Below are 57,671 nucleotides of genomic sequence, written 5' to 3' on the forward strand. Positions count from 1 at the left end.
ACAAAGCGGCAGCTCCGCCGGACGGGTGGCCAGTCCTCACCCCGGGGTCGGCAACCCCCGCTCCGGGGTGAGCGGTCCCACCGATGGCCGACGGCCTCGGCGGAGCACGCAGTCCACTCCGGAGGGTCAGCGAGGTGTCCAGGTGAAGTCGTACGCCGAAGCGGCCGGCGGGGTGCAGGTCGCCGACACCGCGGTGGTACGCGGCCCCAACTCGGTGGTCGTACGGCTCTCCGTCAACGGCACGCTCCGGAACCTGCTGATCGAACCCCGGGTCAGCCTGCTGGACGCCCTACGGGACCGACTCGACCTCACCGGCGCCAAGAAGGGCTGCAACCAGGGCGCCTGCGGCGCGTGCACGGTCTGGGTGGACAAGCGGCGGGTGCTCGCCTGCCTGACGCTGGCTATCACCTGCGAGACCCGCGAGGTGACCACGATCGAGGGGCTCTCCGACGGGCTCGCCCTGCATCCGATGCAGCAGGCGTTCCTGACCCAGGACGCCTTCCAGTGCGGCTACTGCACCCCCGGCCAGATCATGTCGGCGGTCGCCTTCCTGGCCGAGGGTCACGCCGCCGACGACGCGCAGATCCGGGAGTGGATGAGCGGCAACATCTGCCGGTGCGCGGCGTACCCCAACATCCGGGCCGCGATCCGGCAGGTCCGCGACGACGCCGCGACGGAGGACTCCGATGCGGCCCCTTAGCTACTCGCGGGTGGCGGACGTCGCGACCGCGATCGGCACGGTCGCCGCCGACCCCGGCAGCGCCTTCCTGGCCGGCGGCACCACCGAGGTCGACCTGCAACGCATCCACGTCGCCCGGTCCCGGCGACTGGTCGACATCAACGACCTGCCGCTGCGGCAGATCGAGGAACTGCCCGGCGGCGGCGTACGGATCGGGGCGCTGGCCCGGATGAGCGACGTCGCCCAGGCCCTGCCGATCCGGCGCCGGTTCCCGATGATCTCGCAGGCACTGCTCCTCGGCGCGTCCCCACAACTGCGCAACATGGCGTCGATCGGCGGCAACCTGATGCAGCGGGTCCGCTGCGGCTACTTCCGGGACGTGGTGGCGCCGTGCAACAAGCGCGAACCGGGCACCGGGTGCAGTGCCCTGCACGGCGTCAACCGCGGCCACGCCGTGCTCGGGACCAGCGAGCACTGCATCGCCACCCATCCCTCCGACGTCGGGGTCGCGTTCATGGCGCTCGACGCCGTGGTGCTGACCCAGGGACCGGGTGGCCACCGCCAGATCGCCATCGACGACTTCTACCTCGTCCCCGGCGACCGGCCCGACCGGGAGCACCCGCTCGCGCACGGCGAGCTGGTGGTGGCCATCGAGGTGCCGCCCACCCCGATGGCGAGTACCTCGCTGTACCTGAAGGTCCGGGACCGGGAGTCGTACGAGTTCGCGCTCGCCTCGGCCGCGGTCGCCATGTCGCTCGACGACGGGCGGATCGGCGACGTACGGCTCGCCCTGGGCGGGGTCGCGACCAAACCGTGGCGGGCCCGCCGGGCCGAGTCCGTGCTGACCGGCGCCCCCGCGACCGTGGAGACCTTCACGTCGGCCGCCGAGGCGGAGCTCGCCGACGCGGTCGGGTACGGCATGAACGACTTCAAGATCGAGCTGGCCCGGCGCACCGTCGTCCGGGCCCTCCGGATGGTCACCGGCGATCCGCAGATCCACGACGGCAAGGCGGAAGGGATGCTCAGCGGGGACGGAGGCGGATCATGAGCCCGGCGATCGGTGCGGCCCTGGACCGGGTGGACGGGCGGGCCAAGGTGACCGGGGCGGCCCGGTACTCCGCCGAGATCAACCTGCCGAACCTGAGCCATGCCGTACTGCACGGTGCCCGGATACCCAGCGGTCGGATCATCGGAATCGACTGTCGCGAGGCGATGGTGGCGGACGGGGTGCTCGCCGTACTCACCCATCTCGACCTGGACCGGATCGCGGCGCAACCGAAGCTCTTCCCGTCACTGGCCGGGCTGACCGCGCACGGGCAGAGCTTCTTCCCGATGCAGGACGACGTGGTGCACTACGCCGGCCAGCCGGTGGCGATCGTCGTCGCCGACACCCTGGAACGCGCCGAGCACGCGGCCACCCTGGTCCAGGTCACCTACGCCGAGACGCCGTCGCAGACCCTGCTGGACGCCGGACGGGACCGGGCGTACGAGCCGGAGCGGATCTTCGGCGGGCTGGTTCCCGGCCGGAACCCGACCCGGGGCGACCCGGAGGCGGGACTCCGGGACGCCGAGACGGACCTCGACCTGACGTACCGGTTCGCGGTCAACCACCAGAACCCGCTGGAGCCGTCGACGACCACTGCGGTCTGGGACGACACGGACCGGCTCACCGTCTACGACTCGACCCAGGGGCCGACCGCGACCCAGCTCAGCGTCGCCGAACTGCTCGGCCTGCCGCCGATCAACGTCCGGGTGGTCAGCCACTACGTCGGCGGCAGCTTCGGCGCCAAGGCGCTGATCTGGCCGCACGTCACGCTGGCCGCGCTCGCCGCCCGGCGGGTCGGCCGACCGGTACGGCTGGCGCTCAGCCGCGACCAGATGTTCCACTCCTGCGGACACCGGGAGGAGCAGGAACAGCGGATCCGGATCGGTGCCAGCCGGGACGGGCGGCTGACCGCACTCACCCACGACAAGATCTCGCTGACCTCGCACTTCGACGACTGGGCCGAGACCTCCCTGGAGTCGGCCGCGATCGCGTACGCCAGCCCGAACTACGCCGGCGGCTACCGGCTGGTCCGGGGCAACATCATCAGCCCGACCTTCACCCGGGGTCCGGGCGAGGCGACCGGGATGTTCGCCCTGGAGTCCGCGATGGACGAACTGGCGTACGCCACCGGGGTCGACCCGCTCGAACTGCGGCTGCGCAACCACGCCGACAACGACCCGGAATCCGGCAAGCCGTGGTCCAGCAAGGGGCTGAAGGAGTGTTACCAGCGCGGCGCCGAACTCTTCGGCTGGTCCGACCGCGATCCGCAGCCCGGCATGCGGCGCGACGGGCAGTGGCTGATCGGCACCGGGATGGCCACGGCCGCGTACCCGGTCGCCGCCCCGATCAGCCCGCAACGGGCCCGGGCCCGGATGTACGGCGACGGCAGCGCGGTCGTCGAGGCCGGCATATCCGAGTTCGGCACCGGGGCACTGACCGCGATGACCCAGGTCGCCGCGGACGGCCTCGGCCTGCCCGTCCACCGGGTACGGTTCGTCGGCGGCACCACCGACCTGCCGAACATCGCCGCCGCGGTCGGTTCCGCCGGCGCCGGGGCGACCAGTTCCGCCGTACACCTGTCCTGCACACAGCTCCGCGACCAGCTGATCCGGCACGCCGTGGCCGACCAGGGCTCGCCGCTGCACGGTGCCGACCCGGACACCGTCGTGGTACGGGACGGCCGGATGTGTCGGCGGGACTCCCCCGAGGTCGGCGAGACGTACCACGAGTTGCTCGACCGGAACCACATGCCGGACGTCGAGGCGCTCGGCACCTGGATGCCGGTCCTGCCGATGGGCAGCGACCACGCCATGCACACCTTCGGGGCGCAGTTCGCCGAGGTCGCGGTCGACGCCGACCTGGGCCGGATCCAGGTACGCCGGTTGGTCGGGGTCTTCGCGCCGGGCCGGGTGCTGAACCGGAAGACCGCGCACAGCCAACTGATGGGCGGGATGCTCTGGGGGCTGGGTCAGGCGCTGCTGGAGGCAACCCGGATGGACCCGCACACCGGCCGGTACGCCAACGAGAACCTCGCCGACTACCTGGTCCCGGTCAACGCCGACGCCCCCGAGGTCACCATCGAGACGATCGAGGTCCCGGACCAGGTGGTCAACCCGCTCGGAGTCAAGGGAGTCGGCGAGATCGGCATCGTCGGCACCTCCGCCGCGATCGCCAACGCCGTGTACCACGCCACCGGCCGCCGGATCCGCCATCTCCCCATCACCGTCGAAGACCTGCTGTAAGGAAGGGCCCCTTCTTATCGCTTTCCGTTGTAGAAGGGCCCCCCTTTAACACCCTGGCCCCGCAACGTCGCGGCGGCGCGGGCTCAACCTCGGACGAGGTGTACGCGTTCCTGCTCTGACGGTCCCCTCAGACGGGGTAGCCGAGGGTTGCGAAGTTGTCGCACGTCACCCTGTGCTCGGCTTCGTTGATCCAGAACGAGCAGAGCACCATCGTGAACGATGCCCGCTGGCCGACGGCGGTGCCTCGGATCCGCACGGACCACAGGTCTGGGAATCCGGGTTCCCGCTGGGCACCCTCGTACGGATCCTCCATCCGGGTCAGGATCCACTCGGCGACAACGAACCGCAGGTCTGGCGATGGATTGTCGCGGTCAGCCCAGGCTTCGAAGCGGTCTTCGAAGTCCGCCAACTGCCACAATCCGCGCCCGTCAGGCACTCCGCCCCAGTTGCGCCCGCAACTCCGCGACCTGGGCGCGCAACCGCTCCGGGTCGTCAGGTCGCGGGTTAGGGTTGCGCCGCGCTTCCGCGCCCTTGAGGATCGCCCGCACCTCGGCGGCGTCGACCGGTGTCTCATCGTCGTCGTCCAGCGCGCCCGTGGTGGTGAAGTAGTCCCGTAGCCAGTCCAACTCGATCCGGGCTGACTCGCCCGGCATCCGAGCGGTGTTGGCGTACTGCCACGGGGTTTCGGAGTGGGTGAGATGTTCCAGGTCGGTGCCGGTGAGCTTGCCATAGCGGGAGACGACGTAGCCGATGGTGTTGAGTTCGGCTTCACCGAGTTCCTGTAGACCTGGGATGTCACCGCTGCGTTCGGCTCTCCAGAGGGTGCCGACGACCGGCCCCATGTCCCACGCCGAGATCGTCTCACCGAACAGAGGTGTGCCGAATGCGGCCAGATGGTGCCCTTGGCAGTAGTAGAGCAGTTTGTGCAGCTTCTTCGTCGGTAGACCGGGAAGCCGGGCGCGGAGTGCCGCGGCTACGTCGTGGGCTGACACGGTCATTGCGCCAGCCTACTTTCCTGATCTCTGCCGTGGGGGGTGCCACGCGTCGCGGGTCGCTCGCACATGCGTCCGAGAGTGCCAGGTACGTCCGACAAGAGTGGGCGAACGCCTGCGAAATCCGGTGACCCAGTTGTGCTTCTGGAAGGTTGGTGTGACGATTGGTAAACATTCATTACAGTTACTCGGGATATTGCCCCGAAGTTCGTAACTTGCCCACTTCGGTTAAGTCGGATATTGACGCAAGATCCTTTGAGTCATAGCGTGTCATCGATCGTCGCGCCCCGCCCCACACCCCCACCGCGCGGCGACGAGCGAGAGGACGCGCATGATCGGCCGTACCCGCACCAGCCTGCCCCGACGACTGGCCCAGTTCTTCGCGCTGTTCCTGGCGCTGGCCACCGTCTTCGCCCAGCCCGCCTACGGCAACCTCCGGGCCGCCGCCCCGGCCTTCAACGTGATCGCCTTCTACAACGGCACCTGGGACGCGGCCCACATCAGCTTCGTCCGGGAAGCCAACCAGCGGTTCCCGCAGCTCGCCGCGGAGTACAACTTCTCCTACACCGCCACCACCGACTGGAGCCGGCTGAACACCGCCAACCTGGCCCAGTACCAGGTGGTGATGTTCCTGGACGACCTGCCGCCGGTCGCGCAGCGCCCGGCGTTCGAGCAGTACATGCGGGGCGGCGGCGGATGGCTCGGCTTCCACGTCTCCGCGTTCACCACCAACCCGTCCGGCTGGGACTGGTACCACAACCAGTTCCTCGGCACCGGCGCGTTCCAGTCCAACACCTGGGGGCCGACCACCGCCGTGCTGCGGGTCGAGGACCGCACCCACCCGTCCACCGTCCGGCTGCCCGCCACCTTCACCTCGTCGGTTAGCGAGTGGTACAGCTGGAGCCGCGACCTGCGGACCAACCCGAACATCGACATCCTGGCCTCGGTCGACCCCAGCAGCTTCCCGCTCGGCACCGACCCGAACCAGACCTGGCGCAGCGGCTACTACCCGATCATGTGGACGAACACCAACTACAAGATGCTGTACGCGAACTTCGGCCACAACGCGATGGACTACGCCAACAACGTGCCGCTGTCGTCCACCTTCGCCAGCGAGGTGCAGAACCGGTTCCTCGTCGACGGGTTGCTCTGGCTCGGCGGAGGCGGCGGGACCACTCCCCCGCCGACCGGTGATCCGATCTCGCCGACCGCCTGGTACAGCCTGGTCAACCGGGGCAGCGGCAAGTGCGTGGACGCCCGCGCCGCCGGCACCGCCAACGGCACCGCGATCCAGCAGTACGCCTGCAACGCCAGCCTCGCCCAGCAGTACCAGCTCCAGCCCACCAGCGGTGGCCACGTCCGGGTGAACAACCGCGGCAACAGCGCCCAGGTCCTCGACGTGACGAACGTGTCCACCGCCGACAGCGCGCCGATCCAGCTCTGGGCCTACGGCGGCAGCAACAACCAGCAGTGGCAGGCGGTACCGGAGACCGGCGGCTACTACCGGCTGGTCAACCGGCTCAGCGGCAAGTGCCTGGACGTGCCGGGCGGCTCCACCGCCGACAGCGTCCAGTTGGTGCAGTACGCCTGCAACGGCAGCGCCGCCCAGTCCTTCCGGCTGTTACAGCAGTGAGACCCAGCTACGCCCGACCTCGCGGCAGGTCCCGGCGGTAATGCCGGAGGGCGGTATGACTGGTGGTCATATTTATGACTCCCAGTCATACCGCCCTACCGTCATACGTCCGCCCCGGCGGGGTCAGGCGACCACGCTGACCATCCGGCCCGAGACCACGATCACCTTGCGGGGCTCCTTGCCGCCCAGCTGATCGGCGACCGCCGCCAGCGCGGCCTGCCGGACGTCGGACTCGGCCGCGTCCGCCGGTACCTCGACCCGGCCGCGGACCTTGCCGTTGACCTGCACCGGGTACGTCACCGTCTCGGCGACCAGCATCGTCGGGTCGGCCACCGGGAACGGCTCGTACGCCAGCGACTCGGCATGCCCCAGCCGCTGCCACAGCTCCTCGGCCACGTGCGGGGCGAACGGCGACAGCATCAGCAGCAGTGGCTCGGCCACCTCCCGAGGAGTGGCGTCCAGCCGGGTCAGCCCGTTGGTCAGCTCGATCAGTTTGGCGATCGCGGTGTTCATCCGGATGCCGTCCAGGTCGCCCCGGACACCGTCGATGATCCGGTGCAGCAGCCGCCGGGTCTGCTCGTCGGCCGGGGCGTCCGTCACCCGCAGGTCGCCGGTCTGCTCGTCGACGATCGTCCGCCAGACCCGTTGCAGGAACCGGTACGCCCCGACCACCGCACGGGTCTCCCAGGGCCGGGAGACGTCCAGCGGTCCCATCGACATCTCGTAGACCCGGAACGTGTCGGCGCCGTACGCCGCACACATCTCGTCCGGGGTCACGACGTTCCGCAGTGACTTGCCCATCTTGCCGTAGACCCGGTTGACCGGCTCGGTGCCGAAGAAGTAGTCGCCGTCCTGCTCCGTCACCTCGGCCGCCTCGACCCAGCTGCCCCGGGCGTCCTTGAAGGCGTACGCCTGGATCATGCCCTGGTTGTACAGCCGGCGGTACGGCTCGAAGGACGAGACGTGGCCCAGGTCGTACAGCACCTTGTGCCAGAACCGGGCGTACAGCAGGTGCAGTACGGCGTGCTCCTGGCCGCCGACGTACAGGTCGGTGCCGCCGCAGTCGTCGGGGGTCCGGGGCCCCATCCAGTACCGCTCGTTCTCCGGGTCGACGAACCGCTCGGAGTTGGTCGGGTCCAGGTAGCGCAGCTCGTACCAGCAGGAGCCGGCCCACTGCGGCATCACGTTGGTCTCCCGGGTGTACCGCTTAGGCCCGTCGCCCAGGTCCAGTTCGACCTCGACCCAGTCCTTGCGCCGGGACAGTGGGGTCTCCGGGGTCGAGTTGGCGTCCTCCGGGTCGAAGGTGCGCGGCGCGAAGTCGTCCACCTCGGGCAGTTCGACCGGCAGCATCGACTCGGGCAGCGCGATCGGGTTGCCGCCCTCGTCGTAGACGATCGGGAACGGCTCGCCCCAGTAGCGCTGCCGGCTGAACAGCCAGTCCCGCAGCCGGTAGGTGACCGCACCGGAGCCGTGCCCGTTCGCCTCCAGCCACTCGATGATCTTCGCCTTGGCGTCGGCGATGAACAGCCCGTTCAGGTCCGGGCCGTCCGGCGCCGCACTGTTGATCGCCGGCCCTTCCCCGGTGTACGCCTTGCCGTCGAAGTTCTCCGGTGGCTGCACGGTACGCACGATCGGCAGGTCGAAGACCTCGGCGAACTCCCAGTCCCGGTCGTCCTGTCCGGGTACCGCCATGATCGCGCCGGTGCCGTAGCCGGCCAGCACGTAGTCGGCGATGAAGATCGGGATCTGCGTCCCGGTGACCGGGTTGGTGGCGTACGCCCCGATGAAGACGCCCGTCTTCTCCCGGTTCTCCGCCTGTCGCTCGATGTCGGTCTTGGCGCCGGCCGCCTTCCGGTAGGCGTCCACGGCGGCGCGCGGTGACGCCTGCCCGCCGGTCCACGCTTCCTTGGTACCGGCTGGCCAGGAGTCCGTCGCCAGCCTCTCGACCAGCGGATGCTCCGGCGCCAGCACCATGTAGGTGGCCCCGAAGACGGTGTCCGGCCGGGTGGTGAAGACCCGGATCGGCTCGGCGGTGGTCGGGAAGTCGATGTGCGCGCCCGTCGACCGGCCGATCCAGTTCCGCTGTTGCAGCTTGATCGGCTCGGGCCAGTCCAGCGCGTCCAGGTCCGCGATCAGCCGGTCACCGTAGGCGGTGATCCGCATCATCCACTGCTTCAGGTTGCGCTTGAAGACCGGGAAGTTGCCCCGGTCCGACCGGCCGTCCGGCGTGACCTCCTCGTTGGCCAGCACCGTGCCCAGCCCGGGGCACCAGTTGACCGGCGCCTCGGAGACGTACGCCAGCCGGTGGTCGTCGACGATCCGTCGGCGCTCGACCTCGGACAGTTCGGCCCAGGGGCGGCCGTCCGGGGTGCTCCGGGTCCCTGCGGAGAACTCGGCGATCAGGTCGGCGACCGGCCGGGCCTTGGCGGCGGCCTCGTCGTACCAGGAGTTGTAGACCTGTAGGAAGATCCACTGCGTCCAGCGGTAGTACTCGGTGTCGATGGTCGCCACCGAGCGCCGGTCGTCGTGGCCCAGCCCCAGCCGGCGCAGTTGGGAGCGGTAGTACGTGATGTTCGATTCGGTGGTGCCCCGGGGGTGCTTCCCGGTCTGCACCGCGTACTGCTCGGCGGGCAGCCCGAACGCGTCGAAGCCCATCGTGTGCAGCACGTTGCGGCCGGCCATCCGCTGGTAGCGGGCGTAGCAGTCGGTGCCGATGTAGCCCAGGGGGTGACCGACGTGCAGCCCCGCCCCCGACGGGTACGGGAACATGTCCAGCACGTACAGCTTCTCGGCGTTCGCCCGGGGATGATCGGGATCGGCCAGCGGGCCGACCGGGTTGGGTGCCCGGAAGGTGCCACGCTCGGCCCACCGGTCCTGCCAGCGGATCTCGATCTTACCGGCCAGTTCGGCCGTGTACCGGAACGGCGGAATGTCCACCGCCGGCTCGGTTGCCTCGGTCATGACATCTCCTCGCTGCGCTCGTCGTCGCCATGACCTGGCTGACTGGGCTGACTGATGCCCTCGCTACGCTCGGTCATGACATCTCCTCGCTCGCGCCGGGTTCGGCTGTGGGTTTACGTCCGTGGGCCGGGAATCATTCTCCGGGCATAAAAAAGCCCCTCACACAGGAGGGGTAGCCGCGCTGTCGCTGTCTATCGCGTCAGCACGGCTCGCTAAGGAGCAGGTGGACCCTGGACATGAGGCCACTCTACCGCTTCGCCGCCCGACCTGTCGCACCCGATACCGACCGGCGATCCGGGCGGGCCTCCTACCGGGTGTGCTCGGCTCCACAGCCGAATACGGCTAGCCTGAAGCCTGCGGGTGATCCGGGTGTCCCGGACGGACGTACTCTCCCGCGAACCATACGGCCACCCCAGCGACTCTTAACTAGGCAGGCGGCCGTGAACGACGAGGAGGAGGCCCGTGACTCAACAGACCTGGGACGAACTGGGCGGCGCACTGCCGAATGAACAGTTCCGTTCCGCCAGCGACGCCATCGTGGCCAACATCGAAGAGGTCATCGAGGGCAAGACAGCCACGGTCCGACTCGCACTCGCCGTCCTGCTCGCCGAGGGTCACCTCCTGATCGAAGACGTTCCCGGAGTCGGCAAGACCAAACTCGCCAAGGCGCTCGCCCGGTCGATCGACTGCTCGGTCCGGCGCATCCAGTTCACCCCCGACCTGCTGCCCAGCGACGTCACCGGGGTCAGCGTCTACAACCAGGAGACGCACGACTTCGAGTTCAAGCCGGGCGCGGTCTTCGCCAACCTGGTCGTCGGCGACGAGATCAACCGGGCCTCGCCGAAGACCCAGTCGGCGTTGCTGGAGTGCATGGAGGAGCGGCAGGTCACCGTCGACGGCGTCACCTACGAACTACAGACGCCGTTCATGGTCATCGCCACCCAGAACCCCATCGAGATGGAGGGCACCTACCCGCTGCCCGAGGCGCAGCGCGACCGGTTCACCGCCCGGATCGCGATGGGCTACCCGGACTCCGGCGCCGAACTGGCCATGCTCGACGCGCACGGCGGCCGGGACCCGATCCACGAGCTGCGTCCGGTCTCCGACGCCGTCACCGTACGGAGACTGATCGCAACGGTCCGCGACGTGCACGTCGCCGACGCGGTCAAGCAGTACGCCGTCGACCTGGTCACCGCCACCCGGGAGGCACCCGACCTGCGGCTCGGCGCCTCACCCCGGGCCACCCTGCAACTGCTGCGCACCGCCCGGGCGGTCGCCGCGCTGGAGGGTCGCGACTACGTGCTGCCGGACGATCTGCAGGCGCTCGCCGTACCGGTGCTCGCCCACCGGGTCATCTCCACCGCCGACGCCCAGCTCGCCCGCCGGACCACCGACGCGATCGTGTCGGACCTGGTGCACCGGCTGCCGCTGCCGCACGAACGGCAGCGCTCGCCCTACGACACCCGGCCGCCCGGTTCCGGTGACGGCACCGGCCGATCGCAGTACGAGCCTCGGGGGCGATGACCGTGCGCGAGGCGATGCGCGGGCTCACCACCCGGGGGCGGTCCTTCCTCGCCGCCGCCGTGGCGGCAGCGATCTCCGCGCTGATCCTCGGCGAGAAGGATCTGCTCCGGGTGGCCATCCTGCTCGGGGTGCTTCCGCTGCTGGCCGCCCTGTACGTCGGTCGCAGCCGCTACAAGCTCGCCTGCAGCCGCTCACTGGAACCGCACCGGGTGCCGGTGGGCGCCAGCTCCCGGGTGGTGCTGCGACTGCAGAACATGTCCCGGCTGCCGACCGGGACACTACTGCTGGAGGACCGGCTGCCGTACGCCCTCGGCAGCCGTCCCCGGGTGGTCCTGGAACGCCTGGGGGCACACCAGGCCAGCTCGGTGGCGTACACCGTACGGGCCGACGTGCGGGGCCGGTACGAGGTCGGGCCGCTGGTCATCCGGCTGACCGACCCGTTCGGGCTCTGCGAACTGACCCGCGCCTTCCCCAGCGTCGACCCGCTCACCGTCATCCCGCAGGTCACGCCGCTGCCCTCGGTCCGGCTCGCCGGCGAGTACGCGGGCACCGGGGAGAGCCGGGCCCGCTCGGTGGCGGTGCACGGCGAGGACGACGCCGCCACCCGGGAGTACCGGCGCGGAGACGACCTGCGCCGGGTGCACTGGAAGTCCACCGCACGCACGGGTGAGCTGATGGTGCGCCGGGAGGAGCAGCCCTGGGAGAGCCGGGCGACGGTGGTGCTGGACACCCGGGCGTTCGCGCACCGGGGCGAGGGCCCGACCGCGAGCTTCGAATGGGCGGTCTCGGCGGCGGCGAGTATCGCCGTACATCTGCGGCAGGCTGGCTACAAGCTCCGGCTGGTCACCGACTCCGGCATCGACGCGCACGCGAACGACGCCGGTGGTGAGGGTCTGCTGCTGGACCACCTCGCCGACGTCCGGCTGACCCAGCGGGGTGACGTGGCGACGCTCGTCGAACGGGTCCGGCAGCGGTCCGACGGTGGACTCGTCATCGCCCTGCTCGGCACGCTGACCACCGCCGAGGCGGAGCTGCTGACCGGGCTGCGCAGCAACGGCACCACCTGCGTCGCCTTCCTGGTCGACAGTTCGACCTGGCTCAACCTGACGCCGCCGGCCCGGGCGGAGGCGAACCACGCGCACGGTGCGGCCGCCCTGGGTCTGATGCAGAGCGGCTGGCGGGTGGTGGGCGTCGAACACGGCAGCAAACTGCCGGCCCTCTGGCCGCAGGCGGCTCGCGGCTCGCAGGGATTCGCCTGGCGGGCCGTGTCGGCCGAGACGGTGGCCGGCGGAGTGCGATGACCGGGCCGGGACGGGACGAGGTGACGGCATGACCGAGCGAGTCGACCAGATCAGGGCCACAGGTCGGTACGGCATGACACGGAACGCCGGACGGAGCGGTCGGATCATCGGCAGGGACGGGGAGAAGGCATGAGGGGACGCCGTCATCTGGGGTTCGTGGCCGCCGCGGCCACCCTGCTCGCCGCGGCACCGCTGTCCACGATCTACGACCGGTGGACCTGGCTGGTGCAGTGCGCCGTCGTGGTCGGTCTGGTCGCCGGTACGGCGACGCTGGTCCGGTGGTGGCGGGGGCCGGTCTGGGCGCAGGGGCTGGGCATGCTCGCCGCGCTGCTGTTCGGACTGACCTGGATCTTCCCCAGCGGCGAGGAGCTGCTGAGCCTGCTGCCCACCCCGGGCACGCTCACCCACTTCGGCTCGCTGGTCGCCGCCTCCGGCGAGGACATGCGGTCGTACGGGGTGCCGGTGCAGGACCTCGACTCACTGCTCTTCCTGACCGCGTTCGGGGTCGGGGCGGTGGCGATCGTCGTGGACCTGCTCACCGTCGGGTTGCGCCGCCCGGCCCTGGCCGGGCTGCCGATGCTGGCGATCTACTCGGTCCCGGTGGCGGTGCACGTCGACAGCGTCTCGGCGGTGCCCTTCGTCATCGGGGCGGTCGGCTTCCTCTGGCTGCTGGCCGCGGACAACGTCGACCGGGTCCGCCACTTCGGGCGCCGGTTCACCGGTGACGGGCGGGACGTGGACGTGTGGGAGCCGTCTCCGCTGGCCGCCGCCGGTCGCCGCCTGGCGGTCATCGGCGTCGCGGTCGCGGTGCTGCTGCCACTGGCCGTGCCGGGGATGACCTCGGGGCTGCTCAGCCAGCTGAACGCCGGTGGTGGCGGCGACGGCAACGGTCCGGCCGGGCTGGGCGGCTCGCCGGGACGGATCAACCTCTTCGCCCAGCTCAGCGGGGAACTCAACCGCTCCGAGGTCCGCGACATGGTCCGGGTGACGACCGACGATCCGGAGCCGTTCTATCTACGGTTCGCGGTCGCCGACGAATTTCGGCGCCAGGGCTTCGTCCCGCGTACCCCCAACGGCGAGCTGGTGACGGCTCGGCTGCCCGACCCCCGCGACGGGGGCCGGGCGAACCAGGGCATCACCCGGACGGAGCACCAGGCCAGCGTCGAGGTGCTCGACTTCGTCATGCCGTTCCTACCGGTGTACGCCGAGCCGGTGACGACCCGGGGCGTGGACGGTAACTGGCGCTACGACCCGACGATGCAGGTCGTCTACTCCAACCGGGCGTCGTCGAAGGGCCGGAAGTACTCCTTCGACTACGTACGGTCGGAGTACAGCCCGCAGGCGCTGGCGGCCGCCCCCTCGCTACAGGAGGGGCACTCGCTGCGCACCCTCTACACCAGGGTCGAGGAGTCGGCCGACGTCAACGCTCTGGTCGCGCGGCTCACCCAGGGCAAGCGGAACGACTACGAACGGGTCCGGGCGATCTACGACTACTTCTCCCGGGACAACGGCTTCACCTACCAGCTCAGCACCGAGGGTGGCACCAGCGGGCAGGACATCGTCAACTTCCTCACCAACAAGGCCGGCTTCTGCCAGCAGTACGCCGCCGCGATGACCTGGCTGGTCCGGGAGGCGGGCATTCCCGCCCGGGTGGCGTTCGGGTTCACCAACGGCAACAACCGGCGGGAGAACACGTACACCCTGACCAACTTGAACCTGCACGCCTGGACCGAGGTCTACTTCTCGGACATCGGCTGGGTCCCGTTCGACCCCACGCCGGCGGCGAACGTCCCCGGCTCGTTGCGCTCGGACTACGCGCCGGACCCGGACCGGCCCGATCTGCCCGCCCCGACGACGGACACGAGCGCCGGCCCCGCGGCCGATCCGTCGGCCGGACCGGAGGCGTCCGCCGGGCCCGAGGAGGCCTTCGACGGGACGTCCGCCGACGGCGGGGGCGTGATCCAGGACAGCGGTCCGAGTTGGCCGATGTACGTGGTCGGCGTGGCGGTGCTGTTGGCGCTGCTGCTCACCGTGCCCGCCCTCCGACGGGTCCTGCTCCGCCGGAGACGTCAGGTTCGGGCCGCCGCGGCGGCCACCACCCTGGCCACCGTGGCGGGGGGCGGCGACGCGACGCCGGGGGTGGCCCGGGTGGTGCTGAGCGAATCGGAGCTGGCCCGGGCCCGGGCCGACGCGCACGCCGCCTGGGACGAACTCGTCGACACCCTTGTCGATTTCCGGATCCGGGTGGATCCCGCGGAGACTCCCCGCACGACGGCCGACCGGCTGGTACGGGAGGAACTGTCCGCCGGAACCGCCGGCGAGGCGGTACGCCTGCTGGGCCGGGCCGAGGAACGGGCGAGGTACGCCCGGGAGCCGTTGCGGCACGGTCCCCTGGATGGCGCCCTCCGCTCGGTACGGCGGGAACTGAGTGCCGGTGCCGATCGACGTACCAGGATCATGGCGGCCACCCTGCCGCCGTCCGTGCTGTTCCGTTGGCGGTCGGCGATCATGGACCTCTCGGCCGGGTTCGTCGGGCAGACCGGCCGGCTGCGGGACTACATGCTGCGGTGGAGCCCGCGCCGGATCCTCGCCAGCCGTCCGTCCCGCTGAGGTCCCGCCCCGGCCCGGCCCGACATCCACTGCACATCCACTGCACGAGAAGAGAACCCCGTACTCCGGTACGGGGATCTCTGGCGTCTGGGGTGGCCGGGATGTGAAACGGCCCGCCGGGATGCGAAACGGCCCGCCGGTCAGCTCAGGCTGACCGGACGAGCCAGGGTTGGAGGAAGTGCGGGCATGAAGCATTGCCACTTGTCGCCGGAAACGATCCGGCCAAAACCGTCGGCGGGGTCAGCCCACTGACGGAGACTCGATCAGCGGTGGCCTTCCGGCCGCTGACGCCACCTCTCCTCAAGTCGGTCGACCAACGACAGGCGTCGCCCGCGGCTCCGGCGGCTGGTGGTGCCGCCGACCACGTGCAGATCCGGTGACTGCGCCCGACGTTGCGACAGCATCGCGAACGCGGCCGCACCGAGCATCACCACGAAGCCCGCTACTCCAAGTAGCGGAGTTTTGCTCACCGTGCCGTAGACAACCAATGCAAGGCCAGCGATGATCACGCTGATCGCGACGAGCAGGCGACGCCGCGCGTGGAAACGCGGGTCGCTGGCGCGCACAGCCGAGGCGAACTTAGGGTCCTCGGCAAGCGACTGCTCGATCTGCTCGAACAGCCGCTGCTCGTGCTCCGAGAGCGGCACGGCACTCCTCCCCGGTCACGTTGAGTCGGTCCGCTCGGACCGACAGACCGTGGCAGCCGACCGGCTGCTTACCCGCCAGTCTACGAGGGGGCTCGCGGGTCGGAAAGCGGGACGACCTATGGCCGCGCCGGATTTTCCGTCCGCCGCGGGTTGTCACGTCCCAACAGACTCGCTGGACGCACCATGGAACGCCCGAATCGGGCAGCGGCGGCATCCACCGCGGCCTCCGCGTCCCGCCAACCGTGCTCCGGCGCACCGAGGGTGAGCTGCTGCGGCGTCCGGTCGGCATCGCTGAGCCCCTCGACCCGGACCCCGACGAGCCGGATCCGGTCACCCGGACCGAGCGCGTCGAACAGTGCCCAGGCGGTGTCAAAAACCTCACGCGCGACGTCGGTCGGGCCGCCGAGGGTGCGAGAGCGACTCACCGTACGGAAGTCGGCGAAACGGACCTTGATGGAGATCGTCCGCCCCACCTGCCCCGCCCCGCGCAGGCGTACGCCCACCTTCTCGGCGAGCGCGAGCAGGGCCCGGCGGAGCGCCTCCGGATCGGCGAGGTCGGTGTCGAAGGTGACCTCGGCCCCGATCGACTTCTCCACCTGTTCCGGACTGACCCCTCGTGGGTCCCGTCCCCAGGACAGTTCGTGCAGGTGGGACGCTGCCGCATCACCCAGGCTGCCCCGCAGCATCCCGATCGGCGCCTCGGCGATGTCCCGGACGGTGGTCAGGCCGAGCCGACGCAGGCTCTCCGCCGCCCGCTCCCCCACCCCCCACAACGCCTCGACCGGCAACGGATGCAGGAACTCCAGCACCTGGTCGGCGGGGACCACGATCATTCCGTCCGGCTTGGCCCGGGTCGAGCCGAGCTTCGCCACGAACTTGGTCGACGCCACCCCGACCGAACAGGTCAGCCGCTCCTGCTCGGCAACCCGGGCGCGGATCAGCCGGGCGATCTCGGCGGGCCGACCGATCAGCCGGCGGGCACCTCCGACGTGCAGGAACGCCTCGTCCAGAGAGAGCGGCTCGACCAGCGGCGTCACGTCACGGAAGATCTCCATCACCGCCCGGGACGCCGCGGTGTACTGCGCGAAGTCGGGCGGCAGGAAGACCGCCGAGGGGCAGAGCGCCCGGGCCCGCATCGCCGGCATGGCGCTGCGTACCCCGTACTTCCGGGCCTCGTAGCTGGCGGAACTGACCACGCCGCGCGGGCCCGTCCCGCCGACCACGACGGGCCGGCCGCGCAGCTCGGGCCGGCGCCGCACCTCGACCGCGACGAAGAACGCGTCCATGTCGACGTGCAGGATCGGACAGCCGGAATCGTCGGCGTCCGCGCCGAAGCGCGGATCATTTCCCCGTGGCACGGACTGGCTGCGACCCATTACCGCAGGCTAGCCCCCGGGTACGACGATTGCGTGCCGCCCGGCGGGCCCCGCCTTCCGGCCCCGTCGGCCGGGCCGGAAAATTCCAGTTGACCTTGCGCCGTCCCGGATGCCTAGCATTGGCGGTTTCGCATCAGGATGGGCAACGGGGAGGAACCCGATGAAGACGGTGCCACTCGGCCGGACCGGCGAACAGGTCAGCCAGTTCGCGCTCGGCTGCATGTTGATGGGCACGCTGACCGACGACGAGTCGTCGTTCGGGATGCTCGACCGCTACCTCGACGCCGGCGGCACGTTCCTGGACACCGCGAACTGCTACGCCTGGTGGCCCGGCCCGCCGTTCCGGGGCGGCGAGAGCGAGAGCCTGCTCGGCCGCTGGTTCGCGCGGGGCGGACGGCGGGACGAGGTCTTCCTGGCCACCAAGGGCAGCACCTGGATCCGGGACGTGGACGCGGTCCGGGACAACCCGCACGACCCGCAGGCGGCCAGCCGGCAGTACGAGGGTGCCGGGGCGCAGACCCTCCGCCAGGCGCTCGACGACAGCCTGCGCCGGCTCGGCACCGACCACGTCGACCTGTACTACGTGCACGTCGACGACCGGAACACGCCGCTGGAGGAGACCCTGGAGGCGCTCGCCGGCCTGGTAGCGGCCGGCAAGACCCGGTACGTCGGCTGGTCGAACGTCCGGACCTGGCGGCTGGAGCGGATCCGCCAGCTCGCCGACCGGTACGGCTGGCCGGCACCGGTCGCCCTGCAACAGCAGCACTCGTATCTCCGCCCCCGCCCCGGGGCGGACACCCTGTCCATCGTGGATGACGAGCAGCTCGACTACCTGCGGGCGAACGACGACCTGACCCTGGTCGCGTACTCGCCGATCCTGAAGGGCAGCTACGACGACCTGGCGAAGCGCCGCGACCACCACGTGATGGCGTCGTACCGGGGACCGGACGCGGACGCCCGGTTCGCCGCCGTCGCCGAGATCGCCGCCGAGCTGGGGGTGACCGGTAACCAGCTCGTGCTGGCCTGGCTGCTGCACCAGCGCGATCCGGAGCTCGTCACCCTGATCGGCCCCCGCACCCCCGAGCAGTACGCGGCGGCACTGCCCGCGCTCGACATCACGCTCACCGACGACCACCTGGCCCGGCTGGCGGAGGCGGGCGCGGGCGCCGACGGTTAGCGGCCAGCGGTTGGCGGCGGACGGCTACCGAGCGCCACGCGACGGTGACCCGGGCGCGGCGGTGGGCGCGGCTTCACTACGCTGGGACGCCTACCGCCGCTCCGGGTGGAATCAGGTCCGCGAGCGCAGGCGTGACAGGAGGCGTGCACCGATGCAGGACGGCCGGTGGACGACGATAACCCCGTCCCAGTTCGACCACGAGCGGGCGGCGTTGGAGCACATCCGCCGGCACCTGCCCGACGCCGAGCCGTACCGGGCCTGGTCGAACTTCACCTTCACCGCCGACACCGGACACGTCTACGAGGTCGACCTGCTGGTGGCCACCCGCGCCGGCCTCTACCTGGTCGAGATCAAGAGCCTGCACGGCAGGCTTACGAACAGCGGGCCGAACTGGATCCAGGGCGGCCAGCAGTCCGTCCGTACCTTCGACAACCCGCTGCACCTCGCCGATCTGAAGGCGAAGCGACTCCGCTCGCTGCTCGACCGGCAGGCAGCCAAGCAGCGGCTCCGGCCGAAGGTCCCGTTCATCCAGGGCGCGGTGTTCCTCTCCGTACCGAGCCTCCAGGTGCAACTCGACGAGCATCAACTGCACTGGGTGTACGGGCCGGAGGCGGCGCCCGGCCAGGCTCCCGGACCGCTGCCGGGGATCTGGTCCGAACTGCTCGGCGCACTTCCTCGTGACGAGCGCCGACAGGTGACGCCGGAGCTGTCGAAGGCGCTGCCCAAACTCCTCAAGGAGGTGGGCATCGCCCGGAGCCGCCGGTACGAGCAGGTCGGCTCCTGGAAGCTCGACGCCAAGCCGTTCGACGTCGGCCCGACCTGGCAAGACCATCTCGCCGAGCACGCCCAGTTCGCCCACGAGCACCGCCGGGTCCGGATCTACCTGCTGGAGCGGAACTCGGCGAAGGCGGAGCGGGCCAGCATCGAGCGGGCGGCCCGGCGAGAGATGATCGCCCTGCACGGAATCAGCCATCCGGGGATCGTGCAGGTCGACACGATGGAGCCGCACGAGGGCGGACCGGCACTGATCTTCCGGCATGATCGCCGGGCGATCCGGCTCGACCACTTCATGGCCCAGTACGGCGACCGGCTCGACGTCGGTACCCGGATCGGCATGGTCCGGCAACTGGTGGAGGCGATCGGCTACGCCCACGGGCGCCGGCTCTACCACCGCAGTCTCTCGGCTCGCGGGGTGCTGGTCACCCCGGGGCAGTTGCACCGTGGCGAGGCCGAGGATGCGGCCTGGCTACGCCCGCACCTACAGATCAGTGACTGGCAGGCGGCGGTCCGTGGGCCGGACTCGGTCGGCGGTAGCGCGGACGGGCTGCGGATCTCCCCCTCGTCCCGGCTGGGCGCGCATCTGGAGCGCTCCGCCGAGGCGTACCTGGCGCCGGAGTTGAGCACGCCGGCACCGGACCCGGTGGCGCTGGACGTCTTCGGCTTGGGCACCATCGCCTATCTCCTGCTCTCCGGGCAGCCACCGGCGGCGAGCCGGGCCGAGCTGCTGGCGCGGCTGGCCAAGGACGACGGGCTGCGGCCGTCGTCGATGGTCGACTCGGTCTCGGAGTTCATGGACGAACTGGTGCAGGCGGCGACCGCCCCGATACCCGCACGCCGGCTCGCCTCGGTGGCCGAGCTGCTGGAGATGCTCCAACTGGTCGAGGAGGAGTTCACCGCACCGCCGTCCGTCGCCGAGGAGGAGATCGACGTCCTCGAGGCGAAGATCGGGGACACCGTCGCCGACTGGCAGATCAAGAAGAAGCTCGGCACCGGTTCGACCTCCCGGGCCTTCCTGGCGCAGAACACCCGTACCGGCGCCCTGGAGGTGCTGAAGGTCGCGCTCTCGGACGAGAAGGCGTCCCGGCTGGCACACGAGGCCCAGGTGCTGCGCGGCCTGCACAAGGACTCCCGGGTGATCCGGCTCGCCCGGGAGGAGCCGATCGAGGTCCCGCCGCGTTGGATGATCGTGTTGGAGCACGCCGGGGACAAGACGCTCGCCCGCAAGCTTCGCGAGGACGGCCGGCTCACCGTCGATGAGCTGGAGACGTACTCGGACTACCTGTTCGGGGCGGTTGACCATCTCCAGGGCGAGGGGGTCTTCCACCGGGACATCAAGCCGGACAACATCGCGATCCGGATCCGGCCGAACCGTACCCGTCAGCTCGTCCTGTTCGACTTCTCGCTGGCCGCGCTGCCAGTCGACGAGATCGAGGCCGGCACACCCCGCTACATCGACCCGTTCCTCGGCACCACCAGCCGGCCGATCTACGACGACCACGCCGAGCGGTACGCGGTCGCGGTCACCCTGCACGAGATGGCGTCCGGCGAGATCCCGGTCTGGGGTGACGATCTCACCAATCCCCTGCACACCGAGGGGCCGCCGGTGCTGGCGGTCGAGGCGTTCGACCCGGCGATCCGTAACGCGTTGGTCGGCTTCTTTCACAAGGCCCTGCACCGGGACGCGGCGCGGCGGCACGCGTCACTGAAGGAGATGCGGGACGCCTGGCAGCAGGTGTTCCGGCAGTCCGACCACACCGCACCGGTCGGCTCGGAGCATCCAGCCGGCTCGCAGCACCCGGACGTCGAGGTCGAGACGACCGTCGCGGACCGGGACGAGGCGGCGGCCAGGGCGACCCGGGCCACCGTACTCGAGGCGTCCGGTCTGACCCCCCGGGCGGTGTCGGCGGCGCACCGGCTCGACGCGACCACCGTCGGCGACCTGCTCGGGCTGGGCTCGAAGCAGTTGTTCACCCTGCCGGGTCTCGGTGCCAAGACCCGGGGCGAGCTGCAGCAGCGGCTGCGGGAGTGGCGTGCTCGACTCGGCGAGCCGGAGTCCTCGCCGCTGCCGTCGCGGAACCGCACGGAGGCCAGGGCGGAGATCACCGCCGAGACGGTACGGGCGGAGACGGAGTCGGGCTCCGACGGCAGATCACCGGCGGACCTGGCCCGGGTCGGGCTCGACGCGGTCACCGCCTTCCTGGTGCCACAGCATCCGAACCAGAAGCAGGTGGAGGGAGTACGGCTGCTGCTCGGCCTGCCCGACGAGGCTGGTCACCTGTCGGACCTGCCCCCCTGGCCGTTGCAGACCCAGGTGGCGAAGCGGATCGAGGTGACCGCCGGCCGGGTGGCGCAGTACCTGATGACCGAACGCAAGCGCTGGTACGCCGATCCGGTACTGGCCAGCGTCCGGGCCGAGCTGATCGCGCTGCTCGCCGAGAGCGGTCGGATCATGGAGGCGACCGAACTCGCCACCGCGTTGCTGATGCGGCGCGGATCGGCGGAACAGTCCGAGCCGGTACGCCGGGCGGTGGCGCTCGCCGTGGTCCGGGCCGCGGTCGAAATCGATCCGCTGTCGGACGAGCCGAGATTCGCCGTACGCCGGCACGGCGATCCGGCCCCGGGCAGCCCCAACCGGGACCGGCTGCTGATCGCCCTGGAGGTGGCGGCCGACGAGTCACCGGACACGCCGTCCGCACCCGCCCTGCTCGACCTCGCCGATGCGCTCGGCAAGGCGGCGGACCGGCTCGCCGAACTGGAGGTGCTACCGAGCCCGGCGACGGTGCTGCGTGAACTGGCCGCCGTCACGGGCACCGTCACCGGCACCGTCGGCGACGGCGGCTTCCGGCTCGACGACCGTCGGATGGTGCAGTTGGCGGCGGTGGCCTCGTCGCGCGCGGCGGCGTCACCCCGGCTGGAGATCTATCCCCGGGACCTCGATCCGGTACGGGCGCTGCGGCTGACCCAGGCCGGCCTGGTGCCGCCGTCGACCGCTGATCGGCGTGCCGAGCTGCTCGAGAAGCACATCCAGGAGCGGGTACGGGCACGATTCCCGGAGATGCCACCGCTGCCGGACCATCCCCGGTTGGGTCACCTGCTCGCCGAGGCGGGATTCCCGCTGATCTACCGGAACCGGGCCTACCACGCCCGCCCGGGGGCAGGATCGTCGACCAGGATGTCGTCGAACCAGCGACGCTCGACCGACAGCAGGATGACGGTGTGGAACGCGGCCTCGCCGGAGCTCGCGGCGGCGCTCCGCGCCGAGCAGCAGCTCGGCCGTACCGGCGAGGAGGGCGGGTTCCGGGCGTTGACGGTGCGCACCGACCGCTATGAGCCTGCACAGGCGGAACTGGTCAACCGGCTGAACGCGCGTCCGTGCAACGTGGCAGGTTTGTTCCTGGCGAAGTTGCGTACCCTGGTCGAGGCCCGACCGAAGCCGACCTGGCAGACGGTGCTCGCGGCCGACGCGGCCGACCCGAACTCCCGGGACGCGTTGAAGCTCGCCGAGTTCGCGGCCCGGACCTGGCAGCAGCTCCGGCCGGAACTGCTGGCGCTGCCGGACCGCCGGCTGCCACTGCTGCTCTTCGACGCCGCGCCACTGGCCCGGTACGGCGCGATGGAACTGCTGGAGGAGTTGGCGGACCTGGCCCGGGGTGGGGCGGGGGCGGTGTGGCTGCTCTGCCCGATGGAGGATCCGGGACAGCTTCCCCGACTCGACGCCACGGTGGTGCCGGTGGCCCAGGACGAGTGGGTCACGCTGCCGGACGCCTGGGTGGCGAACGAGCACCGGCACGGCCGCCCGTCCCGGTGACTGGTGTACGGAGCGGGCCTACGCAGCCGCAGGCCGTAGACGTCATGCTCGGAACTCAGTAGCAGTCGAGGCTGATCCGCTTCACGATGGACGGCTCGGGCTTCCGTTCAGGCGCAGCCAGCCAGGTGGCGGACATCGAGCCGTCCGCCCTGAACCCCGCGACCAGTGACTGATCCGTCACCAGGCAGGCCATCGTGAAGGAGACCCGCTGTCCGCCGTCCAGGGTCAGACCGGTCGCGGTCAGCCGCAGCTCACCGGGAATCGTGACCTGACCGTCGAAGACCATCAAACCGTCGGCCGAGTACGCCTGAGGGCCGGGAAGATTCACCGCCGGGCGACGGACGAGCGTCCAGCTACTGCTACGGACGTCGGAGGTCATCACGTAGCCGTACCGGGTGTCGTAGCGGCCACGCGCCACGTCGAGGACACAGCCCTGGTCCGGCTTGGCCTGCGCGGCGAGGCACTCGTCCAGGAAGGCGTCCGACGCCTGTTGGAAGGCGCGGTTGCCCTGCTCCGTCACGACCACCTCGGGTCTGTTCCGGAAGCGGTCAGATCCGGGCACCAGGCGCATTCGCTCCGGGGTCACTGTCACCAGGTCGGAGTGGGCAGCGTAGCTGCGGTAGATCCCGGGAAACAGCAGGTACGTCGGGCCGGGGTCGTCCGGTGACTTCGGCTGTTCCCGAGGCAGCCTGAGCCCGCCGAGCTCCACGTACCACAGCGGTGAGGGCCCGAAGCTGACCGCGAGGAACGGGTTGGTGATCCGCCAGCCGTCGTCGGAGTTCTCGAGTTGAAAGGTGCCCAGGTAGGCCGTTGGGTCGACCGCCGGGCCGCCACCCGTGTCGGTCAGGCTGATCATCACCTCGGCCCGGTCGTCGGAGACGTTCTGCGCCGTCGTCGTGCCGATCGCCCAGCCGTCGCTGATCGCCATGGCGGTCAGGAGCGACCCGGACTCGCCGGACGGTCGCTCGGCCTTGGCGATCCGCAGTGCCTCCTCGACCTCGCGGTCCAGAATCGCGGTGAGGTAGGCCCGCGCCACGTCCTCCGGACCGTCCGGCCGCAGCCAGACCAGCAGGCCCACCACCAACGCGAGCGTGAGAACGGCGGCGCCGACGAGACCGGCCACCTTCCGTCGGATCGGGACCCGCCACCTCGCGCGGTCGCCCGCCGGACGGGCTTCGACCGTCGCCGGGAATTCCGGTTCCTGCTGCAATGGGTCCGTCCTTGATCGGCACCTGCGGAAGTCCATCGACACCCGACTACACCGGTCGCGATGCTATGACACCCGCCCGCCGCCCGATGTCCCGTCCTCGGGGCCCCGAGGACCCGACCGCTCCCCTACCATGTGTCGGGTCCGACGAGGGGGAGGCCACGATGGAGAGCGGCCCCGGCACGCCGAACGCCAAGCCGGCGAAGGTGCGCGTCGGCTCCCGGCACCACGTCCCCGGTGCCCCGATCGGCGGGATGGCGCTGGTCCCGGTGCTGGCGGTGCTTCTTCTCGTCGTGTTCGTCGCCACCTGGTGGGGCGGCGACGAGACACCCGATCCCGGCACCGCACCGGCCACCCCGATCATGGTGCCGCCGGCCACGCCGCCAGCCCGGAAAGCCCAGGCCTCCGACGGCGGGCAACTGCGCATCGTCGAGCAGGGTTTCATCCAGCTCCGCGAGTCCGTCGCGCAGACCCTGACTCCTGGCCGCGGACCGGGTCGTCCGGAGCGGTACATGCCGGTCCGGGCGGCGATCATCGTCGAGAACACCAGCAGGGACCAGGTGGCCATCGCCCCGAGCTTCATCGCCCGCTACCTCGACCCGGCCGGAAAGGGCATCGTCGAGTACGCGGCGAAGAGCGATGAGAACATCCTCAGCACCGATGCCATATTTCCCGGCGCACGCGTCGGCATCGCCGTCTTCTTCAACAACAGCGACACGACGGTGCGGACGATGACCGTCCGCGCGGTTGACGCCGCCTGGCTGCCCCCGGCCGATGCCCGGCGCTGGGTGTCGCCGCTGACCGCGACGAACGTCAGGACGATCCGGAGCGGCTCGCCGAAGGCCACGATCGTGGCGTTCACGGCGCGGAGCGAATACCCCGGGCCGGTCACCGCCGTGGCCGACGCGATCTACCGAGATTCGGCCGGGAGGATCATCGGCAGCAGCGACGCCGGCGAACGCCACCGACAACACTTTCCGGCGGGTACGGCCGACGGGTCGATCACGGTGACGGACTGGTTGCCGGCCAACCTGGACGAGTCCCGTACCCAGGTGTTCCTGAGCCGGGCCGGCTAGCGTCCTTGGACGGCCGAGTGACCGCTGCCGGCCAGGTCAGTTGACGGGCTGGGTAGGGCCCGCTGGCAGATAGCTGCTCGGGGTCAGATCAAGTAGACGTTGAGCTCGGTACGAGCCAGATCCGCCCTCGGCAGCTTGCTGTCGAACGTCAGCGCTCGTGCCGTGAAGTCGCCTGCGGTGCAGAGCTCGGTGGGTGGCGAACGAACACCGGCACGGCCGACCGCCACGGTGACCAAAGTGGGTCGCAGATCAGTCGAAGATTTTCTTGCGCTCCTCGCGAAGGGGTCCCATCTCTTCGTCTGAGGTCCCCGTTAGGTTGCCGCCGACCTCGATTAGGTAGAGGCCGAGCCACATGACGCCCTTCGCCGCCTGCTCGAAAACCCAGCCGAGCCCGTCGCCGAGTGCGCCAGTGATCCCGAGCGAGGCGAGGTATGTCGTGTTGAATACGGTACGGAGCGATTCCCAGATCATGGTGAGTCGGCCCGTCTGCCCACGACCGCCGGACCGAATGATTGCCACGATCATGACGATGACCGCAACGCAGGCAGCCACTACCGCTAGCGTTTTACCAATCAATTGGAGGAGCGCGGCGATGGAGTACAGCAGCAAGGCGATCAGGGCAAGCAGCGCCCCGACGATGAACAGGATGATTGCGGCGATGTACTTGAGCACCGTCAGCACAACGTCCAAGGCATCCGTCGCCGCGGCGCCGGCTTGACCACCCCAGGTCACGTTGCTTCGCACCTGTGTGAGGTCAGCGTGCATGCGAAGAGCCTCGTCAGCTACCGCGCCATGCTGTTGAGCGGAAAAACGTAGCGCCTCGACGTCAGCGTCAGCCAGACGCAGAGGTTCGATAATGTCCGGCAGCTTCTGACCGAACAAGCCCTCAATCCGCCGGACATCCGACATGTCGATGCCATACTTCTCTATCACGTTAGGCATGCATGCCGCCTGGCCGCGTCCGGAGTACCCGCTCGGCTCCACGGGAATCCGCTTGTTCATACCCGGCAGCGGCCAGTGAAATGTTGTCGCTGAACTGGGATAAACTTCGTCGCACCACGGACAGCCCGTCAATGAACGTCGAGTTGGCGTCGCTCGAGACCTGTGCGGCTCGCTGTCCGATCGGGAGCTCAGGGAACTGACTCCGGTGCGGTACCGCACCGCCTTCGGTCAAGGTCCGCGTCAGCACGTCGGCGTACTCAGCCAGTTCCGCCAATCTGGCGGCGATACCTCGCAGGTGATCCGGGTCAGCCGATATGTCGGTCATTGGTCCTCCCCACTGGTCGGAAACTGCTCTGCTGGATACAGGTCCGGAAAACGGCCGCCTGACGCGACACGTATGGCTCGCACCACCGCCTCCGACGGCTGATCGAGCCGATCGAGAGGAACGTCGAGGAGGTACCGCGAAGGGCTGATCAAGCGACGAACAGCGTGCACAATCGGTGACGCCCGGACAAGCTTCTCGGCCGTGTCGGTGCCACTGGGTGGCGGCTCGACGAGAATCAGCCGTCGACCACGGCGTGCACCTGCGGTCACGATCACGTGGGCCAGGTCGGCCCACGCAGCGGTCCCGGCGACAGCACCGGACCAACTCACCCTGTCGGTGCCCAGCACCAGCGTGAAGTTGGCAAGGATGCTCGCCTCCCGACGCAGGTACCGCCCGACCGCCATAAGTAAGGCAGCGATCAAAGCTCCCCGTCCTGCCCATAGAAACAGGGCGATGGCGAACTGGCGATCATCATTGAGCAACCACCGCACGACAAGCAGAACCAGGGCGGCAATCGCCGCGACCGCCGAGATCACCAGCAGCCCGTTGCCCGCCAGTTCGAAACTGCGGCCGACAGTCGGGCGGGACGCTCTACCCGTCCGGTCGGTCCTGACCGACCAATTTGGGCTGGGCAAGGGTTCCATCTCATGCCCTCCTACCGGTAGCAGGGTAGCGATAGAGTTCCCCATCGATGGCAATCGAGAGGAGTCGAACCATGAACAACGATGCCGAGCGACGGGGCTCGGCCGAGCCGGTGCTGGCTGACCTGGATCGCATCAGCGGGCACGGCCGTTCCGATGACAGGTTGATCCTCGTCACCATCGACGGCAGCGGAATTCCCACCGAACTCGTCATTGAGCCTTCGGCGATGCGTCAGGCACCTTCGGTGCTGAGCGCCGCGATCATAGAGGCACTGCAGGTGGCACACGAGGACCTGCGCGCTCAGGTAGGGCAACTGCTTTCCGAGGCAGACGTCGACGGCTTTCTTGGCACGTCCTCCTCCAGTGGCGAGGTATCCCGGACGGCTGCCGACCTCTCCCGCGCTGCTGCCGACATGGCAGGAGAATTCGATCTCACGCGACGCCGCCTGTTCGACGCGCTTGATGGCATGTAGATGCTGCGCCATGCCACGTCCGTTGCCACATATGTACGTCAATGACGTTACGCATCGCCGGTACCTGTCTCGATCCTCACCGGGCCGACGTCGCTGGCCGCCGCACCTGCCCTCTGCTGACGCCAACAAAGCCCCCCGCGACCGCGCTCATTACATTGAGCTACACCACGCTAACAGGTGCGGCGCACCGATGCTGTCCCTGAGGCATCCCCTCGTACGAAGGGCGGTCGTGACCTGACGAGGCGTGAGGTGACTGCCAGAGTTACGTCCGGGAGCCCAAGCGCGCGAGCGACGAGACAGCAGCTCAGTAGATAGTCAGGCTCCGTTTTCCCGCCCTGACTCCCACGCCAGCTCCGCACCGGTCTCCTGGATGAACTCCTGTTCCAGCCCGACCAGAGTGGCGGTGCGTTCGCGGATGAAGCCGTCACGGTCGTCGGCGAGCAGCCGGGCCAGCGCGGCCGGCGGGATGGCGTGGCTGACCGCCACCGACCGGAGCCGCTTCGGCGGCAGGTCGAGCAGGGCGTCGCGTACGGAGGTGCCCGGCGGGGTGGGCAAAACGATCCGGTTGGCGATGGCGGAAGCCTCACGCACACCGGTGACGACCCGCCGGTACGCGGCCGATCCGGACCTTGCCAGCAGCTCGACCAACTCGATCGGCTCACCGTCCAGCCCGTACCGCTGGCCGAAGTGGCCCAGTTCCCAGAGCAGGAACGCGCGTACCCGGCCATCCTCGGTGTCGAACCGTTCCGGCAGCGGTTGGGCGTACTGGCCCTGAAGGCTCAGTTCGGTCCGGCCAGTGGCGAAGGCCCGGATCTGGTGCAGGGTACGACGGAGTTGGAAGCCGTTGCCGCCGACAAAGGTGGTCGCCCAGGACGTACTCCAGAACCAGCGGGCCAGTTCCCGGCTCTGCGCGCCCTCGGGATCAGGCCGGTGGTGGAAGAAGACGGCGAGCAGCATGATCTGCTGCGGGTACGGCACCAGCCAGGCTACCGGCACCCCGACCTCATACCGGAGGAACCGTACCGCGCGGTGCAGGGCGATCTCAGCCTGTGCGACCGTACGGTCGAGGGTGTTGCCGACCCGGTCGGCGAGGGCGGTCCAGCGGGCGCCCTGCACGTCGTCTTCGCCGGTGATGGCCACGATGGTCTGGAACACCGGTTCGGCGACGATGTCCCCGAACCCGCTGTCGGCGATGCTCTCCCGGATCGCGGCGATTCGATCGGTGAGCGTCTCGTCCGACTCGGCCCGGTAGGTCAGCGCGGAGACCATCTGGTCCGGACTGATCTGCCGACCGCCGCTGTTGACTCGGGAGAACGCCTCGACCGCGTGCGCCAGGTCGCCGCCTTGCAGCCGGACGACCGGAACCTTGTACGCCTTGATCCGCTGGGCGACCTGTTCGGCCTCGTCGACCAGAGCGTCGGTATCGTCGGCGGTGCTCGCGTCCCGGGCGATGCGCCGGGCATGGGCCAGGAAGTCCATAGTGCGCAACACCGCCTGCATGGGCAGCAGGTTTGCCGGTGGCGCGTTCTTGCCCCAGTGCTGGAACCGCACTTCCCGCTGATCGGGGGCACCGAGCGTCCGGTAGATCCACCAGTGCCGGTCCGGGCCGCTGCCGGGCGGCTCAGGACGGCGTAGGAGGGTGCCGAACAGGGTGGAGAGCCGCTGGTGCCCGTCGAGCAGGTAGGCGACGGTGCCCTCGGGAGCGGGCGGGACCTCGATGCCGGCGACCTGGTCGAGGCTGGGCAGTGGCAGGCTGGTCTCCCAGACGAGGATGCTCCCGATCGGGAAGCCCCGCTCGATGCTGTCGTAGAGGTCGAGCATCTGGTCGGGCCGCCAGACGTACGGGCGCTGGAACCGGGGGACCCGGAGCCGACCGACCCGCACCTCGTCCAGCAGTTCCTCCAGCAACAGGACCTCCGGCCTGACGGTGAAGTCCTCGGCCTGCACGGCCATCCGTTCCCCCTGCTCCCGCTGGTGTGGCATCCGGTCGTCGTACCGTCAGATTCTGCCGGCGATGGTCGCGAGCAGCGCGCGCAACTCGGCCACGACGTCGGCGCCAAGCTGGGCGAAGTCGTGCTCGGTCAGCCCGTCCCGGTGGGTGTGCATCCGTTCCAGCAGGTCCGTGCCGAAGCCGTCGTGCAGGCCCGACCGCGTCCGCTGGTCGAGATCGGGAAACAACTCCTGAAAGGCGTTCGTTGCCGTCGTCGACTTGTGAACCTTGCTGAAGCCGTGCTTCATGTCGTAGTGTCCACGCTGCTCGGGCGTCAGTTGCTTGAACCACCTCAGCCGCGCGGAGGCGTCGGCCGGCCGGCCAACTCCGGCGAGCACCCGGTACGGCACGTAGTTCTCCGCCTCCCGCCGGGCGAGCACGTGTACCGCGACCCTCAGGCCGACGAGTCTGTCGGCCTTGTCGTGGCTTCCGGTGCGCTGGCGCGGAATCAGCCGGTCGCTGTCGAGTACGGCGACCACCCGGACCACCCGACGGAACCGACGGGCCGCCTTCTCGGCCACCTTGACGAGGCTGCTACCCCCGCCGTTCGCAATCTCGATCCAGTCCTTGTCGATCGCCCGGTTCATCCGCTCGTGGCCGAGCACGTGTGCGACCGCCTCCAGGAAGAAGCCGTCGGATTCCTGGTTCTCCACGACCACCACCGCACGCTGACAGAGGTCAACGGCATGGTCGGTAAGGTCTGCGCGCGACACGCGTACGGCGTCGGTGGACTGGCTGGTGCCGGTCCAGGCGTCGACGGCCACGACCGCGTCCTCGGCGAGATCGGCATAGGTGTCGGCGAACTGTGGCAGGTGCCTCGGCAGGAACGCCCGCACCGCGACGACTACCGTCTCGTCCGCCACCCACTCGTGCCGCTCCTCCCCGAAGCAGCGGAGCAGTTCGTAGAGGTGGTGGAGATCCTGCGGGCTGTACGGTCCGGTGGTGTCGTCGATGTCGGAGAAGACCTCCGAGGTCAGCTCAACGCGCACTGGCGTCCCGCTTTTCCCACTGGGCGCGCACCAACGCCCGGGTTTCCGCGTAGTCCTCGGAGAAGACCCCGGTGGGCCAGTAGTCGAGGTTGCCGTAAGAGTCGATGTTGATCCGCCGGGCCTGGGCCGAGCCTTCGGTCTGCTCCACGAAGTAGACGGCCACGGTGTCCGGGTCGAGCCCTTCGGCGATGCGTCGCCTCAGCCGCAGCAGGAACGTCTCGCTGTGTGTCTCGATCAGGAACCGGACAAGGGTGGCGTCGACCGCCGCCAGGTAGAGATCAGCCAGGTCAGCGTGCGCGGCCGGGTGCAGGTGCAGCTCCGGCTGTTCAATGATCTCCAGCACGGGGTGGTCGGGTGGACTGCCGACGTCAATCGCTCGCTGCACGAAGATCGGCAATGCCTGGGCGACACCCGTGCCGGCGTCGGCAAGGTTGATCGCGAAGTCGCTGCCGCTGGCCGAGCGCAGCACCACCGACCAGACCTCGCCCCGGCTGACCAGGTCGAGCTTCCAGCCGGGCAGAAGTCCGGCAAGACCGCTGTTGACCTGCCTCATCAGTTCGCCCTGCTGGCCGGCGGTGTCGCTGGCGAGGATGCCGGCTGTGTGCAAGCCGGTGCTGCCGAGTTCCTTCGGCATCCGCGCCGGCAGCAGGTAACGCCGCTGCGGCTGCTCTCGGAACGGGCCAAAGTAGCGGACGGTTGGGAAGTAGTCGCGGAAGGCGTCAACCGTTTCCAGCAGAGTGTCGGCTACCTTCCCTGGCAGCGACGTGTCCCGCCAGGAGAGTGCGGATTCGGCGGGTAGCAGCCCGTGGAACGGAATCGCCAGATTCCTCCACACTTGGTCGGCTACCTCGACCGAGTAGCGGGGCGGCTCGGCCGGATCATTCAACTCCCATTCGAAGCGAGCGAGCCGTGCCCCTGACTGCGACAGTTCAAGCTCCGAGACCACCTGCGAGTCGTAGCGCTCACGGTTGATGTTCTGCACCGTGGCCCGCAGCCGTAGCGGCCCCGGTTTCACAGTCAGGTCGATGTCTATCCCGCCGTGGGCCCGGCGGCCGTGAATGAGGTCGACGAAAAGGCCCACCAGCCCTTCGCCGAGGCGATCCAGGTCGAGCGGGGTCGGTGCGTCGGTATGGATACCGGAGTCGAGCAGGACCGGGGCGCGTACCAGGGCGCTCTTGCCGGAGTTGTTTCGGCCGAGGACCACGGTGACCGGCCGCAGTTCGATGTCCTGTCGTTGGGCGAAGCACCGGTAGTTGCCGAGGGCCATCCGGTCCAGAGACATGGGCCACACCATAGCCGGGTGATCGGTTGGTTGCGTACCGCCATGACGTGATCGTGGCCGGGGCTGTGCCCGGCATCTGCGGCAGCGAGCCGAGCAACTTCGTCCGAAAGGGATGAGTCGAACTTCTGACCCTGTGGGCTGGCCGCCCAGCGGTAGCGTGGACAGGCATGGGGGACGAGGTTCGCGCCGATCCGGTGGAAATCGCCAGGGTTGCCCAGTCCTATCTGGACAACTCCACTGAACTCGCATCCGCACTACGTACGGTGCGCGCCGACGCCCTGATCTCGCCGGCCGACTTCGGGCAGGTCAGCCCGGCCGGCCAGCTCACCGACGCCTTCAACACCGTGGCTGCCGGCGCGGGTACGGCCGTCGAGCGCGTCATCGGTGTGCTGGAGGTCGACAACGAGAGTCTGCTCCAGGTCGCCTTCGCCTATCGGGAGGCCGACGAGCGAGCGGCCGAGCGGCATCGCCGCGACCATCCCAACATCCCGATCTAGGAGAGGACTCGTCGATGGGTATCCCGCCGGAGGATCGGGAGATCCGGGTCGACGCCGCACTCTGGGACCTCCAGGCCAACCCGGGCCGGATCGACAGCGCCGCGTCGGCGTGGCGGCGGTTCGGCAAGGCGAGCGTGACGGTCGGCGACGACCTCGACGCGGACACCCGGAACCTGCTTGGCTCGCAGTGGTCGGGAGCGGCTCGCGACTCGTTCGGCCAGCACCAGTCCAAGGTGTTCGACAGCCTCGACACGATGGGCAGCCAAGCCGACCGGCTCGCCTTGGCGCTGGAGGGTGTGGCTGAGCTACTGCGGTGGTACCAGAACGCCCTCGACTCCGAGCGTGAGCAGATCATGGGCGCCGTGCCGAGCTGGCGTACGGGTGGCCAGATCGTCTTCCGGTGGAACCAGCCCGAGCAGGCCACCCAGGTCAGCGAGGCGACCGTCCGGGCCAGCAACCTGCGCAAGGAGCTTGACGACGCCCTGAAGGGCAAGCTGAGCGGCTTCTCCGCTACGGAGTGGGACGCCATCTCGACGCAGTGGGACAGCGTCTCCTCCGGTGCGACCGACCCGTTCACGCTGCCTCCGGAGGCGACCGGCGTCTCGGTGCTGATGGTCGACGGTCGGGCCGTGGTCAACACAGGGCCGGGGAACGACGACGTCAAGGTAACTCGTGACCCGAACACCGGACAGGTGATCGTCGAGGTCAACGGTGTCAAGTACCGCTACCCCGAGGGCACACCGGTGACAATCCGCGCCGGGGACGGCGACGACAAGGTCGAGGTGCCCAAGGGTGCAAACCTGAGCATCACCCTGCTCGGCGGCGAGGGCACTGACACACTGCGCGGCGGGGACGGCAACGAGCGGATCGTCGGCCTGCACGGGGACGACAAGATCTACGGCGGCGGCGGAAACGACTATGCCTCGGCCGGCTCCGGCCGGGACTACGTCGATGGTCAGGGCGGCGACGACCTGCTGGCCGGCGGACGAGGAAACGATGTCGTCTACGGACTGTCTGGAAACGACAACATTGCCGGCGGCGAGGGTGAGGACTATCTCGAAGGGGCGACCGGCGCGGACACCGTCCACGGCGGGGCCGGCCGGGACATCGTTTCTGGCGGCCGGGACGACGACCGGCTCGACGGCGGCTCCGGTGACGACGTGCTCTACGCCGGGCACGGCCGCGACACCGTCACGGGTGGCGGCGGCACCGACACCGCCTACCGGCAGGATGAGGACCAGGCAACCGGCGTGGGACAGGATGTGCGGGTCGAGGTGAGCAACGCGGCGGAGTACATCCAGATCAAGGGCTCGTCCGAATTTCAGGAGCGCGTCCGCGCCGATCTCGACATGATGCGTGCCTCCCCGATCGGGCAGCAGATGCTTGCCGAGCTCGACAACATCCACAACGACTCGGCCGCAGTCGCCGCCGACTGGCCGGTGCTCGGCGGAATCGCATACCAGGGCCACCCGCTCGTCATCGTCGAAGACGATGCTAACGCCGCCTCATACACCACGAACTGGGTTCTGGGCGAGGATTACAAGGTTACCTACAGCCCGGACCGGCTATCGTCGTCGGACGAACGCCCGCCGGTCGGGGGCCTGTTCCACGAGTTCGCTCACGTCTACGACTACGGAAACAACACTTCCGCTCCCGGCGATCACGAAGGGCCGGACGATGTCGGAGTCGAGAACGACGAACGGGAGGCGGTGGGCCTTCCGATCGACGAAGACGATGACCCGAACACGCCCGGCCAGATCGACCCCGACCACCCCTACAGCTACACCGAAAATGCCTTCCGCGACGAACTTGGCTGGCCGAAGAGGACGTCCTACTCATGATCAAGAAGACGCTTCTCGTCGGCATGGCGGCGTCTACCGTCGTCATGTTGGCTGGCTGCGCGGATCCGTATGAGGATTTCGAGCCGGAGTGGACCCCGACCGGCGCCAGGCCGACTGTGAACTTCGACGCCAAAGTCGCACCTCGGGCAGAGGCCCTCGACATCCGTTACACCTTGCGCAACCAGGGCACGGAGCCGGTCGTCGCCTATGTCGGAGTGGATAGCGGCGACGCCCCGCGTGCCTACGATGTTTACGTGACCGCCCGGAAGGATGGCACGGTCGAGGTGGCCAAGCGCACCTTCGCCATCCCGCCCAACGTGAACGCCGACGCGATCGGCTACATCGAGGGCGTGGTCGTCCCGCCCGGCGAGGAAGTCACCGAGGAATTCTCGGTCCCCTTGCCGCTGGAAGGCGACCGCCCCTACCTCAGCAGCGTCAAGCTTCCAGAGCCGGTGCGGGAAGTGGTCTTCTGTCTCGGCGCCGTGCTTCAGAGCGAAGCCGCTGCGCCGAAGCCCGCCGAGCAAGGCCGCGGCAAGTATCCGCTGAACGGGCCACAGCATCTCTTCTGTTCGCCGCCCGCCAAGCTGTGATCCGGCGACAGCCCCTGGACCGGTGGTGCAGCGGTTGCGGCCGGAAGGCTGCGTAACACAGTGAGGCCAGCCCGGTACGGTGGGGCGGTTCAGTGCTGCGGAGCATGAGGGTGGGCGGACTGTGATCGATCGTCGGGCGCTGCTGAAGGACCTACAGGGCCAGGTCAAGGCGTTGGAGAAGGACCTGGTCGAGCAGATCGGCGACTCCGGCGAGCACTACGAGAAGCTTCGACCCGAGTACGACCGGGCGTTCGGCTTGAAGCGTACGGCGGCGACCTGGCCGGCGTGGCGGGACGAGCGGGTGACCCAGACGGCGGTGGCCTGGGTGCTCGGCTCGGTTTTCGTGCGGTTCTGCGAGGACAACGGGCTGTTCGGCGACGTCTGCTATCTGGCCGGGCCGGAGAAGGACCGGGCAGTGTTGGCCGAGGAGTCGCAGGACGACTACTTCCGCCAGCATCGGGAGAAGACCGACCGGGACTGGCTGCTGGCATCGTTCGAGCACATCGGCGGCACGCAGGCCGGGCGGCTGCTGTTCGACCCCGAGCACAACCCGGCGTACCGGATCCCGATCAGCCACGATGCGGCCAAGGCGCTGATCACGTTCTGGCGCCGCCGCGACCAGGCCGGGACGCTGGTGCACGACTTCACCGACCCGGAGTGGGGCACCCGGTTCCTCGGCGACCTCTACCAAGACCTCTCCGAGGCGGCGCGGAAGCGGTACGCACTGTTGCAGACGCCGGAGTTCGTGGAGGAGTTCATCCTCGACCTGACGCTGACCCCGGCGATCAACGAGTTCGGCCACGAAACGATCAAGGCGATCGACCCGACCTGCGGGTCGGGGCACTTCCTGCTCGGGATCTTCCGCCGGCTGATGAAGGAGTGGGAGGAGCAGGATCCGGAGCGGGACCGCTGGGAGATGGTCAGGGCGGCCCTAGAGTCGGTACACGGGGTGGACATCAACCCGTTCGCAGTCGCCATCGCCCGCTTTCGACTGCTGATCGAAGCCATGCGTGCCGCCCACTTTGCAGACTTCCAACATATCCGCTCATACGCCTTCCCGATCCAGATTGCTATCGGCGACTCCTTAATCAAAAATCGCCAAGGCACCCTCTTCGATGACGTGGATGAGTTGGCAGATTTTCGGTACGCCGTCGAGGACCTAGACAACTTTCCGGGATTGCTGCGCGAGGGATTCTACCATGTCGTGGTCGGCAATCCCCCATACATCGTACCTAAAGACAAGAGACTTAGTGAGCTTTATCGTAAGCTTTATTCAACGTGTTATCGTCAGTATGCACTGTCGGTGCCTTTCGCGCAGCGCCTCTTCCGTTTGGCGAAGCGACCTGAGATGGATGGTCGCGGGTCTGGGCACGTTGGGCAAATCACGGCGAATTCATTTATGAAACGTGAGTTCGGCAGAGTTCTTATCCAGCAGTTTTTCTCTAATGAGGTTGACCTGACACATGTCATCGACACCTCCGGCGCATATATTCCCGGGCATGGGACGCCGACCGTCATTTTGGTCGGCCGCCACCGCAAGAACAATCGAGCGGGCACTATTCGAACCGTGATGAGTATCCGCGGCGAGGCAGAGGAGCCGCCTGTTCCGGAAAACGGGAAGGTCTGGCGGGCGATCGTTACTCAATATAGCGTAGCAGATTCGGAAAGCGACTGGGTATCCGTCTCCGACCTGCCGCGCGACCGGCTATCAGCATTTCCTTGGAGTTTGGCCGGCGGCGGCGCCCGTGATGTCATGGATGCTATGGGTGAGGCGGCAGGTGGAACCGTTTCCGGGGCGGTTGAGCTGATCGGGCGCACAACGCATACTGGATCGGACGAGAGCTACTTTGCACCATTGGGAACCTGGAGGAGATTCGGTATTGGCGACGCCAATCGCGTTCCCCTAGTTACCGGTGAGGCAGTTCGAGACTGGTCCATTGTCCTGGATACCGAAAGCATTTTCCCGTACGACGGCAAGTTTAGGGCTTCCCTCGCCGATCTCCAGGCGGAGAAGGTGCTTTGGTTGACGCGATCACTCCTTGCGGCGCGCCGTGAGCCGGGCGGCACTCATGAGGAGATCGGGCTCACGTGGTATGAATGGAGCCGGTGGCATCCTGAACGATATTCCGTTCCTCTTGGAATCGCAATGGCGTTCATTGGAACGCATAATCAATTTGTACTTGATCGAGGGGGGAAAGTATTTAAGCAATCCACGCCTGTGATCAAGTTGCCGGCCGGATCGAGTGAATTGGATCACCTGCGGCTGCTTGGGCTATTGAACAGCTCAACCGCATGCTTTTGGCTGAAGCAGGTCAGCCACGATAAGGGCAGCCAGTCCGGCACTGGCGGCTTCATGCACGACGAGTGGGAAAGGTTCTACGAGTTCACCAGCACCAAGTTGCAAGAGTTTCCACTGCCGAAGACCTACCCGTTGGGGTTGGCGCGGGAACTGGACGCGGCGGCGCAGCGCTTGGCGACGGTGAGCCCGGTGGCGGTCGCGGCGGAGGCTGTGCCAACACGTGAGCGGTTGTCCGCTGCGGAGGCCGAGTGGAAGTTGACGCGGGGGCGGATGATTGCGCTCCAGGAGGAACTGGACTGGCAGGTCTACCACCAGTACGGGCTGTTGCCGGACGAGCTGATCGCACCGTCCGAGTCTGTGCCGGAGTTGCGGCTTGGCGAGCGGTCCTTCGAGATCGTGTTTGCCCGCAAGATGGCGCTGGGTACGGCCGAGACGGTTTGGTTCGCCCGGCACGGGTCGACGCCGATCACCGCGCTACCAGAGCACTGGGCGCCGGAGTACCGAGCGGTGGTGGAGAAGCGGATTGCGGTGATCGAGCAGAACCGCTACCTGGCGCTGATCGAGCGGCCGGAGTGCAAGCGGCGGTGGGCCACCGAGGGCTGGGACCGGATGCTCGACAAGGCGCTACGGGCTTGGCTCCTGGACCGCTGCGAGGCCCGCGAGCTGTGGTATGCCCCGGACGAGGACGGTGTCCCGCAGCCCCGTCAGCTGTCGATCGCGCAACTAGCTGACGAGCTGCACCGGGATCCAAACTTCCTTGCGGTGGCGGATCTCTACGACCCGGGCAAGGAGCTGTCGACCCTGCTCGCCGAGCTGATCGAGCCAGAGCACGTGCCCTACCTGGCGGCGTTGCGTTACACCGCCGCTGGGCTGGAGAAGCGCGCCGGCTGGGAGAACGTCTGGGACCTGCAACGGCAGGAGGACGCGGCGCCCGACGAGCCGGCCAAACGGAAGATCCGGGACCAAATCCCGGTGCCGGAGAAGTACAAGCCGGCTGACTTCCGCAAGAACAGCTACTGGAGCAACCGAGGCAAGCTCGACGTGCCCAAGGAGCGGTTCATTTCGTACCCGCAGGCAGGGCGAGACAACGACCCGTCGCTGCTGATCGGCTGGGCTGGTTGGGACCATCGTGAGCAGGCGCAGGCGCTGGCTGTACTCATCGTTCAGCGCGATGAGCAGTCGGGCTGGTCGGCCGAGAAGCTGACGTCCCTGCTGGCCGGGCTGCGGGAAGTGATGCCGTGGGTGAAGCAGTGGCACGGCGAGTTCGACCCGGATATTGGCGACTCTCCCCACGCCGTCTATGAAGGATTCCTCGCCGACCGACTCAACACCCACGGCCTCACCCACGACGACCTGGCGGCTTGGCGGTTCGGTGCTGCGGCGGGTCGCCGTCGTGGGGCGTAGCAATCCATTGGCACGGGAGTCAAGAATCGATATGAGGCATGCTTACGTATCTATCTCAGAGCCATCTCCGTCACACTGTAAACGGGCATCAACCATCGCGCATGACTGGGTCTGTCGGCCTATTCGCAGTAGGTCCGGGCTGTTCAGAAGCAGATCTGCAACATTTAGCATTCGCGGATTGACTAGCGTTCACCTCGCGGTAGATTGAAGGCCATGACCGCAATATGGGCATCGGACGACCGCCTGTCCACACTGGCCGTAATTCGTGGTCAGCGATCCCGCGACTTGGCGAGCCGATATGCACAGGCAATCTTCTTTGCGAAGATCATAGCTCTGGAAGCCGCAGAGGCCCCGGGACGTCCGACGCTCTCGCATGTTAGATGGGATGGGCTCAACGGATGCGAGGAGGCGGATACCCGAGGTGTCCGGCGTGTCTCCTTCATCGTGGATCGAGAACTAAACGCCGCTCGAGTCGCCGAGGCGTTTGAATTTTTCATACCCTACTTACTCTCGGTGCCAGCAGGCTTGCGAAATGGCTTAGAGTTGACGGTCTACACCCCAGACGAGAGTTTCAGGGAAATCCGGCGCCTCACCGGATCCGGAGATCACATGCAGCGGAGAGAATGCTACCGCGAGATTGAGTTGTTGAGGGATGCATCCGGGTCTGAGAGCTTCCAAGAATGGGAGGCAGCCGCCACGCACGGTCTTCTCCTCCTCTTTGAGGAATTTTGGTCGAGACTAGTAGTAATACATCGGCCCAATGTCCCATACCTTGCTCGATATGCAGATGGAGTCCATGACGTAGAGCATGAGGCCCTGTCGGCACTCGCTACCGACCAGCAAATCGCTGAGGATGCCTTCGCCGATGCATACGATGCCGTTCGTAGCCTAGTTCGATGTAGTGGAATCGCGCGCGAGATGTCACAGGTGCCACCGACATTGGAGCGCGCTGACATCCGGAGTGGCCTTCTGTTGTCATCGCGGGTTGCTGGCGATGCACCGCCTGGGAGGATCATCAACCGGGGAACCCTCGCCGAGGAACGCTCGAAGGCGAAGGCTGAGTTCGTCGCCCAGCCTCCGACTTGGGCTGCGGTCGTCCATGGCCAGGATTCTACGACCCGATTCATCGAACGCGCGCAGTCTCGCGATCTGGCCGAGCGGGTACGACACCACATTATTGCCCCTATCAGTCGCGGCGTTGACTCACGGCTTCCGACGTTGTTCGTGCTCGGCCCTCCGGGCAGTGGAAAGTCGACGATCGTGCGTCGAGTGATCGGTCAGCTTATCGAAAATGGCGAGATAATCGGAATCGATCTCGGCCCGAATCACGGCTCATTCGAGCCCACGAGTCTCGATCTATTTATCAGCTGCTTCCAGTATCTTGCGCGCAGCGGCCGTCCAGTCGTTCTTATCATGGACGATCCGCTTTTCGCTGAGTCGCAGTGGGATGTTCTGCTGAAAAGGGTCGCCAGCCTCGGAGCTTCTCGAGGAGGTGCGGGTGTCGGTGTCATTGCGGCAAGTCCCACATTTCTTATGGATTCTTATGGGCATACGATCAGAGACCGTAGAATTCACCTCGAGTTCTATCAGTTGGAGTCGCCGACCCAACAAGAACGCCGCGATCTCGCCGTAGCTTTCAACCGCGAGGAAAGCAGCTTCAGCAATCGCGACGATGATTTTATCGTGCTTGCGATGGAAGCTGCCACTGGGATTTCCTTCAACGAAATAATAGGCCGGATCTGGGAGACCCTCAACGACGGATTGGCCATCTCTACACGGGCTCGCGCACGAGACCTGCCTTGGACGGTGAGGGCGCTCATGATAGTCGCTTTCTTTCATCGTTATGCCACGACATGTCCAGAGGATCTCCTCCGGGCCAGCCTTGCTCACAGTCACGACTCGACGACATACGATACCTATGCCCATGAACTCGCCATGCTTCAGGTTACGGCAGGTTGGACTATCTTTCGTAGGTCATGCAGCGGTGATAGCGACAACCCAATCAACCTAGTGTCAACACCACACCCCCTGGTTGCCCAACGGCTATGGGATCTACGTCCAGACCGCGCGTTCGATATAACCGAATGGATCCTGCCCGCTTCGGTGACGGTTCCGTCGTCCGCCGCGCATCTCGCGCAAGTTGCCGAGATTGGGCGACACCTAAGCACGGCCGTCAACGATCACCGGTTGACCCAACGGTTAATCGAGGTGTGGGGGGTGGAATCTGTGCCGACCTGGCAGTTTTGCCGCCTAGTCCGAGAACTTGGTCCGATGGCGAATCACCTCACGGTAGTGCCCCTAAGGAAGCGATGGAAGCGCCGGGACCGACAGAGCTGGCTTGCCGTCTGGTCACTTATCCACCGCGCTCGACGCGGTACGCCAGAAAGCGATCATCTGCAAGCCGTCGACCTGCCGACTTGCCTGAGAATCGCCGACCTTAGTCTAGACCCGGCGGTCGCCATAAAGATCGGTTCGGTCCGCCGATACCGGCCGGAGGTGCTCGCTACCCTGAAAGCCAGCCTTACCGAGAAGGTTAAGTGGCGACTGGATGACCGTCTTCTAGCGTGGGCTATAGATAATGATGCGCGACTAGTTCCAAACTATCCAGACCATCTCGTCGCGTGGTTTGGCGAGGCACCTGGGAAGACAAACGCGTCACTTGCGCTCGGTCGTTGGTATGTTTCGCATGCTCGCAACATATCGGCAGCCCTCCATTCGCTGGTATTAGACCTTCTGGGTGAAGGGATTTGCGACGGTAGTGCGAACAGCGACGCCGTTCTCGTATACATTCAGCTTGTCGAATTGTGTGCCCGCACAGTGAAGGCACGATCGGCAGATCTATTAGCACGGGCCGTCGGATACATTGATCAATGGGCCAATCAGCATCACGATGGTTCGGTGATCGTAAATGCTCGACTTGGGCTCGTTCCCTATATAGTGGATGCGCATGCCTCGTTGCGGATGCGCATCCTAACAGAAAGTTCCGAATGGCTACAATCCCATTCGGACAACGTAAATGTACGTAACCAGTTTTTAGAAGTCGTTTCGGTGCTTGGTGCGAGGTCGCCGATTCCGCTCGGCGATGTGCTTGCTGATGTAAATGCATGGCTTCAGGATCACCCCGACGACGTTGGAGTGCGTAAGCAGTTCCTGCGCACTGTTTCTGAGCTTGGTGCGAGGTCGCCGATTCCGCTCGGCGATGTGCTTACTGATGCAAATGCATGGCTTCAGGATCACCCCGACGACGTTGGAGTGCGTAAGCAGTTCCTGTATGTTGTTTCGCGGCTTGGCGCAAGGTCGCCGATTCCGCTCGGCGATGCACTTGCTGATGCAAATGCATGGTTTCAGGATCACCCCGACGACGTTGAGGTGCGTAAGCAGTTCCTGCGCACTGTTTCTGAGCTTGGTGCGAGGTCGCCGATTCCGCTAAATGACGTACTTGCTGATGTAAATGCATGGCTTCAGGATCACCCCGACGACGTTGGAGTGCGTAAGCAGTTCCTGCGCACTGTTTCTGAGCTTGGTGCGAGGTCGCCGATTCCGCTCGGCGATGTGCTTGCTGATGCAAATACGTGGCTTCAGGATCATCCTGCTGATGCACAAGTGCGTAAACAGTTCTTGCACGTCGCCACGACTTACGGTATGAGTTTCCCGATTCCGCTGATCGACGTCGTCACCGGAACGCAAGTTTGGCTACGAAGCCGTCCAAACAATGTGGACGTACGCAAGCTCTTGTTGCAACTCGTATCGGGCATCGACGGCGCGACTTCGATGCCACTAGCCGAGGCACTAACTGACACACATGCCTGGCTACGGAGCCATTTTGAGCGCGAGGTATGTAAGCAGTTCCTATCCATCGTCGCGAAGCTTGGCACGACGTCGCCGGTTCCGCTGGGCGAGGTTGTCTACGACATTCGAGGATGGCTAGAGATCCACCCTGACGAGACTGACATTCGGAACTATTTGATAACAGTAACGTCTTGGCTCGGTGCTGGCTCTCCTGTTCCGTTGTCCGAGGTTCTGGCTGATACGCACGCTTGGCTACGGGCCCATCCCGAAGACTCAGCTGTCCGTAAGACATTTCTTTCCGTTCTCGCTTCCCCGGAAAATAGGAAACTAGTTCCCGTGGATGAGGTCGTCACCGACACACAGGCTTGGCTTGAGGATCACACTGGCAGTGTAGGCATTCGAAAAATCTTCCTGACGATATGTTGCGACCTTGGCGAAGCGTCGCCAATTCCGTTTGAAGAGATCCTGAATGGCGCTGAAGTGTGGTTAGAGGGGGCGCGCGTCAATAGTGAAGCCAAGGAAGAGGTCTTTTCGACAATTACCGATCTGCGGCGGACCTACGCCGCTAGCCGTGACAACAGGGCTCGTGGAGTCGATAGCGTATAGTAGGCGGCCATATCTGTCTAACCGGAGAGGCTGTTGGTCAATGATTGCTAATGCGCCCATGCTGACTGCCGCCGTGCCTGATGTGCCGAATTGGACTGATGTAGCCCAAGCCTGGGGAAGCCTTCTTGCCTCCACCATCACGCTTTTTGCATTGGTAGCTACCATATGGCTAGCGCGCACCGATCGGAAAAGGTCGGAAGAGAACCTGGAGGCCGAGGTCCGACGTGGGAATGAAGACGTAAAACGCGCACACCAGGAAATCGTCGCCGAACAACTTCGTGTTTTCCGTCTGACGACGCTGCTCAAGGTTGTGGATCTCCATGCGGAGTTTACTACCGCGAGACAATCCGACCGCACTCGAATAGTCACAGCACTCCGCGCGCTATTACAATGTCTACCCGAGGACGTGGCGACGCTTATCCGCTATGATACTGCGACGGCAATCACCGCCACATCTCGTTCGACTGCGAGCACATGGGCAGAGTGCCAGAGTATGCCGATCCAACGACCTGTGCCACCGGAACTTATCGGCACGGAGCTTGAGGCTAACATTAAGTCGTTTCTTCCCGGTGCTCGCCGAGACCCAGTCGGTCCGCGATCGCGTCCCCACCACGCTCGGCGACCAGCCTGACGAGGCGGCGGAACTGGCCGTGCCGCACCCCGGTGAACGGGAGGATCCACACTCACGGGTGGGCTGCCGAGATCACCTGCACCCCGACATCATCCGACATGGACCGACCACGAGTTACGCGACGTCTTTAGGAGCGACCGAGGGTGGGGACTGCTGCCGTTTGGTACTGCGGACTCACCCGCCCGGGCCCGACGGAGGCCCCAAGCGGGCCCACTCAGAAATTAGCTTGGGATGCAGCCCGCATCGCTCAGCGCATTGAAAGTCCGCTGTCCCGACGTAGACCGTCGGTGAAGGTAGCCCAGGCGTACGGGGTGAACCGCAGCACCGGCCCTGTCAGATCCTTCGAGTCCCGTACGCCGACCGACTGACCCAGCTCAGCGACCTCGACGCAGTTGGAGCCGCTGGCGCTGCTGCGGCTGCTCTTTCGCCACGTGGCCCGGCGCAGATCGGTGCTGCCGCTCATCTGGCTCTCCGCAGTGCTAGCTCGGGTATCCGTCCGCCACCCGGGCCAGGAAGTCACAGGTCTTGTCCGGATCGAGCGCCTTCGCCCGCAGGTGGTCGAACATGAGTCTATGTCGTGCCACCTGCTCCTCCTCTTCGAGTAGGGCGGTCGTCGCGTCGTTGTCGACGTAGACGATCGTCGGGTCGAGCACCGGGTCGTCATAGTCGAGGACGGTGAAGGGTCCGCCCATCGCGGCATGGGCACCAGCGGTGAACGGCAGAATCTGGATCTCGATCGTTGGTCGGGCGCATGCCTCGATGAGTCGAGCGACCTGCGCTCGCATCACGTTCGGACCGCCGACCACGCGCCGGACCGCCGCCTCGTCCAGCACGATCCAAAGCTTCGGCGGTACGTCCCGGGACAGCAGCGACTTACGGGCACTCCGAGCCGCGACCCGCCGGTCGACCTCATCCGGATCGGCAGTGGTCCGGCCGGCGAGGATGATCGCGCGGGCGTACTCCTCGGTCTGCAAGAGCCCAGGCACGTAGAGGCTCTCGAAGGTGCTGATCGCGGCGGCTTCGGCCTCGAAGCCGACGTAGTCGTCGGGCAGGACGTCGCCGTACGCGTTCCACCAGCCCTTCAAGCGAGCTTGCCGGGCGAGGGTGCTCAGCGTCTCCCGATCCTCGGCAGACGGCTGGTAGATCCTAAGCAGGTCTTGCACGTTCTGCTGAGTGATCCGCGAGTGCCCGAGTTCGACGCGGATCATCTTCGACCGGTGCCAACCGAGTTCGGTCGCAACGCTCTCGGCGGTCAGCCCAGCCGCCTCACGCAGTCGTCGCAACTCTCGACGCAGCCGTCGCGCTCGGATCGTCGGGCTCGGAATCGGAGCCACTACCTCACCTCCCTGAAGCCAGAACGATCGTCGTCGCTGAACACCACTGATGTCAACACTGCTTTCTGATCGCCAACAACATTTCTCTACTTACGACGTTGCATACTCACCTCCAGATCGGCCATGCTCTCTGTAGCGATCCGCTCACTCATGACGATCAACGCCTGGAGGCTCACGTGACACAGAGCAACTCGCCGGACTGGGACCGGCTGCGTCGCGAGTGGACGCTACCCGAGCCACCCCAACCCGTACCAACCGCCCACAGTGCACCGCCCGAGCCGTACGCCGATCTCTTCGCCGCGCTCGACCGGGCCGACGTCTCCGAGGCTGTCCGCGCGGCCCTCGCCCACGCCCTCAACCCACCCCCACCCGCCGGCCTACCGGACGAGCCCGACGACTCCCCCAGACAACCTCGCCCGCGCCACGAAAGCGGCCCCAACCTGCGCCTGCGCTCCATCGGCCACACCACCGAGCTGCGCCGCCGCTACACCCTGCACGTGACCTTCCCGGCGCACGACCTGTTCGCCGCCCGCAGCAAGGCCGCCGTCTACACCGAGGCGCTGCTCCTGCTCCGGCCCGAGCTGACCACCGACCCGGCGCTGCTCTCCCGGGCCGACCAGTGGAACCACAACGAGCCGGTGACCTGCGGCCGGGCCGGACCCGACGGCGAAATCTGCGTCCGGGCCGCCGACCATCCCGGCTGCCACTGGGACAGCGTCCTCGGCGGCTCGTGCTGGAGCGCCGAAAAGTCGACCGGTCCGGCCAGCTACTGCGACCGGACGGAGGACCGGTGACCCGGCCCGCCCGGAGCCGGCGGCTGCCGTCGTACCCCCGGGTTTGTCCCTGCCGGCACTGCGGCCTCGTCGTGCTGCGCGACAACGACGGCACCTGGATCCACGCCAGCCTTTCCTACACCTGCCGCGACCGCTGGGGCGGCGTGGCCGGCACCACTGCCGAACCCGCTGCTCCGGGCCCCGCCCGCACCCCCACATTCGGGTATTCCGGACCCGACTCCGGGGCACTGGCCTGGGGTGACGGGTCCGATACGGTGTAACCCATGCCGGAGCAGACCCCCCCACCGCTGCTGCGGGACGTGATCGTCATCCCGGAGTCCCCTTCCGCGAGCGACCTGGTGCTCAAGCTCGCCGAGGGTGTCACCGACCCCGCGGAGACCTTCAAGGAGTACGTCATCCCGCCCCGCCTGGTCGACAACTTCGACCAGGCCCTCCGGCTGATCCAGAACGCGCTCGCCACCGGGGCGTCCCGGGCCGCCTACCTGCACGGCTCGTTCGGCTCCGGTAAGTCGCACTTCATGGCGGCCCTGCACGCACTGCTGCGCAGCGAGCGTGCCGCGCGCAACCGGGTCGAGTTCGCCCCGCTGCTGGCCCGGCACGACGTGTGGCTGGACGGCCGGAAGTTCCTGCTCGTGCCCTACCACATGATGGGGGCGAAGTCGCTTGAGCAGCGGGTGCTCGGCGGCTACATCGAGTACGTCCGCAAGCTGCACCCCGAGGCCCGGATTCCGGCGGTGCACCGTACCGACGCGCTGCTCGACCAGAGCCAGCACCTGCGCAGCCAGATCGGCGACGAGGCGTTCATCGCCGGCCTTCCCGGCGGTGAAGAGGACGAATGGGGCGACTCCGACGGCTGGACCAGCGAGAAGCTGGATGCCGCGTTCGCCGCCGCCCCGCTGCACGACCCGACAACCGTCACCCCCGAGGACGAGCTGCGCCGCAAGCTGGTCAACGACCTGCTCAGCACCTGGCAGCAGGGCTTCTTCCGGAACGCGCTCGAAGACAAGGAAGGCTTCGTCTCGCTCGACCGCGGGCTCACCGAGATCGCCGCGCACGCGAAGGACCTGCACTACGACGGCCTCGTCCTCTTCCTCGACGAGCTGATCCTCTGGCTCGCCAACAGCATCGGCGACCAGCGTTTCGTCGCCCGGGAGATCCAGAAGATCACCAACTTCGTCGAAGGCTCGGAGGCCAGCCGCCCGATCCCGGTGATCACGTTCATCGCCCGGCAGCGTGACCTGCGTGAACTCGTTGGCGAGGACGTCACCGGCGCCCACGACCTGGCGTTCCACGACACCCTCAACCTGGCCAGCGGCCGGTTCGACGTGATCACCCTGGAGGACCGCAACCTGCCGCAGATCACCCGGGCCCGGGTGCTCAAGCGGGTCGGCGAGGACGAGGGCGCCAGCGGCCCGGCCGAGCAGGCGATCGACGAGGCGTTCGAGCGGATCAAGCGGGTCCGGTCCGACGTCTGGGACGTGCTGCTCGGCACCGACACCGGCAGCGGCGCCGACCAGGACTCCTTCCAGCTCACCTACCCGTTCAGCCCTGCCTTCCTCTCCACCCTGGTCTACGTCTCCAGTGCGCTGCAACGCAACCGGACCGGCCTCAAGCTGATGCGCCAGATGCTGGTGGACCGCCGCGACGAGCTGCGCCTCGGCCAGCTCATCCCGCTCGGCGACCTTTACGACGTACTCAGCCGGGGCGGTGACCAGCCGTTCACCGAGCGGCTGAAGGTCGAGTTCGAGACCGCGCAGAAGCTCTACCAGAACCGGCTGCGGCCGTACCTGATGGAGCACCACAACGTCGGCGACGACGACCTCGAACAGGCACGGCGCGGCGAGCAGCTCGACCGGGCCGTCGCCGCCCGGGTGCGCGCCTTCACCGGCGACGACCGGATCGTCAAGACGCTGCTGCTGGCCGCCCTCGCCCCCTCCGTACCGGCCCTGCACGACCTGACCCCGCGCAAGCTCTCCGCCCTCAACCACGGCAGCATCACCAGCCCGATCCCGGGTGGCGAGGTCGGGCTGATCGGCCGGAAGATCGAGCAGTTGGCCGCCCGGTTCGGCGAGATCAAGATGCTCGACGGCGACGGGGTACGACTCGAACTCGTCGGCGTCGACGTCGGCAGCGTGCTCAACAACGCCCGGCACCTCGACTCCGACGGCGGCCGGCAGAACATGGTCAAGCGGCTGCTCTGGGAAGAACTCGGCGTCAGCGCCGCCGACGGCTACTTCGACCAGGCCAACCTGGTCTGGCGGGGCAGCCGGCGCAGCATCGAGGTCGTCTACGGCAACATCCGCGACGCCGACGAGCTGCGCGAGGACGCGTTCCATCCGTTCACCCCGAACGCCTGGCGCCTGATCGTCGACTACCCGTTCGACGAGGGCACCCACAGCCCGGCCGAGGACCGCAACCGGGTGCTCGGGTTCAGCTTCACCACGCGTACGGTCTGCTGGATCCCGGCCACCCTCACCATCAACCGGCAGAACGACCTCGGCCGGCTGGTGCTGCTCGACGCCCTGCTCAGCGGCTCCCAGGCGGCACAGCGGTTCGAGACGGCCGCCCGGCACCTCAGCGAGGACGACCGGCGCCGGGCCCACGCGACTCTCACCAACCAGCGCGACGCACTGCTCGTGGCCATGAAAGGTGTGCTGCGCCAGGCGTACGGGGTGGCGAACAAGCAGGCCGCGGACGTGCTCACCACCTACACCGACCACCTGCTCAGCCTCAGCGACCCGCGCGAACTGACCCTGCCGGTCGGGGCGAAGCTGAGCGCGGTGCTGCCCTGGCTCGCCGACCAGATGCTCGGCGCGCAGTATCCGGCACATCCGGACTTCGACCCGGACCGGCGGGGCGAACCGCTGCGGGTCACCGACCTCAAGACCGCCCTGGAGTACGTACGCCGGGCCGTCGAGTCGGGCGAGGACCGGACCGAGGTCGACAAGAAGGATCGTGCCGTCGTCCGCCGCATCGTCAACCCGCTCGGACTCGGGGTGATGCACGAGGCGGCGTACGTGCTCGGCCGGGACTGGGTCGAGCACTTCCAGCGCCGGGCCAGCCAGGAGGGCATCGGCGGGGATCTGCGCGTCGTCGACCTGCGACGCTGGCTCGACGAGCCGCAGCCGCGCGGACTCGAACCGCCGGTGGCCCAGCTCGTGATGGCCGCCTTCGCCGAGCAGACCGACCGGACCTGGATCCGGCACGGCGCGATCCTGACCCCGCAACCCGAACTCTCCGCGATCAACGACGACCTGGCCCTGCGTACCCCGGAACGGCCGGCGGAGGAGGACTGGACCACGGCCCGGGAGCGGGCCATGCACCTGTTCGGCTTCATGGGGCCCACCCTGGCCCGGGGGCGGCTCGTCGCGATGTTCGTCCAGGACCTGTCCCGGCAGGCGCGGCAGCACCGGGAAGCCGCCCACCGCCTGGTCGACGAGCTGGAACGGCACGCCGACCGGCTCGGCCTCGATCCTGCCGCCACCGCCGGCCGGCTGCACACCGCGTACGCGGCCCGGGACCTGCTCGACGGCCTGGACAGCCGGCACCGCGACATCGACATCGTTCAGCAGCTCGCGCAGACCGACCTGGGTGGCCCGCCGGAACGGGCCGGCCGGAGCATCCGGAGCGCGAACGACGTCGTCCAAGCCCTCCGGAACACCTCGTGGGACAACTTCGACCTGCTCGCCGACCTCGGCCAGCCGTGGACCACCGAGGCGGCGGAGATCCTCTCGGCGCTGCGCCAGGCCGCCAACGACGACGAACTGACCACTCCGCTGCCGGCTGCCCTGAACCGGGCCCGCACCCGGACCACCGACCTGCTCCGCCGGGTCACCCGGAACCAACCCCGACCGGTGACCCGCGATCCGAGGCCGGGACCGGACACCACGTCGACGCCCGGCGGCGACCCGGTACGCGACCCCGGCCCGACCGAGCAGGGCAGCGTGCTGGTCGACGGCGACGACCTGAACGAACTGGTCGAGACGCTGCGCAAGGTGGCCGGGCGTAACCCGGGGAGCCGGCTAGAAGTCGTCTGGCGGGTACGCCGGTGACCGTCACCGCATCGTCTCCCCGGGCGCTGCCGGTCAATCCGCACACCCTCGCCCAACAGGTCAAACGTCGGCTGCGGAGCCACCGGCCCGGCCGCGATCCCGACCCGGTGCTGCTGGTCAACGCCGCACCGGTCTGGCCGTACGACCCGATCCTGACCGTCGACCCCAAACTGCGGGTACGCGTCGTCGCCTGCGTCTCCACCCTCGCCATCTGGGAACAGCTCGCCGACCCGCGCGACCTGCCCACAGTGGTATTGACCGACCTGTCGGAGGAGGAACTGGGCACCGGCATCCTCAGCCGGGCACACCAGCGCCGGGTCTTCGACATGGAACCGTGGGCCCTGATCAGAGAGGCGTTCGGCGCACGGCAGTCGGACTCCCGGCTGGAGGAGCTTTCCTGGGCCGGACGCGCGCTGATCGAGGCCACCCCGCCGGGCGGCTGGCCCCAACTCCCCGGCATCGTCCTGCAACGCGGCACCGCACTGCGGCACCTGACCGTGGAACGGCTGCGACTCGCCCAGCTCGGCACCGCCGCCGAGGACATCGACCCGGCCGCCCTGCTGCGCTGGAGTGCCCTTCCGGTCGCACCGCAGGCCCTGAACGCGCTGTCGGAGGCGGAACGGACCGGGCTGCTCGGTTGGCTGGGCGACGAGTTCGGGCCCGCGTTGCGGGTGTTGGCCGCCCTGCACGAGGTCGGGCACGTCACGGACACGTTGCCGCTCGGACTGGTCTGCGGGGCTCTCTGGACCGCCGACGACCCGGACAGCCTGCGCGCGCAGGGCCGGGTCGACCAGTACCTCGGCGGGACCCATCTCGCCCCGGACGTCGTCGCCGCGTTCGCCGCTGCCGCGCACGAGACCATGGTGGGCCTGCTGTCCAACGCCACCAGACGCGACGGCGGCACCAGGCGCGACGGCGTCGCCGGTCCCGACGCCGGGGCCGGAGGCGACAACGCGGCCCGCCGAGGGGCCGGCGAGCTCGACCCGCGCCAGCTCGGCCACACGGTGCTCGACCGGGCCGAGGAACTGCTGCTCGGCTTCGCCGCGACCGGTGCCGCCCGACACAGCGACATCCTCCGATCCAGCTTCACCCACCGACTCGGCGAGGTTGCCCAGGCATTGAGCCGTACGGTCAAGGGTGGCACGGTGCTGCCCGAGGCGCTTCCCGCCGCCGGGCAGGCCGTCACCCACCTCGCCGCGCACCGCCTCGCACCGCACTACCCACACCGCGTCGAACGGGCCGAGATGGCGCTGCGGCTGGTCCACTGGCTGGCCGGGCCCGTCGACTCCCCGCTCGGCGTGGCTGAGGGCATCGGCCGTCAGGTCGCACAGTGGTCCTGGGTCGACCTGGCCCTGGAGCACGTCTGGATCGGCGAGGACGCCCACGCCGCGCTGGCCGCGACCTATCGGCTGATCCACGACCTGGCCCAGCACCGCCGCCGGGAGCTGGACCGGGCCTTCGCCACGCACCTCGCCAACTGGACCGCCGGCGGTGGAAAGCCGGGAGACCTGCTCACCGTCGAGACCGTGCTGTCCCGGGTGGTCGCCCCGGTGGTGCAGGAGGACAGCCGGCCGGTCCTGGTCGTCGTGGTCGACGGCATGACCGCCGCCATCGCCGCCGACCTGGCCGACCAGCTCACCAGAGGGGGCTGGCTGGAGTACGACCCGCTGGCCAGCCGACCCGGCCGGAAGACCGAGGCCCGGCGCCGGGGCGTCGTCGCCGCCCTGCCCACGGTGACCACGGTGTCGCGTACCTCGCTGCTGGCCGGCGCGCTGCGCGAAGGCGGTCAGTCCGAGGAGCGGGCCGCGTTCGAACGCAACCCGCTGTGGCAGGGGCGGCCGGCGAAACTGTTCCACAAGAGCACCCTGCAGGGCGACGCTGGTGAGGTGCTCAGCGACAAGCTGATCCAGGCACTGAGCGACCCCCGTACGGTCGTCGGCGTCGTCGTGAACACCGTCGACGACGCACTCCGGTACGGCCGGGAAAGCGCCGACGCGGGCTGGCGGATCGACAATCTCGGCGCGCTGCGCGCCCTGCTCGACTACGCCCGCTACCAGGGACGGGCAGTGATCATCACGAGCGACCACGGGCACGTGCTGGACCGGGACACCAACTCCCGACCGGTCGTCGAACCGGCGTCGGCCCGGCACCGTACCGATCCGGCCCCGGCCAGCGACGGTGAGATCGAGTTGACCGGATCCCGAGTGGTCACTACCGGCAATAGAGTCGTCGCACTGTGGGACCCCCGGGCGCGCTACCTGCCCCGGCAGGCCGGCTACCACGGCGGCGCGTCGCTGGCCGAGGTGACCGTGCCGCTACTTGCCCTGCTGCCGCTCGGCGCGGCGGCTCCGCCCGGTTGGCGCCTCCTCGGGCCGCAGCAGCCGGAGTGGTGGTCGCCGACGGTCGAGTCGCCCCCGGACGTTCCGGCAGACTCCCCTACGCCGGCGGTCGCGGCGGCTCCGGTCCGGCGCGAACGGCCCGGCGCGCGGCGGAGCACTCCGGCCCCCGAGCCCGGTACCACCCTCTTCGAGCTGCCCACCGTCGAGCCGCCCGCCGCCGAACTGCCGGCCGACGCCGCGCCACCAGCCGTACCGGCGGCGCCGGAGGGGCACCGCGGCCTGGTCGACGCGCTGCTCGGCTCGGAGATGTTCGACGCACAGCACTCGCTGACCCCCCGAAAGGTGCCGATCAGCAAGATCCGAGGTGCCCTCACCGCCCTGCTGGACGCGAACGGCGTCCTGCCGACCGTACTGGTCGCCGAGAAGGCCGGTGAGCAGCCGGCCCGAGCCACCGGATTCGTCACCACCCTCCAGCGGATCTTCAACGTCGACAACTTCCCCGTGCTGTCCCTGGTCGACGACGGACGAACCGTCCGGCTGGACCTGACGCTGCTGCGGGAGCAGTTCCAACTGCCCGACTCGGGGAGGCCGTCGTGAGCGCCCGGGTGAGCAGTGCCCGACGTCGGCAGGTACTCGACGCGCTGCGCCGCGGAGCCGTACCCGAATCAGGCCTGGACCTGCTCGCGGTCGGCCTGGACCGGTTCTCCGGCGCGGTGACCGAGGAGATCGACACGGTCCGTACCGGCGGCGCGGTGTTCAAGGCCATCCGGGGCGAGTACGGCTCCGGCAAGACCTTCTTCGCACGGTGGCTCGCCGAACAGGCCAAACGGGCCAACCTCGCCACCGCCGAGGTGCAGATCTCGGAGAACGAGACCCCGCTGCACCGGCTGGAGACGGTCTACCGCCGGCTCACCGAACGGCTGACCACCGCCACCTTCCCGCCGAGCGCGCTACGGGCCGTCGTCGACGCCTGGTTCTACGCCCTGGAGGACGACGTCCTCGGTGGCGGCACGGTGGACGGCGGCGCGGTGGACCCGGCCGACCAGGCGGCGGTCGACCGCGCCGTCGAGGAACTGCTCGGCCAACGGCTCAGTGTCGTGGGCCGGACCGCGCCGACCTTCGCCAACGCACTGCGCGGCTACCGGGCGGCGATCACCAGCGGCGACGCCGCCGGGGCGGACGCCGTACTCGCCTGGCTCGGCGGGCAGCCGCACGTCTCGGCGGCGGCCCGCCGGCACGCCGGTATCCGGGGCGACCTCGACCACTTCGGCGCGCTCGGCTTCCTCCAAGGGCTGCTCGTGGTGCTGCGGGACTGCGGCTACCCGGGCCTGCTGCTGGTGCTGGACGAGGTGGAGACCCTGCAGCGGGTCCGCTCCGACGCCAGGGACAAGGCACTCAACGCGCTCCGGCAACTCGTCGACGAGGTGCACTCCGGCCGCTTTCCCGGCCTGTACCTCGTGATCACCGGCACCCCGGCTTTCTACGACGGGCCGCAGGGAGTGGCCCGGCTGGCTCCGCTCGCCGGGCGGCTGGCCACCGACTTTCCGGCCGATCCCCGCTTCGACAATCCGCGAGCCGTCCAGTTGCGCCTGCCCGGGTTCACCGTCGACTCTCTCGTCGAACTCGGCGCCCGGGTACGCGACCTGTTCGCCGACGGCAGCCCGGCCCGGGACCGGCTCCTCCACCTCGCCGACGACGCATACCTGGCCGACCTGGCCGCCGCCCTGGCCGGTCAACTCGGTGGCAAGGTCGGAATCGCACCACGGCTGTTCCTGAAGAAACTCGTCGCCGGAGTGTTGGACCCGATCGAACTGCATCCGGATTTCGACCCGCGCCGGGACTTCGCCCTGATGGTGGCCCACTCCGAGATGACCGAGGTGGAACGCAACGCCACCCGGGCCGACGAAATCGCCCTGGACCTGCCATGACCGCCACCGCCGGCCCCCGCGAGAACGGAGTCGGGCCGGACGGCGGCGCGGCGGCCGAGCGACTTCATCCGGTGTTGCTGCACCACATCGTCAACACGCTGGGATGGCCGCAACTTCGCGAGTTGCAGGAAGCCGCCGTGGCCCCTCTGCTCGCCGGCGACGACTCGGTGCTGCTCGCCGCGACCGCCAGCGGCAAGACCGAGGCCGCCGTCTTCCCGCTGCTGTCCAGGATGGCGAGCGAACAGTGGGCCGGCCTCTCCGTGCTCTACGTCTGTCCACTCAAGGCACTCCTGAACAACCTGGAACCCCGGCTGCGCACCTACAGCTCCTGGCTCGGCCGCCGTACCGCCGTCTGGCATGGCGACGTGACCGCCTCGACCCGCCGGGCGATCCTGCGCGACCGACCGGACCTCCTGCTGACCACGCCGGAGTCGATCGAGGCGATGCTGGTGAGCGCCAACGTCGAGCACGCCCGGTTCTTCGCCGACCTGCGGGCGGTCGTCGTCGACGAGGTACACGCCTTCGCCGGCGACGACCGGGGCTGGCATCTGCTCGCCGTACTCGAACGTCTCAGTCACACGATCGGCCGGCCGTTGCAGCGGATCGGACTGTCCGCGACCGTCGGCAACCCGCCTGAACTACTCACCTGGCTACAGGGCTCGGAGTCCGGACGTCGGCCCGGACGGGTCGTGGCACCCCACCTCGATCCGACGGCTCCGAACTCGACGGCGACCGATCCGGCGGCACCGGCGCCCTCCACACCTGCTGCCCCCACTCCGGCTGGCCAGATCGAACTGGACTACGTCGGCTCCCTCCAGAACGCCGCGACGGTGATCTCGGCCCTGCATCGCGGCGAGAAGCGGTTGGTCTTCTGCGAGTCCCGCCAGGAGGTGGAGGAACTCGGGCAGCTTCTCCGGATGAAGGGCGTCACCACCTTCCTCTCACACGCGTCCCTCGCGCTGGACGAGCGGCGACGGTCGGAACAGGCATTCGCCGAGGCCCGGGACTGCGTCATCGTCTCCACCAGCACCCTGGAACTCGGTGTCGACGTCGGCGATCTCGATCGCGTCATCCAGATCGGTGCACCGCGATCCGTCGCGTCGCTCCTGCAACGACTCGGTCGTACCGGTCGGCGGCCCGGCACGACCCGCAACTGTTTGTTCCTGGCACCCGACCGGCCGAGCCTGCTCCGGGCCGCCGGCCTGCTCCTGCTCTGGGGGCGCGGTTGGGTGGAGCCGGTGGTCGCCCCGCCCGAACCACGGCACATCGTCGCCCAACAGATCCTGGCGCTGTGTCTACAGGAGCGCCAGGTCGGCGGCAACGTGTGGCACGACTGGTGGAACGGACTCGAGCCGTTCACGGGAAGTGCCGAGGTGATCCTGCGACACCTCGTCGAGCAGGGTTACCTGCAACGTGACGGCGACATGCTCTTCATCGGCCCCGAGGCCGAGCTGCGATTCGGACACCGGCACTTCATGGCCATGACCGCGGTCTTCACCGCGCCCCCCGAGTTCACGGTCCTCGCCGGGCGTACCGAACTCGGCCGGATCGACCCGAGCCTGCTGACCGAACAGGTGCAGGGCCCACGTCGGCTTCTCCTCGCCGGGCGGAGCTGGCAGGTCACCTACGTCGACTGGAAGCGCCGCCGGTGCTTCGTCGAGCCGGTCGACAGCGGCGGAAAGGCACGCTGGACCGGCTCGGGGATAGCGGGACTGTCGTTCGAGTTGAGCCGCGCGATGCGCGACGTGGTGCTCGGTGCCGAACCGCCGGTGGCACTCACCCGACGCGCCACGGATCAGCTCGCGGAGATTCGGGAGCAGCACCTGCCGGCCGCACACCCGGGCGGTACCACGGTCACCCGCCTCCCCTCCGGCGACGTGCACTGGTGGACCTGGGCAGGTTTCCGTACCAACGCCACACTGACGAGCACCCTCGCCGGACTCACCGACCCGTTGCAGGAGCACACGGATCTCTACCTCCGGCTCCGCCGGGATCTCACTCCCGCGCAGTGGCGTGCCGGGATCGCGGATGCCCGCGACCGACTGTGCTTACCGGAGGTGGACGAAAAGGCACTCTCCGGGCTCAAGTTCAACACCGCCTTACCGCAGCGACTCGCCCTCGCCACCTTGGCCACCCGGCTGGCCGACCTGCCCTCCGCGCTTGAGGTGCTACGCGAGCCCAGCCGATTCGTCATCGTCTGACGCGGATCAGCTCACGTCGAGACGGCGGCCGAGGGGGCGACCTTGGCCGTCCGGTAGCTGAGGACGAGGCAGAGGAGCACGATGTTGAGGGCGCCCGCCACGACGAGGAGCGGTGCCGCGAGCAGGCCGGGGGTGATGGCGGCTATGACGCCGAGCGCGACGGGTCCGCGCCACGGTCGGCGGGCCTCGAACATCACCACCCCGTACACGGTCCGGGCGATGACGTGCAGGACGATCCCACCGATGATGATCAGCACCCAGGCCACCCGGGTCTCGCCGAGCGGCCGGCGGATGAGCATTTCGGCACCGACCGCCGTGACGACCGCGGCGGCGACCATGAGCCCATGGCAGTACGCGGCGGCGACGGCGGTACGCGGGGCGGTCGTGTTGACCGCGGTACCGAGATCGCGGCCCCGGGGCAGGAAGTAGCTCCACAGCATCAGGACCGCGTTGGCGAAGGCGATGGTGAAGGCCAGCGTCCGGATGGTGTCGAAGCCCGTACCGCTGTAGACCAGCCCGCTCACCAGGACCAGTTCACCCAGGGCGATGATGTAGACCTGCCGGTACCGCTCCGCGATGTGCTCGCCGATCACCCGCAGGTGTGCCTGCGGTCGGGTCAGTCTCGGCACCGGCCAGCCGAGCCAGGCACTCACGCCGTCGACGGCTACCGCCACCGCCCACAGCACCAGCTGCGGCAGCGGGGGCAGGAGGGCTCCCACCACCCATGCGACGGCGGAGATGCCGAACCAGATGAGGACCCGCGCCGACCGCGCCTGGAGCGGATGGCCCCGCAGGGCCGGGACGATCACCAGACCGCGGACGATGTGGATCGCGGCGTAGGCGCCGGCGAAGAGGAGGCCGTGCTCACCGAAGGCGTTCGGTACGGCGGCCGCCATGAGCAACCCGGCGAACATGATGCCGATGATGAGGCGTTGCAGGTAGGGCTCTTCCGGGTTGAACCAGTCCGTCGACCACGCCGTCGCCACCCACACCCACCAGATCGCACAGAACAGCACCAGCGTCTCCGCGAGGTTTACCAGACCGAAGTCGTTCAGCACGCGTTGCGACAGCCGCGACAGCGCGAAGATCATTGCCAGGTCGAAGAACAGCTCGTGGAACGAGATCTCCCGAGGATGTTCACGCTTGCGTAGCAGCCTCTCCAGCCTGCTCCCGACGGCGGTTACCACGGGGCCGAGTTGGATGTGTCGATAGCTGAGCACGACGCCGAGTAGCACCAGATTGACGACGACCGCCACGGCCAGGGGTGGCAACAGCAGCAGGCCGGGTGAGATGGCCGCGAGGACCAGCATTCCGACCGGCGCACGCCAGGCCGGGCGCCGGAACACGGTCCAGGCGTAGAGCGCCCTTCCGGCAAGGAAAAGGAAAGGTCCGGCGATGATGGCGGCCGACCACGGGGTTCGGGTCTCGCCGAGCGGTCGGGTGATCAGGATCTGGTCGCCCATCGCCGTGACGACGATTCCGGCGAGTCCGACCACGTGGATATGCGAGGTGCGCAGGGCCCTACGAGGTTGCCGGTCGATCGTGTCCGCGAGATTGAGGCCCCGGGGCAGGAACCAACTCCACAACAGCAACACCGCGTTCGCGAAGGCGATGGCGAAGGCCAACAGCCGGACGATGTCGAGTCGTGTTCCGCTCAAACTGATT

The 57,671-nt window shown here is 68.2% G+C and carries 36 protein-coding genes and 1 pseudogene (1 of these 37 running past the window's edge); 22 read left to right on the forward strand and 15 right to left on the reverse strand.

The window, feature by feature from the left end; all coding sequences use genetic code 11:
- Window positions 1–193: 193 nt before the first annotated feature.
- The 3 genes from ACFP2T_RS30010 to ACFP2T_RS30020 are packed head-to-tail and all read left to right on the forward strand — an operon-like array spanning window position 194 to window position 3,967.
- Window positions 194–700 carry a (2Fe-2S)-binding protein gene (locus ACFP2T_RS30010; RefSeq protein ID WP_377428048.1) on the forward strand — a complete coding sequence of 169 codons (507 nt, stop codon included), beginning with the start codon at window positions 194–196 and terminating at the stop codon, window positions 698–700.
- Window positions 687–1,727 (forward strand): FAD binding domain-containing protein, encoded by a 1,041-nt coding sequence (locus ACFP2T_RS30015; protein ID WP_377427527.1) that lies wholly within the window; start codon window positions 687–689, stop codon window positions 1,725–1,727. Before ACFP2T_RS30010 ends, ACFP2T_RS30015 begins: the two co-directional genes overlap by 14 nt.
- On the forward strand, window positions 1,724–3,967 hold the full coding sequence (locus ACFP2T_RS30020; protein WP_377427530.1) for a xanthine dehydrogenase family protein molybdopterin-binding subunit: 2,244 nt from the start codon (window positions 1,724–1,726) through the stop codon (window positions 3,965–3,967). Before ACFP2T_RS30015 ends, ACFP2T_RS30020 begins: the two co-directional genes overlap by 4 nt.
- Before the next feature lie 127 nt (window positions 3,968–4,094).
- On the opposite strand, the gene ACFP2T_RS30025 is transcribed toward ACFP2T_RS30020, so the two are convergent.
- Window positions 4,095–4,376, reverse strand: a complete 282-nt coding sequence (locus ACFP2T_RS30025) for a hypothetical protein (protein WP_377427532.1) — start codon at window positions 4,374–4,376, stop codon at window positions 4,095–4,097.
- A 19-nt stretch (window positions 4,377–4,395) separates the two neighbouring features.
- A complete protein-coding gene (locus ACFP2T_RS30030) occupies window positions 4,396–4,965 on the reverse strand; it encodes a Panacea domain-containing protein (RefSeq protein ID WP_377427535.1) in 570 nt (189 codons plus the stop codon).
- A gap of 325 nt (window positions 4,966–5,290) precedes the next feature.
- On the opposite strand from ACFP2T_RS30030, the gene ACFP2T_RS30035 reads away from it, so the two are divergent.
- Complete coding sequence (locus ACFP2T_RS30035) at window positions 5,291–6,592, forward strand: RICIN domain-containing protein (protein WP_377427538.1); 1,302 nt, start codon at window positions 5,291–5,293, stop codon at window positions 6,590–6,592.
- A gap of 123 nt (window positions 6,593–6,715) precedes the next feature.
- On the opposite strand, the gene leuS is transcribed toward ACFP2T_RS30035, so the two are convergent.
- Window positions 6,716–9,553 (reverse strand): leucine--tRNA ligase, encoded by a 2,838-nt coding sequence (leuS, locus tag ACFP2T_RS30040; protein ID WP_377427540.1) that lies wholly within the window; start codon window positions 9,551–9,553, stop codon window positions 6,716–6,718.
- A 462-nt stretch (window positions 9,554–10,015) separates the two neighbouring features.
- On the opposite strand from leuS, the gene ACFP2T_RS30045 reads away from it, so the two are divergent.
- From ACFP2T_RS30045 to ACFP2T_RS30055, 3 genes are all read left to right on the forward strand, one after another.
- On the forward strand, window positions 10,016–11,077 hold the full coding sequence (locus ACFP2T_RS30045) for an AAA family ATPase (protein WP_377427542.1): 1,062 nt from the start codon (window positions 10,016–10,018) through the stop codon (window positions 11,075–11,077).
- 2 nt (window positions 11,078–11,079) lie between these two features.
- Window positions 11,080–12,378, forward strand: coding sequence for a DUF58 domain-containing protein (locus tag ACFP2T_RS30050; RefSeq protein WP_377428050.1), 1,299 nt, complete (start codon window positions 11,080–11,082; stop codon window positions 12,376–12,378).
- A gap of 129 nt (window positions 12,379–12,507) precedes the next feature.
- A complete protein-coding gene (locus tag ACFP2T_RS30055) occupies window positions 12,508–14,988 on the forward strand; it encodes a transglutaminase TgpA family protein (protein WP_377427545.1) in 2,481 nt (826 codons plus the stop codon).
- 263 nt (window positions 14,989–15,251) lie between these two features.
- Here the strand turns inward: ACFP2T_RS30055 and ACFP2T_RS30060 are convergent, their stop codons facing one another.
- Window positions 15,252–15,635 (reverse strand): DUF3040 domain-containing protein, encoded by a 384-nt coding sequence (locus ACFP2T_RS30060; RefSeq protein ID WP_377427547.1) that lies wholly within the window; start codon window positions 15,633–15,635, stop codon window positions 15,252–15,254.
- 116 nt (window positions 15,636–15,751) lie between these two features.
- Window positions 15,752–17,011 carry a DNA polymerase IV gene (locus ACFP2T_RS30065; RefSeq protein WP_377427550.1) on the reverse strand — a complete coding sequence of 420 codons (1,260 nt, stop codon included), beginning with the start codon at window positions 17,009–17,011 and terminating at the stop codon, window positions 15,752–15,754.
- 160 nt (window positions 17,012–17,171) lie between these two features.
- Between ACFP2T_RS30065 and ACFP2T_RS30070 the strand changes: the two genes are divergently transcribed.
- Window positions 17,172–18,188, forward strand: a complete 1,017-nt coding sequence (locus ACFP2T_RS30070) for an aldo/keto reductase (protein WP_377427553.1) — start codon at window positions 17,172–17,174, stop codon at window positions 18,186–18,188.
- A 151-nt stretch (window positions 18,189–18,339) separates the two neighbouring features.
- Entirely contained in the window at window positions 18,340–22,776 is a 4,437-nt protein-coding gene (gene pglW / locus ACFP2T_RS30075) for a BREX system serine/threonine kinase PglW (RefSeq protein ID WP_377427555.1), read from the forward strand.
- Between the two features lie 55 nt (window positions 22,777–22,831).
- Here pglW and ACFP2T_RS30080 read toward each other — a convergent pair whose 3' ends face one another.
- A complete protein-coding gene (locus ACFP2T_RS30080) occupies window positions 22,832–23,899 on the reverse strand; it encodes a hypothetical protein (protein ID WP_377427557.1) in 1,068 nt (355 codons plus the stop codon).
- A 248-nt stretch (window positions 23,900–24,147) separates the two neighbouring features.
- Between ACFP2T_RS30080 and ACFP2T_RS30085 the strand changes: the two genes are divergently transcribed.
- Window positions 24,148–25,059, forward strand: a complete 912-nt coding sequence (locus ACFP2T_RS30085) for a hypothetical protein (RefSeq protein ID WP_377427558.1) — start codon at window positions 24,148–24,150, stop codon at window positions 25,057–25,059.
- A gap of 249 nt (window positions 25,060–25,308) precedes the next feature.
- Here ACFP2T_RS30085 and ACFP2T_RS30090 read toward each other — a convergent pair whose 3' ends face one another.
- Window positions 25,309–26,061, reverse strand: coding sequence for a hypothetical protein (locus ACFP2T_RS30090; RefSeq protein WP_377427561.1), 753 nt, complete (start codon window positions 26,059–26,061; stop codon window positions 25,309–25,311).
- A gap of 261 nt (window positions 26,062–26,322) precedes the next feature.
- A complete protein-coding gene (locus ACFP2T_RS30095) occupies window positions 26,323–26,970 on the reverse strand; it encodes a hypothetical protein (RefSeq protein ID WP_377427564.1) in 648 nt (215 codons plus the stop codon).
- 71 nt (window positions 26,971–27,041) lie between these two features.
- On the opposite strand from ACFP2T_RS30095, the gene ACFP2T_RS30100 reads away from it, so the two are divergent.
- Window positions 27,042–27,440, forward strand: a complete 399-nt coding sequence (locus ACFP2T_RS30100; RefSeq protein ID WP_377427567.1) for a YbaB/EbfC family nucleoid-associated protein — start codon at window positions 27,042–27,044, stop codon at window positions 27,438–27,440.
- 315 nt (window positions 27,441–27,755) lie between these two features.
- On the opposite strand, the gene ACFP2T_RS30105 is transcribed toward ACFP2T_RS30100, so the two are convergent.
- Genes ACFP2T_RS30105 through ACFP2T_RS30115 form a run of 3 tightly spaced genes read right to left on the reverse strand, consistent with a single transcriptional unit; the run spans window position 27,756 to window position 31,701 of the window.
- The gene (locus tag ACFP2T_RS30105; protein ID WP_377427569.1) at window positions 27,756–29,423 is read right to left on the reverse strand and encodes a DUF262 domain-containing protein; all 1,668 of its coding nucleotides are present in this window, start codon (window positions 29,421–29,423) and stop codon (window positions 27,756–27,758) included.
- 15 nt (window positions 29,424–29,438) lie between these two features.
- Window positions 29,439–30,419, reverse strand: a complete 981-nt coding sequence (locus ACFP2T_RS30110) for a hypothetical protein (RefSeq protein ID WP_377427572.1) — start codon at window positions 30,417–30,419, stop codon at window positions 29,439–29,441.
- Window positions 30,409–31,701 carry an AAA family ATPase gene (locus ACFP2T_RS30115; protein ID WP_377427574.1) on the reverse strand — a complete coding sequence of 431 codons (1,293 nt, stop codon included), beginning with the start codon at window positions 31,699–31,701 and terminating at the stop codon, window positions 30,409–30,411. Before ACFP2T_RS30115 ends, ACFP2T_RS30110 begins: the two co-directional genes overlap by 11 nt.
- A 167-nt stretch (window positions 31,702–31,868) precedes the next feature.
- On the opposite strand from ACFP2T_RS30115, the gene ACFP2T_RS30120 reads away from it, so the two are divergent.
- The 5 genes from ACFP2T_RS30120 (at window position 31,869) to ACFP2T_RS30140 (ending at window position 42,727) form a co-directional block, all read left to right on the forward strand.
- Window positions 31,869–32,198 carry a WXG100 family type VII secretion target gene (locus tag ACFP2T_RS30120; RefSeq protein WP_377427576.1) on the forward strand — a complete coding sequence of 110 codons (330 nt, stop codon included), beginning with the start codon at window positions 31,869–31,871 and terminating at the stop codon, window positions 32,196–32,198.
- Between the two features lie 14 nt (window positions 32,199–32,212).
- Window positions 32,213–34,039, forward strand: a complete 1,827-nt coding sequence (locus ACFP2T_RS30125) for a M91 family zinc metallopeptidase (protein ID WP_377427578.1) — start codon at window positions 32,213–32,215, stop codon at window positions 34,037–34,039.
- A complete protein-coding gene (locus ACFP2T_RS30130) occupies window positions 34,036–34,629 on the forward strand; it encodes a hypothetical protein (protein ID WP_377427581.1) in 594 nt (197 codons plus the stop codon). Before ACFP2T_RS30125 ends, ACFP2T_RS30130 begins: the two co-directional genes overlap by 4 nt.
- Window positions 34,630–34,750: 121 nt before the next feature.
- The gene (gene pglX / locus ACFP2T_RS30135; RefSeq protein WP_377427583.1) at window positions 34,751–38,332 is read left to right on the forward strand and encodes a BREX-2 system adenine-specific DNA-methyltransferase PglX; all 3,582 of its coding nucleotides are present in this window, start codon (window positions 34,751–34,753) and stop codon (window positions 38,330–38,332) included.
- 1,269 nt (window positions 38,333–39,601) lie between these two features.
- Window positions 39,602–42,727, forward strand: a complete 3,126-nt coding sequence (locus ACFP2T_RS30140; RefSeq protein ID WP_377427586.1) for a hypothetical protein — start codon at window positions 39,602–39,604, stop codon at window positions 42,725–42,727.
- A 590-nt stretch (window positions 42,728–43,317) separates the two neighbouring features.
- Here the strand turns inward: ACFP2T_RS30140 and ACFP2T_RS30145 are convergent.
- From ACFP2T_RS30145 to ACFP2T_RS30155, 3 genes and pseudogenes are all read right to left on the reverse strand, one after another.
- A pseudogene (locus ACFP2T_RS30145) lies at window positions 43,318–43,410 on the reverse strand (IS5/IS1182 family transposase); the annotation flags it as partial.
- 195 nt (window positions 43,411–43,605) lie between these two features.
- Window positions 43,606–43,821 carry a DUF397 domain-containing protein gene (locus ACFP2T_RS30150; protein WP_377427588.1) on the reverse strand — a complete coding sequence of 72 codons (216 nt, stop codon included), beginning with the start codon at window positions 43,819–43,821 and terminating at the stop codon, window positions 43,606–43,608.
- 16 nt (window positions 43,822–43,837) lie between these two features.
- Window positions 43,838–44,692 (reverse strand): DUF5753 domain-containing protein, encoded by an 855-nt coding sequence (locus ACFP2T_RS30155; RefSeq protein WP_377427590.1) that lies wholly within the window; start codon window positions 44,690–44,692, stop codon window positions 43,838–43,840.
- Between the two features lie 176 nt (window positions 44,693–44,868).
- Between ACFP2T_RS30155 and ACFP2T_RS30160 the strand changes: the two genes are divergently transcribed.
- The 6 genes from ACFP2T_RS30160 to ACFP2T_RS30185 are packed head-to-tail and all read left to right on the forward strand — an operon-like array spanning window position 44,869 to window position 56,006.
- Window positions 44,869–45,486, forward strand: a complete 618-nt coding sequence (locus ACFP2T_RS30160; RefSeq protein ID WP_377427592.1) for a hypothetical protein — start codon at window positions 44,869–44,871, stop codon at window positions 45,484–45,486.
- Window positions 45,483–45,746: a hypothetical protein gene (locus ACFP2T_RS30165; protein WP_377427594.1), complete on the forward strand. Its 264-nt coding sequence runs from the start codon at window positions 45,483–45,485 to the stop codon at window positions 45,744–45,746. Before ACFP2T_RS30160 ends, ACFP2T_RS30165 begins: the two co-directional genes overlap by 4 nt.
- A 3-nt stretch (window positions 45,747–45,749) precedes the next feature.
- Window positions 45,750–49,538, forward strand: a complete 3,789-nt coding sequence (locus ACFP2T_RS30170; protein ID WP_377427596.1) for a hypothetical protein — start codon at window positions 45,750–45,752, stop codon at window positions 49,536–49,538.
- On the forward strand, window positions 49,535–52,474 hold the full coding sequence (gene pglZ, locus ACFP2T_RS30175; RefSeq protein ID WP_377427598.1) for a BREX-2 system phosphatase PglZ: 2,940 nt from the start codon (window positions 49,535–49,537) through the stop codon (window positions 52,472–52,474). The genes ACFP2T_RS30170 and pglZ overlap by 4 nt, the downstream gene beginning before the upstream one ends.
- Complete coding sequence (brxD, locus tag ACFP2T_RS30180; protein ID WP_377427600.1) at window positions 52,471–53,805, forward strand: BREX system ATP-binding protein BrxD; 1,335 nt, start codon at window positions 52,471–52,473, stop codon at window positions 53,803–53,805. Before pglZ ends, brxD begins: the two co-directional genes overlap by 4 nt.
- Window positions 53,802–56,006 (forward strand): DEAD/DEAH box helicase, encoded by a 2,205-nt coding sequence (locus ACFP2T_RS30185; RefSeq protein ID WP_377427603.1) that lies wholly within the window; start codon window positions 53,802–53,804, stop codon window positions 56,004–56,006. The genes brxD and ACFP2T_RS30185 overlap by 4 nt, the downstream gene beginning before the upstream one ends.
- Window positions 56,007–56,017: 11 nt before the next feature.
- Here the strand turns inward: ACFP2T_RS30185 and ACFP2T_RS30190 are convergent, their stop codons facing one another.
- On the reverse strand, window positions 56,018–57,671 hold the 3' portion of the coding sequence (locus ACFP2T_RS30190) for a low temperature requirement protein A (protein WP_377427605.1). 650 nt of this gene lie beyond the right edge of the window; the window shows 1,654 of its 2,304 coding nt (coding positions 651–2,304); its start codon lies off the right edge, out of view; its stop codon occupies window positions 56,018–56,020.

It is taken from the genome of Plantactinospora solaniradicis (genome assembly GCF_042658085.1).
Lineage (GTDB): Bacteria > Actinomycetota > Actinomycetes > Mycobacteriales > Micromonosporaceae > Plantactinospora > Plantactinospora solaniradicis.

What these genes read in the sequence shown, in the direction of transcription:
- ACFP2T_RS30015 (WP_377427527.1), top strand. Translation starts at nt 687, where the DNA reads ATGCGGCCCCTTAGCTACTCGCGGGTGGCGGACGTCGCGACCGCGATC.
- ACFP2T_RS30020 (WP_377427530.1), top strand. Translation starts at nt 1,724, where the DNA reads ATGAGCCCGGCGATCGGTGCGGCCCTGGACCGGGTGGACGGGCGGGCC.
- ACFP2T_RS30030 (WP_377427535.1), bottom strand. Translation starts at nt 4,965, where the DNA reads ATGACCGTGTCAGCCCACGACGTAGCCGCGGCACTCCGCGCCCGGCTT.
- ACFP2T_RS30035 (WP_377427538.1), top strand. Translation starts at nt 5,291, where the DNA reads ATGATCGGCCGTACCCGCACCAGCCTGCCCCGACGACTGGCCCAGTTC.
- leuS (WP_377427540.1), bottom strand. Translation starts at nt 9,553, where the DNA reads ATGACCGAGGCAACCGAGCCGGCGGTGGACATTCCGCCGTTCCGGTAC.
- ACFP2T_RS30055 (WP_377427545.1), top strand. Translation starts at nt 12,508, where the DNA reads ATGAGGGGACGCCGTCATCTGGGGTTCGTGGCCGCCGCGGCCACCCTG.
- ACFP2T_RS30065 (WP_377427550.1), bottom strand. Translation starts at nt 17,011, where the DNA reads ATGGGTCGCAGCCAGTCCGTGCCACGGGGAAATGATCCGCGCTTCGGC.
- ACFP2T_RS30070 (WP_377427553.1), top strand. Translation starts at nt 17,172, where the DNA reads ATGAAGACGGTGCCACTCGGCCGGACCGGCGAACAGGTCAGCCAGTTC.
- pglW (WP_377427555.1), top strand. Translation starts at nt 18,340, where the DNA reads ATGCAGGACGGCCGGTGGACGACGATAACCCCGTCCCAGTTCGACCAC.
- ACFP2T_RS30085 (WP_377427558.1), top strand. Translation starts at nt 24,148, where the DNA reads ATGGAGAGCGGCCCCGGCACGCCGAACGCCAAGCCGGCGAAGGTGCGC.
- ACFP2T_RS30090 (WP_377427561.1), bottom strand. Translation starts at nt 26,061, where the DNA reads ATGAACAAGCGGATTCCCGTGGAGCCGAGCGGGTACTCCGGACGCGGC.
- ACFP2T_RS30095 (WP_377427564.1), bottom strand. Translation starts at nt 26,970, where the DNA reads ATGGAACCCTTGCCCAGCCCAAATTGGTCGGTCAGGACCGACCGGACG.
- ACFP2T_RS30100 (WP_377427567.1), top strand. Translation starts at nt 27,042, where the DNA reads ATGAACAACGATGCCGAGCGACGGGGCTCGGCCGAGCCGGTGCTGGCT.
- ACFP2T_RS30105 (WP_377427569.1), bottom strand. Translation starts at nt 29,423, where the DNA reads ATGCCACACCAGCGGGAGCAGGGGGAACGGATGGCCGTGCAGGCCGAG.
- ACFP2T_RS30115 (WP_377427574.1), bottom strand. Translation starts at nt 31,701, where the DNA reads ATGTCTCTGGACCGGATGGCCCTCGGCAACTACCGGTGCTTCGCCCAA.
- ACFP2T_RS30120 (WP_377427576.1), top strand. Translation starts at nt 31,869, where the DNA reads ATGGGGGACGAGGTTCGCGCCGATCCGGTGGAAATCGCCAGGGTTGCC.
- ACFP2T_RS30125 (WP_377427578.1), top strand. Translation starts at nt 32,213, where the DNA reads ATGGGTATCCCGCCGGAGGATCGGGAGATCCGGGTCGACGCCGCACTC.
- ACFP2T_RS30130 (WP_377427581.1), top strand. Translation starts at nt 34,036, where the DNA reads ATGATCAAGAAGACGCTTCTCGTCGGCATGGCGGCGTCTACCGTCGTC.
- ACFP2T_RS30150 (WP_377427588.1), bottom strand. Translation starts at nt 43,821, where the DNA reads ATGAGCGGCAGCACCGATCTGCGCCGGGCCACGTGGCGAAAGAGCAGC.
- ACFP2T_RS30170 (WP_377427596.1), top strand. Translation starts at nt 45,750, where the DNA reads ATGCCGGAGCAGACCCCCCCACCGCTGCTGCGGGACGTGATCGTCATC.
- ACFP2T_RS30185 (WP_377427603.1), top strand. Translation starts at nt 53,802, where the DNA reads ATGACCGCCACCGCCGGCCCCCGCGAGAACGGAGTCGGGCCGGACGGC.